The 57,396-nt window shown below is 72.4% G+C and carries 53 protein-coding genes (2 of these 53 cut by a window edge); 33 read left to right on the top strand and 20 right to left on the bottom strand.

Going from position 1 to position 57,396, the window contains the following annotated elements; translation table 11 throughout:
• On the bottom strand, nt 1-1,180 hold the start of the coding sequence (gene ileS / locus IE207_RS01320) for an isoleucine--tRNA ligase (RefSeq protein WP_190182121.1). 1,967 nt of this gene lie to the left of the window's left edge; 1,180 of the gene's 3,147 nt are visible here — the first part of the coding sequence; it begins with the start codon at nt 1,178-1,180; its stop codon lies beyond the left edge, outside the window.
• A gap of 417 nt (nt 1,181-1,597) precedes the next feature.
• Nucleotides 1,598-2,098, bottom strand: coding sequence for a hypothetical protein (locus IE207_RS33925; protein WP_308433542.1), 501 nt, complete (start codon nt 2,096-2,098; stop codon nt 1,598-1,600).
• Between IE207_RS33925 and IE207_RS01315 the strand changes: the two genes are divergently transcribed.
• From IE207_RS01315 to IE207_RS01295, 5 genes are all read left to right on the top strand, one after another.
• Entirely contained in the window at nt 2,079-2,909 is an 831-nt protein-coding gene (locus IE207_RS01315; protein ID WP_308433541.1) for a TraR/DksA family transcriptional regulator, read from the top strand. The two genes, IE207_RS33925 and IE207_RS01315, sit on opposite strands and share 20 nt — an antisense overlap.
• Nucleotides 2,910-3,018: 109 nt before the next feature.
• Nucleotides 3,019-3,579 (top strand): signal peptidase II, encoded by a 561-nt coding sequence (gene lspA / locus IE207_RS01310; RefSeq protein ID WP_190182119.1) that lies wholly within the window; start codon nt 3,019-3,021, stop codon nt 3,577-3,579.
• Nucleotides 3,580-3,620: 41 nt separating this feature from the next.
• Nucleotides 3,621-4,562, top strand: coding sequence for an RluA family pseudouridine synthase (locus IE207_RS01305; protein ID WP_190182118.1), 942 nt, complete (start codon nt 3,621-3,623; stop codon nt 4,560-4,562).
• Nucleotides 4,559-5,023 (top strand): GNAT family N-acetyltransferase, encoded by a 465-nt coding sequence (locus IE207_RS01300; RefSeq protein WP_190182117.1) that lies wholly within the window; start codon nt 4,559-4,561, stop codon nt 5,021-5,023. Before IE207_RS01305 ends, IE207_RS01300 begins: the two co-directional genes overlap by 4 nt.
• A 293-nt stretch (nt 5,024-5,316) precedes the next feature.
• On the top strand, nt 5,317-6,909 hold the full coding sequence (locus tag IE207_RS01295; protein WP_190182116.1) for a Na+/H+ antiporter: 1,593 nt from the start codon (nt 5,317-5,319) through the stop codon (nt 6,907-6,909).
• Here IE207_RS01295 and IE207_RS01290 read toward each other — a convergent pair.
• Nucleotides 6,906-7,958 carry a mechanosensitive ion channel family protein gene (locus IE207_RS01290; protein ID WP_190182723.1) on the bottom strand — a complete coding sequence of 351 codons (1,053 nt, stop codon included), beginning with the start codon at nt 7,956-7,958 and terminating at the stop codon, nt 6,906-6,908. The genes IE207_RS01295 and IE207_RS01290 overlap by 4 nt on opposite strands.
• A 55-nt stretch (nt 7,959-8,013) precedes the next feature.
• On the opposite strand from IE207_RS01290, the gene IE207_RS01285 reads away from it, so the two are divergent.
• Nucleotides 8,014-8,583: a dienelactone hydrolase family protein gene (locus tag IE207_RS01285; RefSeq protein WP_190182115.1), complete on the top strand. Its 570-nt coding sequence runs from the start codon at nt 8,014-8,016 to the stop codon at nt 8,581-8,583.
• A 120-nt stretch (nt 8,584-8,703) separates the two neighbouring features.
• On the opposite strand, the gene IE207_RS01280 is transcribed toward IE207_RS01285, so the two are convergent.
• From IE207_RS01280 to IE207_RS01260, 5 genes are all read right to left on the bottom strand, one after another.
• Complete coding sequence (locus IE207_RS01280) at nt 8,704-9,648, bottom strand: zinc metalloprotease (RefSeq protein WP_190182722.1); 945 nt, start codon at nt 9,646-9,648, stop codon at nt 8,704-8,706.
• Between the two features lie 223 nt (nt 9,649-9,871).
• A complete protein-coding gene (locus IE207_RS01275) occupies nt 9,872-11,530 on the bottom strand; it encodes an alkaline phosphatase D family protein (protein ID WP_190182114.1) in 1,659 nt (552 codons plus the stop codon).
• Between the two features lie 193 nt (nt 11,531-11,723).
• On the bottom strand, nt 11,724-12,518 hold the full coding sequence (locus IE207_RS01270) for a DsbA family protein (RefSeq protein ID WP_190182113.1): 795 nt from the start codon (nt 12,516-12,518) through the stop codon (nt 11,724-11,726).
• Nucleotides 12,519-12,571: 53 nt separating this feature from the next.
• Entirely contained in the window at nt 12,572-13,264 is a 693-nt protein-coding gene (locus IE207_RS01265; RefSeq protein ID WP_190182112.1) for a hypothetical protein, read from the bottom strand.
• A 59-nt stretch (nt 13,265-13,323) separates the two neighbouring features.
• Nucleotides 13,324-14,649 carry a DUF2252 domain-containing protein gene (locus IE207_RS01260; protein ID WP_190182111.1) on the bottom strand — a complete coding sequence of 442 codons (1,326 nt, stop codon included), beginning with the start codon at nt 14,647-14,649 and terminating at the stop codon, nt 13,324-13,326.
• 160 nt (nt 14,650-14,809) lie between these two features.
• Here IE207_RS01260 and dnaE point away from each other — a divergent pair, with 160 nt between their 5' ends.
• On the top strand, nt 14,810-18,352 hold the full coding sequence (gene dnaE / locus IE207_RS01255; RefSeq protein ID WP_190182110.1) for a DNA polymerase III subunit alpha: 3,543 nt from the start codon (nt 14,810-14,812) through the stop codon (nt 18,350-18,352).
• Between the two features lie 72 nt (nt 18,353-18,424).
• On the opposite strand, the gene IE207_RS01250 is transcribed toward dnaE, so the two are convergent.
• Complete coding sequence (locus IE207_RS01250; protein WP_190182109.1) at nt 18,425-18,589, bottom strand: hypothetical protein; 165 nt, start codon at nt 18,587-18,589, stop codon at nt 18,425-18,427.
• A gap of 213 nt (nt 18,590-18,802) precedes the next feature.
• Here IE207_RS01250 and IE207_RS01245 point away from each other — a divergent pair, with 213 nt between their 5' ends.
• From IE207_RS01245 to IE207_RS01230, 4 genes are all read left to right on the top strand, one after another.
• Complete coding sequence (locus IE207_RS01245; protein ID WP_190182108.1) at nt 18,803-20,122, top strand: NYN domain-containing protein; 1,320 nt, start codon at nt 18,803-18,805, stop codon at nt 20,120-20,122.
• Nucleotides 20,123-20,195: 73 nt separating this feature from the next.
• Nucleotides 20,196-21,200, top strand: coding sequence for an ABC transporter ATP-binding protein (locus IE207_RS01240; protein ID WP_229873337.1), 1,005 nt, complete (start codon nt 20,196-20,198; stop codon nt 21,198-21,200).
• Nucleotides 21,197-21,970, top strand: a complete 774-nt coding sequence (locus IE207_RS01235) for an ABC transporter permease (RefSeq protein WP_190182106.1) — start codon at nt 21,197-21,199, stop codon at nt 21,968-21,970. The genes IE207_RS01240 and IE207_RS01235 overlap by 4 nt, the downstream gene beginning before the upstream one ends.
• 34 nt (nt 21,971-22,004) lie before the next feature.
• Nucleotides 22,005-22,634, top strand: a complete 630-nt coding sequence (locus tag IE207_RS01230) for a hypothetical protein (protein WP_190182105.1) — start codon at nt 22,005-22,007, stop codon at nt 22,632-22,634.
• Nucleotides 22,635-22,692: 58 nt separating this feature from the next.
• Here IE207_RS01230 and ybaK read toward each other — a convergent pair whose 3' ends face one another.
• Genes ybaK through IE207_RS01215 form a run of 3 tightly spaced genes read right to left on the bottom strand, consistent with a single transcriptional unit; the run spans nt 22,693 to nt 25,563 of the window.
• Nucleotides 22,693-23,190 carry a Cys-tRNA(Pro) deacylase gene (ybaK, locus tag IE207_RS01225; RefSeq protein ID WP_190182104.1) on the bottom strand — a complete coding sequence of 166 codons (498 nt, stop codon included), beginning with the start codon at nt 23,188-23,190 and terminating at the stop codon, nt 22,693-22,695.
• Nucleotides 23,190-23,930: an LON peptidase substrate-binding domain-containing protein gene (locus IE207_RS01220; RefSeq protein ID WP_190182103.1), complete on the bottom strand. Its 741-nt coding sequence runs from the start codon at nt 23,928-23,930 to the stop codon at nt 23,190-23,192. Before IE207_RS01220 ends, ybaK begins: the two co-directional genes overlap by 1 nt.
• A 34-nt stretch (nt 23,931-23,964) precedes the next feature.
• Nucleotides 23,965-25,563: an oxidoreductase gene (locus IE207_RS01215; protein WP_190182102.1), complete on the bottom strand. Its 1,599-nt coding sequence runs from the start codon at nt 25,561-25,563 to the stop codon at nt 23,965-23,967.
• A gap of 135 nt (nt 25,564-25,698) precedes the next feature.
• On the opposite strand from IE207_RS01215, the gene hisD reads away from it, so the two are divergent.
• From hisD to hisF, 8 genes are read left to right on the top strand one after another with little or no spacing between them, the layout of a single operon-like run.
• The gene (hisD, locus tag IE207_RS01210) at nt 25,699-27,021 is read left to right on the top strand and encodes a histidinol dehydrogenase (protein WP_190182101.1); all 1,323 of its coding nucleotides are present in this window, start codon (nt 25,699-25,701) and stop codon (nt 27,019-27,021) included.
• A complete protein-coding gene (locus IE207_RS01205; RefSeq protein WP_190182100.1) occupies nt 27,018-28,127 on the top strand; it encodes a histidinol-phosphate transaminase in 1,110 nt (369 codons plus the stop codon). Before hisD ends, IE207_RS01205 begins: the two co-directional genes overlap by 4 nt.
• On the top strand, nt 28,124-28,717 hold the full coding sequence (hisB, locus tag IE207_RS01200; RefSeq protein ID WP_136230470.1) for an imidazoleglycerol-phosphate dehydratase HisB: 594 nt from the start codon (nt 28,124-28,126) through the stop codon (nt 28,715-28,717). The genes IE207_RS01205 and hisB overlap by 4 nt, the downstream gene beginning before the upstream one ends.
• A 2-nt stretch (nt 28,718-28,719) precedes the next feature.
• Complete coding sequence (locus tag IE207_RS01195) at nt 28,720-28,887, top strand: CG2302 family histidine operon protein (RefSeq protein ID WP_190182099.1); 168 nt, start codon at nt 28,720-28,722, stop codon at nt 28,885-28,887.
• Nucleotides 28,884-29,534 (top strand): imidazole glycerol phosphate synthase subunit HisH, encoded by a 651-nt coding sequence (gene hisH / locus IE207_RS01190; protein WP_190182098.1) that lies wholly within the window; start codon nt 28,884-28,886, stop codon nt 29,532-29,534. Before IE207_RS01195 ends, hisH begins: the two co-directional genes overlap by 4 nt.
• The gene (gene priA / locus IE207_RS01185; protein WP_190182097.1) at nt 29,534-30,265 is read left to right on the top strand and encodes a bifunctional 1-(5-phosphoribosyl)-5-((5-phosphoribosylamino)methylideneamino)imidazole-4-carboxamide isomerase/phosphoribosylanthranilate isomerase PriA; all 732 of its coding nucleotides are present in this window, start codon (nt 29,534-29,536) and stop codon (nt 30,263-30,265) included. Before hisH ends, priA begins: the two co-directional genes overlap by 1 nt.
• The gene (locus IE207_RS01180) at nt 30,262-30,648 is read left to right on the top strand and encodes a RidA family protein (RefSeq protein WP_190182096.1); all 387 of its coding nucleotides are present in this window, start codon (nt 30,262-30,264) and stop codon (nt 30,646-30,648) included. The genes priA and IE207_RS01180 overlap by 4 nt, the downstream gene beginning before the upstream one ends.
• Nucleotides 30,645-31,400: an imidazole glycerol phosphate synthase subunit HisF gene (gene hisF, locus IE207_RS01175; RefSeq protein WP_190182095.1), complete on the top strand. Its 756-nt coding sequence runs from the start codon at nt 30,645-30,647 to the stop codon at nt 31,398-31,400. Before IE207_RS01180 ends, hisF begins: the two co-directional genes overlap by 4 nt.
• A gap of 60 nt (nt 31,401-31,460) precedes the next feature.
• Here the strand turns inward: hisF and IE207_RS01170 are convergent, their stop codons facing one another.
• Nucleotides 31,461-32,093, bottom strand: coding sequence for a TIGR03085 family metal-binding protein (locus IE207_RS01170; RefSeq protein ID WP_190182094.1), 633 nt, complete (start codon nt 32,091-32,093; stop codon nt 31,461-31,463).
• Nucleotides 32,094-32,185: 92 nt separating this feature from the next.
• Here IE207_RS01170 and hisI point away from each other — a divergent pair, with 92 nt between their 5' ends.
• The 11 genes from hisI to lgt all read left to right on the top strand — a co-directional run bounded on the left by hisI (nt 32,186) and on the right by lgt (nt 41,450).
• Complete coding sequence (hisI, locus tag IE207_RS01165) at nt 32,186-32,542, top strand: phosphoribosyl-AMP cyclohydrolase (protein WP_136215262.1); 357 nt, start codon at nt 32,186-32,188, stop codon at nt 32,540-32,542.
• 19 nt (nt 32,543-32,561) lie between these two features.
• Complete coding sequence (locus IE207_RS01160) at nt 32,562-34,085, top strand: anthranilate synthase component I (protein ID WP_190182093.1); 1,524 nt, start codon at nt 32,562-32,564, stop codon at nt 34,083-34,085.
• A 14-nt stretch (nt 34,086-34,099) separates the two neighbouring features.
• A complete protein-coding gene (locus tag IE207_RS01155; protein ID WP_190182092.1) occupies nt 34,100-34,756 on the top strand; it encodes a TIGR02234 family membrane protein in 657 nt (218 codons plus the stop codon).
• A 97-nt stretch (nt 34,757-34,853) separates the two neighbouring features.
• On the top strand, nt 34,854-35,105 hold the full coding sequence (locus IE207_RS01150; protein WP_190182091.1) for an HGxxPAAW family protein: 252 nt from the start codon (nt 34,854-34,856) through the stop codon (nt 35,103-35,105).
• A gap of 129 nt (nt 35,106-35,234) precedes the next feature.
• On the top strand, nt 35,235-35,693 hold the full coding sequence (locus tag IE207_RS01145) for a DUF2752 domain-containing protein (protein WP_190182090.1): 459 nt from the start codon (nt 35,235-35,237) through the stop codon (nt 35,691-35,693).
• A 191-nt stretch (nt 35,694-35,884) separates the two neighbouring features.
• Entirely contained in the window at nt 35,885-36,694 is an 810-nt protein-coding gene (trpC, locus tag IE207_RS01140; RefSeq protein ID WP_190182089.1) for an indole-3-glycerol phosphate synthase TrpC, read from the top strand.
• An 8-nt stretch (nt 36,695-36,702) separates the two neighbouring features.
• Nucleotides 36,703-36,912: a tryptophan biosynthesis modulator TrpM gene (gene trpM / locus IE207_RS34050; RefSeq protein ID WP_136215268.1), complete on the top strand. Its 210-nt coding sequence runs from the start codon at nt 36,703-36,705 to the stop codon at nt 36,910-36,912.
• Between the two features lie 198 nt (nt 36,913-37,110).
• Nucleotides 37,111-38,385, top strand: a complete 1,275-nt coding sequence (gene trpB / locus IE207_RS01135; protein ID WP_190182088.1) for a tryptophan synthase subunit beta — start codon at nt 37,111-37,113, stop codon at nt 38,383-38,385.
• Entirely contained in the window at nt 38,382-39,200 is an 819-nt protein-coding gene (gene trpA / locus IE207_RS01130; protein ID WP_190182087.1) for a tryptophan synthase subunit alpha, read from the top strand. The genes trpB and trpA overlap by 4 nt, the downstream gene beginning before the upstream one ends.
• A 123-nt stretch (nt 39,201-39,323) precedes the next feature.
• On the top strand, nt 39,324-40,310 hold the full coding sequence (locus tag IE207_RS01125) for a DsbA family protein (RefSeq protein WP_190182086.1): 987 nt from the start codon (nt 39,324-39,326) through the stop codon (nt 40,308-40,310).
• Nucleotides 40,311-40,388: 78 nt separating this feature from the next.
• Entirely contained in the window at nt 40,389-41,450 is a 1,062-nt protein-coding gene (gene lgt, locus IE207_RS01120; RefSeq protein WP_190182085.1) for a prolipoprotein diacylglyceryl transferase, read from the top strand.
• A gap of 94 nt (nt 41,451-41,544) precedes the next feature.
• Here the strand turns inward: lgt and IE207_RS01115 are convergent, their stop codons facing one another.
• The 7 genes from IE207_RS01115 to IE207_RS01085 all read right to left on the bottom strand — a co-directional run bounded on the left by IE207_RS01115 (nt 41,545) and on the right by IE207_RS01085 (nt 50,478).
• Nucleotides 41,545-42,366, bottom strand: coding sequence for an HpcH/HpaI aldolase/citrate lyase family protein (locus IE207_RS01115; protein WP_190182084.1), 822 nt, complete (start codon nt 42,364-42,366; stop codon nt 41,545-41,547).
• Nucleotides 42,363-43,667: a CaiB/BaiF CoA transferase family protein gene (locus IE207_RS01110; RefSeq protein WP_190182083.1), complete on the bottom strand. Its 1,305-nt coding sequence runs from the start codon at nt 43,665-43,667 to the stop codon at nt 42,363-42,365. The genes IE207_RS01115 and IE207_RS01110 overlap by 4 nt, the downstream gene beginning before the upstream one ends.
• Nucleotides 43,664-44,623, bottom strand: coding sequence for a ribokinase (gene rbsK, locus IE207_RS01105; RefSeq protein WP_190182082.1), 960 nt, complete (start codon nt 44,621-44,623; stop codon nt 43,664-43,666). The genes IE207_RS01110 and rbsK overlap by 4 nt, the downstream gene beginning before the upstream one ends.
• The gene (locus IE207_RS01100; protein ID WP_190182081.1) at nt 44,620-46,494 is read right to left on the bottom strand and encodes an ADP-ribosylglycohydrolase family protein; all 1,875 of its coding nucleotides are present in this window, start codon (nt 46,492-46,494) and stop codon (nt 44,620-44,622) included. The genes rbsK and IE207_RS01100 overlap by 4 nt, the downstream gene beginning before the upstream one ends.
• On the bottom strand, nt 46,491-47,645 hold the full coding sequence (locus IE207_RS01095; protein ID WP_190182080.1) for an ADP-ribosylglycohydrolase family protein: 1,155 nt from the start codon (nt 47,643-47,645) through the stop codon (nt 46,491-46,493). The genes IE207_RS01100 and IE207_RS01095 overlap by 4 nt, the downstream gene beginning before the upstream one ends.
• Entirely contained in the window at nt 47,642-48,886 is a 1,245-nt protein-coding gene (locus IE207_RS01090) for an ADP-ribosylglycohydrolase family protein (protein ID WP_190182721.1), read from the bottom strand. The genes IE207_RS01095 and IE207_RS01090 overlap by 4 nt, the downstream gene beginning before the upstream one ends.
• A gap of 605 nt (nt 48,887-49,491) precedes the next feature.
• Nucleotides 49,492-50,478, bottom strand: a complete 987-nt coding sequence (locus IE207_RS01085) for an ADP-ribosylglycohydrolase family protein (protein ID WP_190182079.1) — start codon at nt 50,476-50,478, stop codon at nt 49,492-49,494.
• A 289-nt stretch (nt 50,479-50,767) separates the two neighbouring features.
• Here IE207_RS01085 and IE207_RS01080 point away from each other — a divergent pair, with 289 nt between their 5' ends.
• The 3 genes from IE207_RS01080 to IE207_RS01070 form a co-directional block, all read left to right on the top strand.
• Nucleotides 50,768-51,499: a VIT1/CCC1 transporter family protein gene (locus IE207_RS01080; RefSeq protein WP_190182078.1), complete on the top strand. Its 732-nt coding sequence runs from the start codon at nt 50,768-50,770 to the stop codon at nt 51,497-51,499.
• Nucleotides 51,500-51,904: 405 nt separating this feature from the next.
• A complete protein-coding gene (gene gltB, locus IE207_RS01075; RefSeq protein ID WP_190182720.1) occupies nt 51,905-56,443 on the top strand; it encodes a glutamate synthase large subunit in 4,539 nt (1,512 codons plus the stop codon).
• Nucleotides 56,436-57,396: the 5' portion of a glutamate synthase subunit beta gene (locus tag IE207_RS01070; protein WP_190182077.1), read on the top strand. The gene runs 500 nt beyond the window's last position; 961 of the gene's 1,461 nt are visible here — the first part of the coding sequence; the start codon lies at nt 56,436-56,438; its stop codon lies off the right edge, out of view. The genes gltB and IE207_RS01070 overlap by 8 nt, the downstream gene beginning before the upstream one ends.

The raw sequence follows: 57,396 nt of genomic DNA, 5'->3' as shown, positions 1-57,396 counted from the left end.
TGTGCTCGTAGGCGATGTGCTTGAAGAGCAGTCCGCGCGCGTCGAGGTCGGCGGTCAGCCGCTCGTCGGCCTTCTTGAAGAACACGCCGCCGACCAGCGGGACGTCCTCCTCGAAGGTGCCGTCGGGGCGGACCGGGTTCACGACCGGCAGGCCGTACGCGCGGCAGACCGCGAGGTCGTCGGCGCCGAAGGCGGGGGCCTGGTGGACCAGACCGGTGCCGTCCTCGGTCGTGACGTACTCGGCGTTCACGACGTAGTGGGCCGGCTCGGGGAACTCCACGAGCGAGAACGGGCGCTCGTACGTCCAGCGCTCCATCTCCTTGCCCGTGAAGGTCTCGCCGGTGGCCTCCCAGCCTTCGCCGAGGGCCTTCTCCAGCAGCGGCTGGGCGACGACCAGCTTCTCCTCGCCGTTGCCGGCCACGACGTACGTGACCTCGGGGTGCGCGGCCACGGCGGTGTTGGAGACCAGGGTCCACGGGGTCGTCGTCCAGACCAGCAGCGCGGCCTGGCCCGCGAGGGGGCCGGAGGTCAGCGGGAAGCGCACGTAGACCGAGGGGTCCACGACGGTCTCGTAGCCCTGCGCCAGCTCGTGGTCGGACAGGCCGGTGCCACAGCGCGGGCACCAGGGGGCGACGCGGTGGTCCTGGGTGAGCAGGCCCTTGTTGAAGATCTCCTTGAGCGACCACCACACGGACTCGATGTACTCGGGGTCCATGGTCCGGTACGCGTCGTCCAGGTCGACCCAGTAGCCCATCCGGGTCGTGAGCTCGGCGAACGCGTCGGTGTGACGGGTGACGGAGTCGCGGCACTTGGCGTTGAACTCGGCGATCCCGTAGGCCTCGATGTCCTGCTTGCCGTTGAAGCCGAGCTCCTTCTCGACGGCGAGCTCGACGGGCAGGCCGTGGCAGTCCCAGCCGGCCTTGCGGGCCACGTGGTAGCCGCGCATGGTGCGGAAGCGGGGGAAGACGTCCTTGAAGACGCGGGCCTCGATGTGGTGGGCACCGGGCATGCCGTTCGCGGTGGGCGGGCCCTCGTAGAAGACCCACTCGGGGCGGCCCTCGGACTGGGCCAGGGTCTTGTCGAAGGTCTTGTTCTCGCGCCAGAAGTCGAGGACGGCGTGCTCAAGGGCAGGCAGGTCGACCTGGGCGGGTACCGGGCGGTACTGCGGCGGTGTGGTCATGAGGCTGAACTCTTCCTCCGGCGGGATGCGACTTCCGTCCGGAGGGACGAGAGCCGTCTACTGCTCCCGCGGTACCACCCTCCTTGGCCGCCGGACAGCGCCGGTGGCCCCCTCATTGGGGTGCGAAGCCGGTTCTACTGGCCGTCGGGACGGCTTTCTTCCGGCGGCTCCGGGGTGATCCTTCACATCGCGCTCGCCCCCGGGCTCTCACCGTCCCCGGGTCGCTCCTGGCTGCGTCCGACGCTACTCGTCCCCATCCATGCCTTTCGCTGGGCCCAGTGTACGGGGCCGGGCGGTGCGCGGCCGACCGGTTTTGCCGGGCGGCGCGGCGACGCCGCGGGGTCCCGGCGGGGGCGCCGTGTGACCCGGATGGGCCGACGTGGCCGGTCCGGGCGCTGTCGGGACGGGAGGGGCGGATTACCGGGCTTCCGGATGGGCACAACGGATGCAGGTTGGCCGCGACGGATGCGCGCCCCGTTGCCGTGGGGCCGGAGCCGATTTATCGTTCCGGCACGATTCGCGAGCAATGATCACAGTATGTGAAGGGGCCGCGGCCATGGTGGCGAAGAACACCGCCGGGACTACCGAGAAGGCTGCCGCAAAGGCAGCCGGGGCCCGCGCCGGGACGGACGCCCCGGCCGGGAAGGGAACCGCCACCAGGAAGGCATCCGCGACCGCGCCCGCCACGAAAAGGGCGGCGGCGTCCACCGCGAGGGGCACGAGAAAGGCACCGGCGACAAAGGCACCCACGAAGAAGGCGCCCGGGAAGAAGACAGCTGCCGGCGAGGCGACCGCCGAGAAGGCAAAGCCCAAGAAGGCAACGGCCAAGAAGGCACCCGCCAAGAAGGCATCCGCGACCAAGGCACCCGTGAAGAAGGCAGTTGTGGAAAGAACAGCTGTGCAGAAGGCGCCCGCCACCGAGACCTCCGCCACCAAGAGATCCGCCACCAAGACAGCGGCCACCAAGCCGGCAGCGACCAAGGCACCCGCGAGGAAGGCGTCCGCGACCAAGGCGCCGGCGGCCAAGGGATCCGCCAAGAAGGCGCCCGCCAAGAAGGCGACGGCCACCGCCGAGAAGACGGCCACCGCCGAGAAGACGGCCGCCGCCGAGAAGACGGCCGCCGCCGAGAAGACGGCCGCCAAGAAGACGACGGCGAGCAGGGCCACGGCCAAAACGGCCGGGGCCGAGGGGGCGGCGCAGGCCGCGACAGAGACTGGAGCCCGCAAAGTGGTTGCCAAGAAGAGCACCGGCGCGACGCGCAAGACGGCCGAGGCCGCCACCAGCGGCCTGCCCAAGGCGGCCTCCACCGCCCCGGGCCCCGTGGCCGCCCCCGGCGAGCTGCCCGTACGCCCCGGTGAGGACCCCTGGACGCCCGACGAGGTCGCCGAGGCCAGGTCGGAGCTGTCGAGCGAGGTGCTGCGGCTGCGCGCCGAACTGGAGGCGTCCGAGCAGGCCATCTCGGGCCTCATGCGGGACTCCGGCGACGGCGCGGGCGACGACCAGGCCGATACGGGAACCAAGAACATCACCCGGGAATCCGAGCTGGCCCTCGCCGCGAACGCCACTTTGATGCTGGAGCAGACCGAGCGCGCCCTGGAACGCCTGGAGGCGGGCACGTACGGCTTCTGCGAGAACTGCGGCAAGCCCATCGGCAAGGCCAGGATGCAGGCCTTCCCCCGGGCCACCCTGTGCGTGGACTGCAAGCAGAAGCAGGAGCGGAGGCACTGAACCGGCCCGGGGAGGCGGCGCGGCTCACGGGACCCTGACGTACCCTCGTGTCTCGTCAGGGTCCAGGAACCTGCCGGGAACCTGGTTCGTGCTAGTTCGAGGGACTCACGTGGCAGAGGCGGAGCGCATCATCGGTACGCCCGACGTCGGGGAAGGCGCGGAGCCGGAGCCGACCGAGCCCAAGGGGCACCGGCGGATCGCGGCGCTGCTGGTGGTGGCGGTACTCGCGTACCTGATCGACCTCGGCAGCAAGATGGTCGTCGTCGCCAAGCTGGAGCACCAGCAGCCGATCGAGGTCGTCGGCGACCTGCTGAAATTCGAGGCCATCCGCAACCCGGGTGCCGCGTTCGGCTTCGGCGAGGCCTTCACGATCATCTTCACCTGTATCGCGGCCACCGTGATCGTGGTGATCGTCCGGCTGGCGCGCAAGCTCTACAGCCTGCCGTGGGCGATCGCGCTGGGCCTGCTGCTGGGCGGCGCCCTGGGCAACCTGACCGACCGGATCTTCCGTTCGCCGGGCATCTTCCGCGGGGCCGTCGTCGACTTCATCGCGCCCACCCATTTCGCCGTGTTCAACCTCGCGGACTCGGCGATCGTGTGCGGTGGCGTCCTGATCGTCCTGCTCTCCTTCAAGGGTCTGGACCCGGACGGCACCGTCCACAAGGACTGATCGCGGGACTGCCCGTCTGTCGGGTCCTGCATACTCGACAGGTGAGTACGATTCCCGAGATCCGCACCCTGCCCGTTCCCGATGGCCTCGAGGGCGAGCGCGTCGACGCCGCAATCGCCCGTATGTTCGGATTTTCCCGGACGAAGGCGGCCGAACTCGCGGCCGCGGGGAAGGTGGCGGTCGACGGCAGCGTCGTCGGGAAGTCCGAGCGCGTGCACGGTGGCGCCTGGCTCGAAGTCGAGATGCCCGCGCCGCCGAGGCCGGTCGAGCTCGTCGCCGAGCCGGTCCCGGGCATGGAGATCGTCCATGATGACGACGACATCGTCGTCATCATGAAGCCGGTGGGCGTCGCCGCCCACCCGAGCCCCGGCTGGACCGGCACCACCGTCATCGGCGGCCTCGCCGCCGCCGGGTACCGGATCTCCACCTCCGGCGCGTCCGAGCGCCAGGGCATCGTGCACCGCCTCGACGTCGGCACGTCCGGCCTGATGGCCGTCGCGAAGTCCGAGCGCGCGTACACCTCGCTCAAGAACCAGTTCCGCGAGCGCGTGGTGGACAAGCGCTACCACGCGCTGGTGCAGGGCCACCCGGACCCGATGAGCGGCACCATCGACGCGCCGATCGGCCGTCACCCCAGCGCGGACTACAAGTGGGCGGTGACCCAGGAGGGCAAGCCCTCCGTCACCCACTACGACCTGATCGAGGCGTTCCGGGCGGCCTCGCTGCTCGACATCAAGCTGGAGACGGGCCGCACGCACCAGATCCGCGTGCACATGTCCGCCCACCGCCACCCCTGCGTCGGCGACCTGACCTACGGCGCCGACCCCACCGTCGCCAAGCGGCTCGGGCTGACCCGGCAGTGGCTGCACGCCGTGCGCCTGGGCTTCGAGCACCCGGCGGACGGGCAGTGGGTGGAGTTCGAGAGCCACTACCCGGCGGACCTCCAGCACGCCCTGGACGTGATCCGGGCCGAGAGCGAGTGACGGCTTTCACCGTCCGTGTCGCGGCGTGCGAGGCGGACCTCGCGGCGTGCTTCGCGGTGCGCAGGGAGGTGTTCGTGGTGGAGCAGTCCGTGCCGGAGTCGGTCGAGTACGACGCCTACGACGCGGACGCCGTGCACGTACTGGCCGAAGGGCCGGACGGGGAGCCGCTGGGCACCGGCCGGCTGCTGCACGGGCCGGGCGCCCTCGGCAAGACGGGCTCCTCGGAGGTCGGCTCCCTCGGCCGGCTCGCGGTGAGCGCCGCCGCGCGGGGGACGGGCGTGGGGGCGGCCCTGGTACGGGCCATCGAGACGGAGGCGGTCCGGCGGGGGCTGACGGCGGTGGACCTGGGCGCGCAGACGCACGCGCTGGGCTTCTACGAGCGCCTCGGCTACGCGGCCTACGGCCCGGAGTTCCAGGACGCGGGCATCCCGCACCGCGCCATGCGCCGCCACGTGCCGTAACGCGCCGGGGGAGCATTCTTGCGGCCCGCCGGCCATCTCCAGCCCCGCCGGCGCAACTCACGCCCTCGTGGGGGCCCTCCCGGCGGTAGCTGGGTTCCCTGGGGCTCCGGCCCCAGACCCCGCGCCTCAAACGCCGGCGGGGCTGAAAACGCGGACCCGCACGCGCCTCAAACGCCGGCGGGGCTGAAAGTGCCGACCCGGGCCGTGCCGACGGTGCGGGGGCCGACCGACACGGGCGCGGCGGGGGCTGCCCACCCCGCAGGGAAGCGGCAGCGTAATGGCAGGGTGGGGGAGTGGATCAGCTAGCTCTCCTCTTCGTACTGCTGCTCGGCGCCGTGGTCACCGTGCCGCTCGGGGACCGGCTGGGGCTGCCCGCGCCCGTGCTGATGACCATCGGCGGGGTCGTGATGGCGCTCGTGCCGGTCGTCCCGAACGTCGACATCCCGCCCGAGTACATCCTGCCGCTGGTGTTGCCTCCGCTGCTGTACGCCTCCGCGCAACGCACCTCCTGGCGCCAGTTCGCCGCCAACGTCCGGCCGATCCTGCTGCTGGCGGTGGCCCTGGTCTTCGTGACCACGGCGGCCGTTGCCGCCGTGGCGAACGCCGTGGTCCCCGGGCTGCCGCTGGCCGCCGCCGTCGCCCTCGGAGCGCTGGTGGCCCCACCCGACCCCGTGGCGGCCACCGCCGTCGCCGGGCAGCTGGGACTGCCGCGCCGACTGGTGTCGATCCTGGAGGGCGAGGGCCTGTTCAACGACGTCACCGCCATCGTGCTCTACCACGTGGCCGTAGGCGCCGCCGTCAGCGGCAGCTTCTCCTGGCCGGACGCGCTCGGCGAGTTCGTGCTGTCCGCCGTGGTCGCCCTGGCCGTGGGCCTGGCCCTGGGATGGCTCACGAACCGGCTCATGGGGCGGCTCGGCGACGCCACGCTGCAGATCGGGCTGACGCTGCTGGTGCCGTTCGTCGCGTACGTCGTGGCGGAGGAGCTCCGGGGCTCGGGCGTGCTGGCGGTGCTGACCACCGCCCTGTTCCTCGCCGAGTACGCGACCGACGCCGACGACGTGCTGGGGCGGCTGGCCGGCCACACCTTCTGGGAGATCGTCGACATGCTGGTCACCGGCGTCGCTTTCGGGCTGATCGGGCTGGAGCTGCACCACGTCTTCGGTACCGCGCGCGGCAGCGAGGAGCAGATGGCGGGCTGGGCGGCGGCCGTCGTGGCGGTGGTCGTCGGCGTACGGCTGCTGTGGCTGTTGCCGGCGGGCTGGCTGGCGAAGCGGCTGCACAAGCGGCGCAACTACGCCGAGGAGATCCCGGTCAGCTGGCGGGAGAGCACGGTCATGTGGTGGGCCGGGATGCGCGGTGTGGCCTCGGTGGCGCTGGCGCTGGCCATCCCGCTCAAGACCGATGCCGGTGAGCCCTTCCCGGCCCGGGACCAGATCATCTTCATCGCCTTCGCCGTGATCATGGTGACGCTGCTCTGCCAGGGACTGACCCTGCCCTGGCTCGTGCGGCGCCTTGGCGTCGAGGCCGACGAGGACGCCGAGCGGGACATCGAGCGGCGGCTCGCCATCCGCGCCGCGAAGGCCGCCAAGCGGCGGCTGCAGGAGATCGAGGACGACGAGGACCTCCCCGACGACCTGCTGGAGGTCCTGTACCGCAGGGCGTACGACGTGGGCGCCCGGATCAGCCCCGACATGGTGGACGAGGAACGGCGCGAGGCGTACGCGAAGCGGGTGGAGCGGATCCGCGACGTGCAGCGGATCCAGCGGGAGATGATGTCGGCGGCCCGGCACGAGGTGCTGGCCGCGCGCAGCGAACCCGGCGCCGATCCGGAGATCGTCGACCGGGTCCTGCGCCACCTGGACGTGCGCAGCCTGCGCAACCCCTAGCCCCTTCGCGGCGCCGGGGGGCGCAGCGCGTCGGCCGTCGTCACGCGGGGGAGGGCGTACGGGTGGTTGGCCACCAGCCAGGCGATGAGGCGTTCGCGGACCGCGCACCGCACGGTCCACACGTCGTCGGCGTCCTTCGCCGTGACCATCGCCCGGACCTCGATGGTGTTGGGTGTGGTGTCGGTCACCACCAGGCCGCTCGCGCGCCCGTCCCACTCCGGCGTCTCCTTGAGGATCTGCGCGAGCTGCTCGCGCATCAGGTCGACGGGCGCCGAGTGGTCCAGGTGCAGGAAGACGGTGCCCGTCATCTGCGCGCCGCCGCGGGACCAGTTCTCGTACGGCTTGCTGGTGAAGTAGGAGACCGGCATCGTGATCCGGCGCTCGTCCCAGGTGCGCACCATCAGGAAGGTGAGGGTGATCTCCTCGACCGTTCCCCACTCCTTGTCCACGACCACCGTGTCCCCGATGCGGACGGTGTCGCCGAAGGCGATCTGCAGCCCGGCGAAGAGGTTGCCCAGCGATGACTGGGCGGCGACGCCGGCCACGATGCCGAGCACACCGGCCGAGGCCAGCATCGAGGTGCCGACCGTGCGCATCGCGGGGAAGGTCAGCAGCATCGCCGAGACGGCGACGACCGAGACCACCGCGGTCACCACCCGCTGGATCAGCGTCACCTGGGTGCGCACCCGGCGGACCCTGGCGGCGTCGCGCGAGCCGGAGGCGTAGCGCGCGTAGCCGGAGTCGACTATCGCCGTGGCGATCCGGACGAGGAGCCAGGCGGTGGAGGCGATGAGGGTCAGGGTCAGGGTCCGGCCGACGCCGTCCGCGTGCTGCGGCAGGATGCGCGAGGAGCGGTAGGAGCCTCTGAGCAGTGCCGTGCACAGCACGATCTGGAACGGCACCCGGCACCGGCGCAGCTGGTCCCACAGGGGCGTTTCGTGGTGCCGGGCATCGGCCCGGCGCAGCAGCAGGTCCAGCACCCAGCCCGCGAGCAGGGTGATGACCAGCGAGCCGCCGATGACCGTGACGGGGCGAAGGACGTTCTCCATCTCCATGCGGGCAACCTAACCGGATCGCGCCGGTGGAAACTGGCACGATGGAGGAATGAACATCATGCTCTTCCATTCGACGTACGGGCTGCGGCCCGCGGTGCACGCGGCGGCCGACCGGCTGCGCGCGGCGGGACACACCGTCCAGGTGCCCGACCTCTTCGAGGGGCGTACGTTCGGCACCGTCGAGGAGGGCATGGCCCACCAGGACGAGATCGGCCGCGACGAGCTGCTCAAGCGGGCCGTGCTGGCCGCCGCCCCCTACTCCGACCAGGGCCTGGTCTACGCCGGCTTCTCCTTCGGCGCCTCCATGGCCCAGCACCTGGCGCTGCACGACGAGAAGGCGCGCGGGCTGCTGCTCCTGCACGGCACCTCGGACCTGGAGGACAGCGCCTCGGCCGACGGGCTGCCGGTGCAGCTGCACGTGGCCGACCCGGACCCGTTCGAGCCGCACGACTGGCTGACGGCCTGGTACCTGCGCATGCGGCGGGCCGGGGCGGACGTGGAGGTCCACAGCTACCAGGGCGCCGGGCACCTGTTCACCGATCCGGAACTGGACGACTACGACGCGCAGGCCGCCGAGCAGACGTGGAAGGTCGCGCTGGCGTTCCTCGACAGCCTGTAGCGGGGGCTGCGCACGGGCAGGGGCCCGGTCCGGCGGATGTCCGCCGGGCCGGGCCCCTGTTCACGTGGCCGCCGTCCGCCGCCGCCGCGGCGGGCGCCGATCAGGCGGGGTGTGCGCTGATCAGGCGCGGTAGGCGGTCCACATGCTCTTCATGCGGGCCACCTGGCCGGCCGTGAACTGGTACATGCAGGAGTCGTACGTGTAGTCCATGAAGTTGTGGATCGGGTCGACGCCCGTCTTGTTGGTGCAGCTGTCACGGCCGGTCGGGCACTCGAACGCGGCGCTCTGCTCGGCCGGGGTGTCGGCGACGGAGTCACCGCTGCCCGAGCAGCCGCCCTGGAAGGTGTGGTAGAGGCCCATCCAGTGGCCGACCTCGTGGGTCGCGGTGTCGCCCTCGTTGTAGTTGGTGGCGGAGCCGCCGGGCAGCGAGGTGTTGAGGATGACCACGCCGTCCATCGTCGGCTGCGAGGCGTAGGAGCTGGGGAAGGTGGCCCAGCCGAGCAGCCCGCCGCCGAGGTTGGCGGTGTAGAGGTTCAGCGCGTTCTTGCCGCCCTTGCGCAGGGCGTTCTTCATGTCCTTCTCGGCCTGGGTGCCGTCGGAGACGTTGTACCAGGCGGCGTTGTCCGTGTAGTCCGTGCCGGCGAGGCTGAACTGGTACCCGGTGTCCGCGTTGTTGGTGCCCTTGCCGCTGTAGGCGGCGTTCAGCACCGAGAGCTGGTTGTTGATGTCGGTCGCCGTCAGCTTGCCGGCGGTGCCGGAGGTGATGACGTGCACGTACACCGGGATGGTGGTCGCGGTGGCGGCGCCGGCGCGCATGCCGTCCAGCTGCTGGGGGGTGGCCTGGGACAGCTTCTTCTTGAGGTCGGCGTCCATGGCCTTGACCTGGGCGTCCGAGATCTCGTTCGGGTCGGCCGCGTGGTGGTCCTTGGGGCGGGCGACGCGGGCGTTCGCCGAGGCCTCGGCGGAATGGCCGGTACATGCCTCCGAGGACTTGGCCGCGGCGACGGTCGTGGGAGCCGTCAGCGGTGCGAAGGCCAGGGTTCCGGCCAGGACGGCCGTACCCATGAGGCGGCGGCGGAGCAGGGGGGATATGCGGGCGTTGGCGCGCACGTTGACTCCTCGCGAAGCGTGGTGGGGGGTGAGGTACGTCCTCACGCTGACGCGCAGCTTACGTGTGCATGTCAGCAGAATGGCAAGATCTCGTAGGTTAAAGATTTGTTGCCGAGGATGCGGAAGGGGCGCCTGGTATGAACCAGGCGCCCCTCCTCACCGCAAATTTGACGCTACGTCAGCGAACCGGACGGTCGGCCCGTTCCACCCGCTGCGTGCCGCTCAGGGTGCGGTACGAGCGTGACCACGCCGAAGTGGCGTCCTGGCGCCGCTTGTCGGAAACGATGTAGTAGTCCATCTGTGAGCGCTCTGCCGTCACGTCCAGGACGCCGTACCCGTGCGCGTCCATGTCCAGCCACTTGACGTGCCAGTTCGCGGCCTTGATGGCCGCTTCGGCGACCAGCGAGGCGGTGTCGGCCGGTACGTGCAGCAGGTCGTCGATGTTGTCGGAAGTCACCGAGGTCACCACGAACTCGGTCGCCGCCGAGCCCGAGGCCGGGTAGGTCGCCTTGTTCACCGGGACGTCGTTCGCCCACGCCATGTGGATGTCGCCGGTCAGGAACACCGTGTTCTTGATGCCCTGGTCCTTCAAGTGGCCCAGGAGTTCCCTGCGATCGTCGGTGTAGCCGTCCCACTGGTCCACATTGACCGCTATGCCCCCCTCGGGCAGCCCGAGCAGCTTGGTGAGCGGCTGCAGCAGGTGCGCGGGCAGCGAGCCGAAGGCCACCGGCGAGATCATCACGGACGTGCCGACCAGCTGCCAGGTCGCGTGCGAGGACGAAAGCCCCGACTTGAGCCAGTCCAGCTGCGCGCGCCCGGTGATGGTGCGCTCCGGGTCGTCCGCCGCCCCGCTGCCGATCTTGGATTGCTGCGAGCGGAAGGTGCGCAGGTCCAGTAGGTGCAGGTCGGCGAGGGTACCGAAACGCAGCCGCCGGTAGACGGTGCCGGCGATGGAGGGGCGTACGGGCATCCACTCGAAGTAGGCCTGCTTGGCGGCGGCCGCGCGGGCCGCCCAGTCGCCCTCGGCGCCCGGGGTGTGGTTCTCCGCCCCGCCCGACCAGCAGTCGTTGGCGAACTCGTGGTCGTCCCAGATCGCGATGACGGGGTGCGCGGCGTGCACCGCCTGGAGGTCGGCGTCCGTCTTGTACTTGCCGTGCCGGGTGCGGTAGTCGGCGAGGTTCACGATCTCGTGCTGCGGCTCGTGCTGCCGTACGACGTACTTGGCCTCCGGGAAACCCCCGGTCTGGTACTCGTATATGTAGTCGCCGAGGTGCAGGACCGCGTCCAGGTCGGTCCTGGCGGCCAGGTGGCGGTACGCGGAGAAGTAGCCGGCCTCCCAGTTGGCGCAGGAGACCACGCCGAAGCGCACGCCCGCCGTGCTCGCGTCGGCGGCCGGGGCGGTCAGGGTGCGGCCCGCGGGGGAGACGGTGGCGCCGGCCGTGAACCGGTACCAGTAGACGGTCTTGGGCCGCAGGCCGCGCACGTCCGCCTTGACGGTGTGGTCGGCGGCGGCGGTCGCGGTGACGGACCCGCTCGCCACGACGCGGGAGAAGGACTTGTCCTCCGCGACCTCCCAGCCGACCCGGGTGTCCGGGCCGCGGCCGGAGCCGGGCACGGCGTCGGCGGTCGGGGTGATGCGGGTCCACAGCAGGATCCCGTCGGGCAGCGGGTCGCCGGAGGCGACGCCGTGCAGGAAGGCGGGGACGGAATCCGCCGCGTGGGCGGCGGTGGCGCCCAGGGCCGCGATCGGCGCGAGGGCGGCCGTGGCGGCGGCGGCCTTGACCACCGTACGGCGGCGGGGGTTCACCGAGGCGGAAGAAGAGAGATGACTGGTCACGGCCGATGATATTACTGACGGGTATGCCTTCCGGGATACCCTCGGTAAAGCAACGGGCGGGCGAACTCTGGGAGTTCGCCCGCCCGTTCGCCCGCCGGCCGTCCACCGGGTGCCCGCCGGCCGTCCACCGGGTGCCCACCGGCCGTCCACCGGGTGCCCACCGGCCGCCCACCGGCCGTCCCGGCAGGGGGAATCAGCCTGCCAGGGCCTTGTCGAGCGCCGCCGTGTACGCCTCGGGCGTCGACGGGGTGTCGATCTTCTTGCCGTCCATCTTGAGCGTCGGGGTACCCGTCACCCCGGACTTGTTGAAGGCCTTGGCCATGTCCATCGCCCAGCGGTCGTACGTGCCGTCCTCGACGGCCTTCTTGAACTCGGCGTTGCCCTTGAGCGCCGGAACCGTGTCCGCGACCTTGATCAGGTAGTCGTCCTTGGCGAAGCTGTCGACCGTCTCCTGCGGGTGCAGCTCCTTGGAGTACAGCGCGGCCTTGTAGTCGAGGAAGGCCTCCGGGCTGACGTTCAGCGCCGCGCCCAGCGCGCTCAGCGCGTTCTTCGAGCCCTCGCCCTTGGCGCCGTTGTCGATGAAGGTGGCGCCGTAGTAGTGGAGCTTGTACTTGCCCGCGTCGACGTCCTTGCGCACCTGAGAGCCGACCGCCTGCTCGAAGGCCGCGCACGCCGGGCAGCGCGGGTCCTCGTAGAGCTCCAGGGTCTTCTTCGCGTCCGCCTTGCCGACGACGACCGTCAGGCCGTCCTCACCCGTGGTGTTCTTCGGCTTCACCAGCTCCGCCTTGGCGGCCTTCTCCCAGTGGGAGGGCTGGCTGTTCTGCACGACCAGGTAGCCGACGCCGCCCGCGACCGCGAGGACGGCGACGACGGCACCCGCCACGAACAGCTGGCGGCGCGCCCTGGCCCTCTTGGCCTGCTTCTCGCGTTCGATGCGCAGCCGCTCGCGGGCCGCCGCCTTGTTCACCTGGCTGTTGCGTGCACTCATGTCTGTCTCCGTGGGATTTCCGTATGCGGGGGATGGGGGTCTGCCGTACTGCGTCAGGCGCTCGCGAGCGCCCCACGCCGTACGGGAGGTCCCCGCCGTCCCACGGAATGCGCCGGGAACCGGGTACGGGCCCCCGCGCCCCGGGCCGTCGGCCGCACCGCCCGGCGCGCCGGTCCGCCCGCCGCCACCACGGCGGCCACCGCCAGCAGCAGCGGCCGGAAGGCGAGGACGCCCACCGCCCGCAGCAGCCGGCCCAGCGCCCGCTCCCCGTAGCGCAGCCATCCGGCGGCCAGGAGTCCCGCCGACACGTGGGCGCCCAGCAGCAGCCAGGGCGTCCACGGCCCGGCCGCCGCGAGCAGCGTCGCCGGGTCGGCGGCGGGGCCCGCCACCCCGGTCAGCGGCCCGCCCACCGGGGTGCCGCCACAGAGACCGTCCAGGCCGAGCGCGTGCAGCGGCCCGGCGACGGGACCGCCCGCCGGGCCGTAACAGAAGTGCTGCCCGGCGGTGAAGACGGTGTCGGCCGCCAGCTCCAGCGGCACCAGCAGCCCGGCGATGGGACCGAAGCCCCGCTCCCGGCCGGCCAGCGCGAAGGCCAGCGCGAACACGGCGGCGAAGGCCCCGGCCACCAGCGTGGGAGGCAGCGGCATCCGGGACAGCACGACGTGCGACCCGGTCGAGAGCAGCACGACGAGCGCGCTGAACAGCGCGGCCCGCAGCCCTCGGATCCCTGCCCCGGATATGTCCATCCCGGCGAGTCTGCCACGGCTGCCTGTGAATCCGGGGCCGGGGGCCGGGCGGGCCCCGACTATGGCGTGAGACGACCGTTGCGGAACAGGTCCACGAAGATCTGGTGGTCGGCGCGCGCCCGGGCCCCGTAGGCGTGGGCGAAGTCGACGAGCAGCTCCCCGAAGCCCTCCTCGTCGGCGGCGATCGCCGCGTCGATGGCGCGCTCGGTGGAGAAGGGGACCAGAGAATGGCCGCTCTCCGCCTCGTCCGCCGACGCGTGCATGGTGGCCGTCGCCCGGCCCAGGTCCGCGACGACGGCCGCGATCTCCTCCGGGTCGTCCAGATCCGACCAGTCCAGGTCCACCGCGTACGGGGAGACCTCCGCCACCAGCTGCCCGGCGCCGTCCAGCTCGGTCCAGCCCAGCCACGGGTCGGCGTGCGCCTGGAGGGCCCGCTGGGAGATCACCGTGCGGTGCCCCTCGTGCAGGAAGTACTCCCGCACGGCCCGCTCGGTGATGTGCCGGGACACCGCCGGGGTCTGGGCCTGCTTGAGGTAGATCACGACGTCGTTCTCCAGGGCGTCGCTGTGCCCCTCCAGCAGGATGTTGTACGAGGGCAGCCCGGCCGAGCCGATGCCCACGCCGCGCCGCCCCACCACGTCCTTGACCCGGTAGGAATCCGGCCGCACCAGGGACTCCTCCGGCAGGGTCTCCAGGTATCCGTCGAAGGCGGCCAGCACCTTGTACCGGGTGGCGGCGTCCAGCTCCAGCGTGCCGGGACCGGAGGTGAAGCGGCGCTCGTAGTCCCTGATCTCGGTCATCGATGCCAGCAGCTCGAACCGGGTGCGCGCCCGGGCCGCGCGCAGCGCCCCCAGCAGCGGGCCCTCGGAGGTGTCCAGCGTGAAGGAGGGGACCTCCTCGTGCTTGGCGCCGGCCGCCAGGCGGTGGATCCGCTCCCGGTAGGCGGCCGCGTAGATCCGCACCAGCTCGCTGATCTGGCCGTCGCTGAGCGCCTTGGTGTAGCCGAGCAGGGCGACGGAGGCCGCGAAGCGCTTGAGGTCCCAGGTGAAGGGGCCGACGTACGCCTCGTCGAAGTCGTTGATGTTGAAGATCAGCCGGCCGTTGGAATCCATGTACGTGCCGAAGTTCTCGGCGTGCAGGTCGCCGTGGATCCACACCCGGCCCGTCCGCTCGTCCAGGTACGGGCCGCCGTGCCGGTCGCGCTCCAGATCGGCGTAGAACAGGCAGGCCGTGCCGCGGTAGAAGGCGAAGGCGGAGGCCGCCATCTTCCGGAATTTCACCTGGAAGGCAGCGGGGTCGGCGGCGAGCAGCTCACCGAAAGCGGTGTCGAACACGTCGAGTATCTGCTCGGCGCGCTGCTCGTTCGTCGTCTCGGGGACCGCCATGGCGGGTTCCTCCTGGTGGCGCGTGTGCCAATCGGTTTTCGGACAGGTGCTCCTGGCCGGTGCAACGCCTGACCGTACCGGTGAGTGCCCCCGATGTGTCACCGGCCCGACGTAGGATTCGAAGTCGCCCCCCCACTCCCGTCGCCGGAGGACCCCCACCGTGACCAAGCCGCCGTTCACGCACCTGCACGTCCACACCCAGTACTCGCTGCTGGACGGTGCCGCGCGGCTCAAGGACATGTTCAACGCGTGCAACGAGATGGGCATGACGCACATCGCGATGTCCGACCACGGCAACCTGCACGGCGCCTACGACTTCTTCCACTCCGCGCAGAAGGCCGGCGTCACGCCGATCATCGGCATCGAGGCGTACGTCGCCCCCGAGTCCCGGCGCAACAAGCGGCGCATCCAGTGGGGCCAGCCGCACCAGAAGCGCGACGACGTCTCCGGCTCCGGCGGCTACACCCACAAGACGATCTGGGCGGCGAACGCCACCGGCCTGCACAACCTCTTCCGGCTGTCCTCCGACGCCTACGCGGAGGGCTGGCTCACCAAGTGGCCGCGCATGGACAAGGAGACCATCTCCAAGTGGTCCGAGGGGCTCATCGCCTCCACCGGCTGCCCCTCCGGCGAGCTCCAGACCCGCCTTCGCCTCGGCCAGTTCGACGAGGCCCTCAAGGCCGCCTCCGAGTACCAGGACATCTTCGGCAAGGAGCGGTACTTCCTGGAGCTGATGGACCACGGCATCGAGATCGAGCGCCGGGTCCGCGACGGGCTGCTGGAGATCGGCAAGAAGCTCGGCATCCCGCCGCTGGTCACGAACGACTCGCACTACACGTACGCGCACGAGGCCACCGCGCACGACGCGCTGCTGTGCATCCAGACCGGCAAGAACCTCTCCGACCCGGACCGCTTCCGCTTCGACGGCACCGGCTACTACCTCAAGTCCACGGACGAGATGTACGCCATCGACTCCTCGGACGCCTGGCAGGAGGGCTGCGCCAACACCCGGCTGGTCGCCGAGCAGATCGACACCGAGGGCATGTTCCAGTTCCGGAACCTGATGCCGAAGTTCGACATCCCCGAGGGCTACACCGAGGTCACCTGGTTCCGCGAGGAGACCATGCGCGGCATGCACCGCCGCTACCCGGGAGGCATCCCCGAGGACCGGATGAAGCAGGCCGAGTACGAGATGGACACGATCATCTCGATGGGCTTCCCCGGCTACTTCCTCGTCGTCGCCGACTTCATCATGTGGGCCAAGAACCAGGGCATCGCGGTCGGTCCCGGCCGAGGCTCCGCGGCCGGCTCGATCGTCGCGTACGCCATGGGCATCACCGACCTCGACCCCCTCACCCACGGCCTGATCTTCGAGCGCTTCCTGAACCCCGAGCGCGTCTCCATGCCCGATGTCGACATCGACTTCGACGAGCGCAGGCGCGTCGAAGTGATCCGGTACGTGACCGAGAAGTACGGCGCCGACAAGGTCGCCATGATCGGCACGTACGGCACCATCAAGGCCAAGAACGCGATCAAGGACTCGGCGCGCGTCCTCGGCTACCCGTACGCGATGGGCGACCGCCTCACCAAGGCGATGCCCGCCGACGTCCTCGGCAAGGGCATCCCGCTCTCCGGCATCCTCGACCCCAAGCACCCGCGCTACGGCGAGGCCGGCGAGATCCGCGGGATGTACGAGAACGAGCCGGACGTCAAGAAGGTCATCGACACCGCCATGGGCGTCGAGGGCCTGGTGCGCCAGATGGGCGTCCACGCCGCCGGCGTGATCATGTCCAGCGAGACGATCACCGACCACGTACCCGTCTGGGTGAGGCACACCGACGGCGTCACCATCACCCAGTGGGACTACCCGAGCTGCGAGTCGCTCGGCCTGCTCAAGATGGACTTCCTGGGCCTGCGCAACCTCACGATCATGGACGACGCCGTCAAGATGGTGAAGGCCAACAAGGGGATCGACATCGACCTCCTGGCCCTGCCGCTCGACGACCCCAAGACCTTCGAGCTGCTGGGCCGCGGTGACACCCTCGGCGTCTTCCAGTTCGACGGCGGTCCCATGCGCTCGCTGCTGCGCCTGATGAAGCCCGACAACTTCGAAGACATCTCCGCCGTGTCCGCCCTGTACCGGCCGGGCCCGATGGGCATGAACTCGCACACCAACTACGCCCTGCGCAAGAACAAGCAGCAGGAGATCACACCGATCCACCCCGAGCTGGAAGAGCCGCTCGAAGAGGTGCTCGCGGTCACCTACGGCCTGATCGTCTACCAGGAGCAGGTCCAGAAGGCCGCCCAGATCATCGCCGGGTACTCGCTCGGCGAAGCCGACATCCTGCGCCGCGTCATGGGCAAGAAGAAGCCCGAGGAACTGGCGAAGAACTTCACGATCTTCCAGGCCGGTGCCCGCAAGAACGGCTACAGCGACCAGGCGATCCAGGCGCTGTGGGACGTGCTGGTCCCCTTCGCCGGCTACGCCTTCAACAAGGCGCACTCCGCCGCGTACGGCCTCGTCTCCTACTGGACCGCCTACCTCAAGGCGAACTTCCCGGCCGAGTACATGGCCGGTCTCCTCACCTCGGTCAAGGACGACAAGGACAAGTCCGCGATCTACCTGAACGAGTGCCGCCGCATGGGCATCAAGGTGCTCCCGCCGAACGTCAACGAGTCCGAGCCGAACTTCGCCGCCCAGGGCGACGACGTGATCCTGTTCGGCCTCACCGCCGTCCGCAACGTCGGCCAGAACGTCGTGGACTCGATCATCAAGACCAGGAAGGCCAAGGGGAAGTTCTCCTCCTTCCCCGACTTCCTGGACAAGGTCGAGGCCGTCGTCTGCAACAAGCGGACCGTCGAGTCGCTGATCAAGGCCGGCGCCTTCGACGAGATGGGCCACACCCGCAAGGGGCTGGTCGCCCACCACGAATCGATGATCGACAACGTGGTCGCGGTCAAGCGCAAGGAGGCCGAGGGCCAGTTCGACCTCTTCGGCGCAATGGGTGACGAGGACGCCGCCGACGAACCCGGCTTCGGCCTCGACGTCGAGTTCTCCGACGTGGAGTGGGAGAAGTCGTACCTGCTCGCCCAGGAGCGGGAGATGCTCGGCCTCTACGTCTCCGACCACCCCCTCTTCGGTCTGGAACACGTCCTGTCCGACAAGACCGACGCCGGCATCTCCCAGCTCACGGGCGGCGAACACTCGGACGGCGCCGTCGTCACGATCGGCGGCATCATCTCCGGCCTCCAGCGCAAGATGACCAAGCAGGGCAACGCCTGGGCCATCGCGACCGTCGAAGACCTCGCCGGCTCGATCGAATGCATGTTCTTCCCGGCGACCTACCAGCTCGTCTCCACGCAGCTGGTCGAGGACACCGTCGTCTTCGTCAAGGGCCGCCTCGACAAGCGCGAGGACGTGCCCCGCCTGGTCGCCATGGAGATGATGGTCCCCGACCTGTCCTCCGCCGGAACCAACGCCCCCGTCGTCCTGACCATCCCCACCGTCAAGGTCACCCCTCCGATGGTGACCCGTCTGGGGGAGATCCTGCGCCACCACCGCGGCAACACCGAGGTACGGATCAAGCTCCAGGGTCCGCGCACGACCACCGTCCTGCGCCTCGACAAGCACCGCGTCCAGCCCGACCCCGCCCTCTTCGGCGACCTCAAGGTGCTCCTCGGCCCCTCCTGCCTGGCCGGGTAGCGCCGGGCGGACACACGGGCGAGGGCGCGCCCGGAACTGCCGGACGCGCCCTTCCCGCAGGTGCGGGGGACCTTAGTTGTGGCCGAACTTCTTTTCCTTGCGCTTGCCGGCCATGTGCATCGGGCTCGGAGCCGACGACGGCTCGGGCGACGACTGCACCGAGCTCTTCGCCTGATCCTGGGACTGCGCGCGGTCCGAGGTCTTGGCGGGCTGCTGACGGTTCTTGTTCTTGGCCATGGGAAGCCTCCGTGAGAGGTGTAGGGGCCGGGGCCGCCTTCACACTCACACAGCACCGGAAACCGCGCATTTTGGATCATTGCCATGCGTAGTCGCGGGCCCGTCCCGGGTCCGGCGTGAGATACGCCACGCCGATGATCGAGTTCCGGCCGTCAACACCCTTGCGGTCGGGCAGACTCGGGGAAAACCTATCGGGGACCCCCAGGGAAGAGGGTGGAACGCGTGGACCGCTGCGTCGTCCTTGTGGACGCCGGCTACCTGCTGGGTGCCGCCGCCAGCCTTCTCGCAGGGGAGCCCTCCCGCTCCCGCATCACCGTCGACCACACCGCCCTCATCCAGGGCCTGCGCGAACGCGCCGAAGCCGACACCCAGCAGCCGCTGCTCCGCATCTACTGGTTCGACGGCGCACCCGACCGGGTGCCGCAGCCCGAACACCGCCGCCTGCGCGTGATGCCCCGGGTCACCGTCCGCCTCGGCGCCCTGACCCGCAGCGACGGCCGCTGGGCGCAGAAGGGCGTCGACGCCGCCATGCACGCCGAACTCACCGAACTCGCCCGCAACCGGGCCTGCTCGGACGTCGTCCTGGTCACCGGCGACGGCGACCTGCTGCCCGGCCTCATGTCCGCCAAGGAACACGGCGTCGCCGTCCACCTGTGGGCCGTCCAGGCCGCCGACGGCGACTACAACCAGTCCGAGGACCTCGTTGCCGAAGCCGACGAACGCCGCGTCCTGGACCGGGTCTGGATCACCCGCGCCGTCCGCGCCAAGGACCTCACCGGACTGTGCTCCCCGGCGCCCGCCCCGCGCCCCGAGATCGCCGCCATCCTCTCCGCCCCGCTGCCCGAGGCGGCGCTCGCCGAAGCCGCCCGCAACGGCACCCCCACCGGCACCGCCCCCACCGCCGGGCGGCCCGCGCCCGTACCGGCGCCGACCGCCGAAGGCGCCGCCGAGGTGGCCGCCGAGGGGGCCAGACCCGTACCCACCCCCAAGGACCTCGCCGCCCTGCGCGCCCCCGGCGTCACCGCCGCCCCGCAGAACGCGGCCGGCGCGGCGGCCGCCCCGGCCGGGAGCGCCCTGCGCTGGTCCTCCGACAAGGGGTGGATCGACCGGGCCGGACCGCTCGGTGAACCCGCCGAAACCGCCTCCCTGCCCACCCTCGCCCAGCTCACCAGCGCCGAGCAGCGTTGGGCGGACCGCGAGGAGGACATCACCACCGTCGGCGGTGACCCGTTCGAGGTCGGCCAGGTGTTCGCCCGGCGCTGGATGGAACGGCTGCCCGAAGCCGGCCACCTGCAGAAACTCGCCACCATGTACCCGCGGATCCCGCACCGCATCGACGGGGAGCTGCTGCGCTACGCGGCCCGGTTCGGCCTCCTCGCCCACAAGGACGACCAGATCGACGAGCACGACCGGTACGCCATCCGTGCGGGCTTCTGGCGCGAGATCGACGTGCGCGCCGCCGCCGAGCACGTGACGGGCCCGGCCGCCGCCGTGCCCGGGCCGGCGGCGACCCCGGCGGCCGACCAGGGATGAAAGCCGCGTAGGCTGCTCCCTCGTGAGCACGGGCACAGCAAGCGCGAAACAGGACACGGCACCGGCCGCGGCTGTGACCTCCGAGGCGGATGCCCGCGACGTCGTCTGCGCGGTGCGCGACCTCGTCAAGAGCTACCCGGCGGTGCGCGGCCGGCGCGGGGCCCCCGCCCTGCCCGAGACCCGCGCCAACGACGGCATCTGCCTGGACGTCCGCCGCGGCGAGGTCTTCGGACTGCTCGGCCCCAACGGCGCCGGCAAGTCCACTCTCGTCCGCCAGCTCACCGGCCTGATGCGGCCCGACGCCGGAAGCGTGACGCTGCTCGGCCACGACCTCGTACGCCACCCCGAGCGGGCCTCTCGCCTCCTGGCCTACCTGGGCCAGGAATCCACCGCCCTGGACGAGCTGACCGTCGCGCTGGCCGCCGAGACCACCGGCCGGCTGCGCGGACTGGGCGCCCGGGCGGCGCGCACCGCCCGTGACGCCGTACTGGAGGAACTCGGGCTGACCGAGATCGCCGGACGCCCCCTCAAGAAGCTCTCCGGCGGCCAGCGGCGCCTGGCCTGCTTCGCCGCCGCGCTGGTCGGCGAGCGGCCCGTCCTGGTCCTCGACGAACCCACCACCGGTATGGACCCCGTGGCCCGGCGCGCCGTGTGGAGCGCCGTCGACCGGCGCCGCGCCCGCCACGGGGCCACCGTCCTGCTCGTCACCCACAACGTCATCGAGGCCGAGACCGTACTGGACCGGGTCGCCGTCATCGACCACGGCAAGGTCATCGCCTGCGACACCCCGGCCGGGCTCAAGGCGACGGTGTCGGGTGAGGTCCGGCTGGAGCTGGTGTGGCGGACCGCCGCGCCGCTGGAGGTGCCGGAGCTCGCCGAGCTGGCCCCCGCCGCCGTCGTGTCCGGGCGACGATGGCTGCTGCGGCTGACGCCCGACCGGGCGCGCGCCGCCGTCGCCGCGGTGACCGGCGGGCCGGCCTTCGCCGCGCTCGACGACTTCACCCTGGCCACGCCGAGCCTGGAGGACGTGTACCTGGCCCTGGGAGGCCGCGCCTCGAAGGGGCTGGTGAAGTCGTGACCACCGCCGTCACCGCGGGCGCCCTGGCACCCCGGGCCCGGTTCTTCCCCGCGCTCGCCGCCGTGTACCGGGCGCAGCTGTCCCGGGCGCGGGTGGCGCGGATCCCGCTGCTGTTCGTGGCCACCTTCCAGTCCGTCGGGATCATGATCCTGATGCGGGGCGTGGTGGACGGCGGCTCCGAGGCCCGGGCCGTCGTCGCCGGATCGTCCGTGCTGGTCGTCGCCTTCGTCGCGCTGAACCTGCTCGCCCAGTACTTCGGCCAGCTGCGGGCCGGCGGGGGGCTCGACCACTACGCCACCCTGCCGGTGCCGCCCGCCTCCGTGGTGCTGGGCGCGGCCGCCGCGTACGCCTCCTTCACGGTGCCGGGAACGCTGGTGACGGCGGGATTCGGGTGCGTGCTGTTCGGACTGCCGATGGGCGGGCTGTGGATCCTGGGCGCGGTGGTGCCGCTGGCGGGGGCGGCGCTCGCGGGGCTGGGCGCGGCGCTGGGACTGCTGGCGCCCCGGCAGGAGCTGGCCACGCTGGCCGGGCAGCTCGGCATGTCGGCGGCGCTGCTGCTGGGGGTTCTGCCGCCGGAGCGGATGCCGGACGTGATCGTGTGGACGCGGGACCTGCTGCCCTCGACGTACGGGGTGGAGGCCTTCGCCCGCACCTTCGCGCCCGACCCCGACTGGACGGCGGTCCTGTTCGACCTGGGCGTGTGCGGTGCGGTGGGCGTGCTGTCCCTGGCCGTCGCCACCTGGGCGTACCGGCGGGCAGCGGTCCGCTGACACCGCCGGCGCGGGGACCTGGCACGATGTGCGGGTGACCGAAGCCGTGACCCCGCCGCCGTCCCCCTCCCCGATCCCCTTCGACGAGGGCGCGCCGCCGCCCCGGAAGACCACGCCGGGCGATGTCCGGGACGGGGCTGCCGTCGCCCTGGTGGTGGGGGTGGCCGGAGTGCTGCTCGGGGTGCTGTGGGCGTGGCTGGCGCCGAGGGTCCAGTACGTCTCCAACGGACAGGCCGTGTTCCTGCGGAACTCCGAGAGCGAGGCGCGGATCGGCGCCGACGGGACGTTCCTGCTGCTCGCGGCCGGCTTCGGGCTGCTGAGCGCGGTCGCGGTGTTCCTGTGGCGGCGCCGGGGCGGGGTGCCGCTGGTGATCGGGCTCGGGGTGGGTTCCCTGTTCGCGGCGCTGGTGGGGTGGCGGCTGGGCCTGTGGCTGGGCCCGTCCTCGAACCTCCCGGCGGCGGCCGCGAAGGCGGGCAAGGGCGTCCCGTTCGACGCGCCGCTCCAGTTGCTGGCGCACGGTGCGCTGCTGGTCTGGCCGCTGGTGGCCCTGGGCGCCCACCTCGCCCTGACGGCCGTCTTCACCCGCCCCGACCCCACCTGGCCCCCGCTGCCGGCCGACTACCCGCCGCCCCACACCCACACCCCGAACCCCTCCCACCCCTGACCGGACCCGGCCCCGCCGGCGTTCGAAGCGCGGGTCCGGGCGGAGCCGGGTTTCCGGCCTAACGGGCGATCGGCGCCAGCACGGCCGACGTCAGCGTCGCCAGCGTGGCCGGGGCCAGTTCGACCTCCAGGCCCCGGCGCCCCGCCGAGACGCAGATCGTGGGGTGCTGCGCGGCCGACGCGTCCACAACCGTCCGCAGCGCCCGACGCTGCCCCAGCGGCGAGATGCCCCCCAGCACGTACCCCGTCGTCCGCTCCGCCAGCGCCGGGTCCGCCATCGCCGCCCGCTTGGCGCCCACCGCCGCGGCCAGTGCCTTGAGGTCGAGCGAGCCCGACACCGGGACCACCGCCACCGTCAGCACGCCGTCCACGTCCGCGACCAGCGTCTTGAACACCTGCTCCGGGCGGACGCCCATCTTCTGCGCCGCCTCCTGCCCGTACGAGGGGTGCGCGGGGTCGTGCTCGTAGGCGTGCGTGGTGAACTCGGCGCCGGCCGCCGCCAGGGCCGCGATCGCCGGGGTCGCGGGCCCGGCCGCCCCCGCCTTCTTCTTCCCCATCAGTTCAGGCTCGTCGGCGCGCGCGTCAGGTCAACCGCCGGCAGCGAAGGAAGGTGCCGGATCACGGCCGTCTCCGTACGCAGCAGTTTCAGCTCCTCCGCCAGACGCGTCGCGGTGTCGGGTGCCTGGAGCAGCCGCTGCCGCGCCGGGATGTCCAGCACGACCGCCGCCGCGACCAGGTACGAGACCACCGACGGCTCGTCGGGCAGCTCGGGCGCCGCCGCCAAGGACCGCTCCCGCGCCCCCGCCAGCCGCTTCTGGTAGTTCCGGAACGCCCGCAGCACACCCTCGGCCAGCGCACCCGCGCCATCGCCCGCGTCCTCCGTCAGCTCCTCCAGCTCGGCGACCAGGTACGGCCCCGACGCGTCGACCGACAGCAGCCGCACCCGTGAGGTGCCGGTGGCCAGCACCTCGAAGCTGCCGTCCTCCCGCTCCCGGATCGTCGCGGCGTCCGCGATGCAGCCCACCCGGTGGAAGGCCTGGATCGGGTCCGCGCCGAAACCCGCCGCCGGGCCGCGCTCCGGCAGCGTCGTCTGGTCCGGCAGGCCCGGCGCGGTCGGTGCGACCTCCCAGCCGTCCCGGATCGCGACGACCGCGAAACGCCGCGGCTCGTCCTCACCCGTCTTCTGCAACTCGCGCATCATGGCGCGATAACGCTCCTCGAAGACGTTCAGCGGCAGCACGAGGCCGGGGAACAGTACCGAGTTCAGCGGGAAGAGGGGCAGGCGAACGGTGGTCACGAGGCACAGGGTAGTGGCCGGGGGCCCGCAGCCGTCACCCCCGCCTCAGCAGCCGGGAGGCCCCGGCCGCCACCGTCGTGGCCAGGATCCACCCCAGCACCACGAGCGCCGACGCACACCACTGCCAGACCCCGCCCGGCTTCCACTGGCCCTCGTGCCCCAGATCGATCACCGGCAGCAGCAGATCGAGCGCGTACAGGGCCGCGCTCCACTCCGGGTGCTCGTCCTCCTTGATCGGTGGCGGCGGGTGCCGGGAGAACAGCAGCGTGCCCGCCGCCCAGAGCACCGCCATCCACAGCGCGGCCCGGCCCGGCCGGTACCCGTACACCACCGTCCAGTCCTGGAGGTATCCCCAGGCCTTCGCCGCCGGCGGCAGGGTCGTGCGCCGCCGGCGCTGCTTGGCCAGCAGCACCTCCCGGGCGTCGGCGTCCTCCCCGCTGGCCCGCAGCACCGCCGCCAGCCGCTCGTACGGCTCCGGCGAGTACTCCACGGTGGCCGCCTCCACCCATTCCAGCCGGCGCGGCAGCGGGAAGTGCCCGCGGGGCGCGAGGATCTCGTACGAGAACCCCTCCATCACCAGCCGGCCCGGCCCCGGCCAGCTGGTGGACACGTCGACCAGCTTGACCACCTTCGCCCCCGACAGCACGACCCGGCCCTGCTCGGGCTGCGCGCCGACGAAGCGGAGCTCCGGCGTGCTGATCCGCCGCAGCGACACCTCCTGCTCCGGCGACAGCAGGAACCGCGCCCCGTAGAAGTCGACCGCGTCACCGAAACGGCCGTCGTCCAGCCGCATCCCGCCCTCGCACTCGAACGCCTGCGAGGCCTGGCCCGGCGCCGGCGTCGGCCCGACCCCGTACGGCGGCGTCTGCGTCCCCGAATCGCCCGGCGAGGAGTACAGGGCGATCGACGTCAGGTACAGGGTCCGCTCGACCGTCAGCTGCGGCGCGTTCAGCGCGCGCCGCCCGACCGGGTTGCGCAGCCGGGCCCCGCGCAGGTTCATCGACACGCCGACCTTCGCTCCGCGCAGGCTGATCTCCCCGTAGGTCTCCAGCATGTCGCCCTGGAAGTCCTGGGCGACGGACATCCCGTCGGCGGTGATCGCCCGGCCCTTGTTGTCGGGCCGCACCACCGCACGGCTGATCAGCAGGTCGGTGCCGATCTGGGCGTCCGTCAGCCGGATCCCGCGCGCCACCCGGGAAGCCAGCAGGTGCAGGTCCCCCTCCGTGTGCAGCCGGGCCGCCTCCAGCCGGGGGATCGCGCAGTTCACCAGGCGCAGCGTGCAGGCCCGCGTCTCGGCCAGCTGGAGCTCGCTGTCGAAGCGGCAGGACTGGAACTCGACGTACGGCTCGACCCTGCCCCCGGACAGCTCCAGCCGCCCCAGGATCCGCGCGCCGCGCAGTTTCAGCGCCACCACCCGGCCCGGAACCGGAGGCGGCCCGTGGAGCAGCAGCAGCGCCACCACCTCGGCGCGCACACTGCGCTCCGGCCCCCACGGCGGCCCCGAATGCGGGTCGTCCCGCGCCGCGACACGCGCACTGAGGTCACAGGTGCGGCCCGTGCGGTACGCCTCCCACATGCGGTGCTCGGCGTCGGTGAGGTCCACCGGTTCCGTCCCCGCGCGTACCTCCGCCATGGCGGCCCCCCTCCGCAGTCACATACGTGTAGGGGAACGCTAAGCGGCGGCAGTGACATCCGGGGACAGCCAGGGCGTGTATCAGCCAGTGATACGGGCGAACGGTGGCGGGAGCCGGTCTGAGAGAATTGGAACGTGATCTCTCGTATCGACCTGCGCGGTGACACCCTCCCCGAGGGTGGCGCCCTGCGCGATCTGCTGCCCCGTGCCGAGTTCGACGTGGAAGCCGCCCTGGAGAAGGTGCGGCCCATCTGCGAGGACGTGCATCATCGTGGCACGGCGGCGCTGATCGAGTACGCGCGCAGGTTCGACGGGGTCGAGCTCACCCGGGTCCGGGTCCCGGCGCAGGCCCTCGCGGCCGCCCTGGAACAGCTGGATCCGGCCGTCCGCGCCGCCCTGGAGGAGTCGATCCGGCGCGCCCGGATCGTGCACCGGGGCCAGCGCCGCAGCGAGCACACCACCCAGGTGGTCCCCGGCGGCACCGTGACCGAGAAGTGGGTCCCCGTCGAGCGCGTCGGCCTGTACGCGCCGGGCGGCCGTTCCGTGTACCCGTCCTCCGTGGTGATGAACGTCGTACCCGCCCAGGAGGCCGGGGTCGAGTCGATCGCGCTGGCCTCGCCGCCGCAGGCCGAGTTCGGCGGCCTGCCGCACCCGACGATCCTCGCCGCCTGCGCCCTGCTCGGCGTCGACGAGGTGTACGCGGCCGGCGGCGCCCAGGCCGTCGCGATGTTCGCGTACGGCACCGAGGAGTGCGCGCCCGCCAACATGGTGACCGGCCCCGGCAACATCTGGGTCGCGGCCGCCAAGCGCTACTTCACCGGCAAGATCGGCATCGACACCGAGGCCGGCCCGACCGAGATCGCGGTCCTCGCGGACTCCACGGCCGACCCCGTGCACGTCGCCGCCGACCTGATCAGCCAGGCCGAGCACGACCCGCTGGCCGCGGCCGTCCTGGTCACCGACTCCGAGGAGCTCGCGGCGGCCGTCGAGAAGGAGCTGGAACCGCAGGTCGCGGCGACCAAGCACATCGAGGACCGGATCAAGCCGGCCCTCGCGGGCAAGCAGTCCGCGATCGTGCTGGTCGACAGCCTGGAGGACGGCCTGCGGGTCGTCGACGCCTACGGCGCCGAACACCTGGAGATCCAGACCGCCGACGCGGCTGCCTGGGCCGCCCGCGTGCGCAACGCCGGGGCGATCTTCGTCGGGCCCTGGGCGCCGGTCTCCCTCGGCGACTACTGCGCCGGGTCCAACCACGTCCTGCCCACCGGCGGCTGCGCCTGCCACTCCTCCGGCCTGTCCGTGCAGTCCTTCCTGCGCGGCATCCACATCGTCGACTACACGCGCGACGCCCTCGCCGAGGTGGCCCACCACGTGGTGACCCTCGCCGAGGCCGAGGACCTGCCGGCGCACGGAGCGGCCTTGAAGGCGCGGTTCGAGTGGAAGGTGCCGAACCAGTGACCTTCGGCATCGACGACCTCCCCATCCGGGACGAACTGCGCGGCAAGTCCCCGTACGGCGCCCCGCAGCTCGACGTGCCCGTCCAGCTGAACACCAACGAGAACCCGTACGAGCTGCCCGAACCGCTCGTGCGGCGCATCGCCGAGCGCGTCGCCGACGCCGCCCGCACCCTCAACCGCTACCCCGACCGGGACGCGGTGGAGCTGCGGACGGAGCTGGCCGCGTACCTGACCCGTACCGGAAAGCACCCGGTGGCGCGGGAGAACGTATGGGCCGCCAACGGCTCCAACGAGGTCATCCAGCAGCTGTTGCAGACCTTCGGCGGGCCCGGGCGCACCGCGATCGGCTTCGAGCCCTCGTACTCGATGCACGCGCTGATCGCCCGCGGCACCGGCACCGGCTGGATCTCCGGCCCGCGCCGGGAGGACTTCACCATCGACGTGGAGGCCGCCGAGCGGGCGATCGCCGAGCACGCGCCCGACGTCGTCTTCATCACCTCCCCCAACAACCCCACGGGCACCGCCGTCGAGGCGGAGACGGTCCTCGCCCTCTACGAGGCCGCCCAGGCCGCCAAACCCTCCCTCGTGGTCGTGGACGAGGCGTACGTCGAGTTCTCCCACCGGGACTCCCTCCTCCCGCTCATCGAGGGCCGCCCGAACCTGGTGGTCTCGCGGACCATGTCCAAGGCCTTCGGCGCCGCCGGCCTGCGCCTGGGCTACCTCGCCGCCCACCCCGCCGTGGTCGACGCCGTGCAGCTCGTACGCCTGCCGTACCACCTGTCGGCCGTCACCCAGGCGACCGCGCTGGCCGCCCTGGAACACACCGACACGCTGCTCGGTTACGTCGAACAGCTCAAGGCGGAACGGGACCGCCTGGTCACCGAACTGCGGGCCGTCGGCTACGAGGTCACCGAGTCCGACGCGAACTTCATCCAGTTCGGCAGGTTCGAGGACTCCCACACCGCCTGGCAGAAGATCCTCGACCGGGGTGTCCTGGTCCGGGACAACGGCGTACCCGGGTGGCTGCGGGTCACCGCGGGGACCCCCGCCGAGAACGACGCGTTCCTGGAAGCGGTTCGCGCACTGAAGAAGGAGCAGCACGCATGAGCCGCATCGGACGGGTCGAACGGACCACGAAGGAGACCTCGGTCGTCGTCGAGATAAACCTCGACGGCACCGGCAAGGTGGACGTCTCCACCGGCGTGGGCTTCTACGACCACATGCTCGACCAGCTCGGCCGCCACGGCCTCTTCGACCTCACGGTCAAGACCGACGGCGACCTGCACATCGACAGCCACCACACCATCGAGGACACCGCCCTCGCGCTCGGCGCCGCCTTCAAGCAGGCCCTCGGCGACAAGGTCGGCATCTACCGCTTCGGCAACTGCACCGTCCCGCTGGACGAGTCCCTCGCCCAGGTGACCGTCGACCTCTCGGGCCGCCCCTACCTCGTGCACACGGAGCCCGAGAACATGGCGCCGATGATCGGCTCGTACGACACGACGATGACCCGGCACATCTTCGAGTCCTTCGTCGCACAGGCCCAGATCGCCCTGCACATCCACGTCCCGTACGGCCGCAACGCCCACCACATCGTGGAGTGCCAGTTCAAGGCCCTCGCCCGCGCCCTGCGCTACGCCGCCGAATTCGACCCCCGCGCAGCCGGAATCCTGCCCTCCACGAAGGGCGCCCTCTAGCCGTGAACGGCCTCAACACCATCCTGATCGTCCTCGGCCTGTTCCTGGCCGGGGGCGTCTACTCCTTCCAGAAGCAGAAGATGCCCCTGTCGGTCATCGTCCTGCTCGCCATCGGCTCCGCGATGTGCCTCGCCGCCGGAGTCCTGCGAATCCAGGGGATTTGGGAATGAGCGCAGCACGCCCCACCAAGACCGTCGTGGTCTTCGACTACGGCTTCGGCAACGTCCGGTCCGCCGAGCGGGCGCTCGCGCGGGTCGGCGCGGACGTCGAGATCACCCGCGACTACGACAAGGCCATGGACGCGGACGGGCTGCTCGTCCCGGGCGTCGGCGCCTTCTCCGCCTGCATGCAGGGGCTCAAGGACGTCCGCGGCGACTGGATCATCGGGCGCCGGCTGTCCGGCGGCAGGCCCGTCATGGGCATCTGCGTCGGCATGCAGATCCTCTTCGAGCGCGGCATCGAGCACGGGGTGGAGACCGAGGGCCTGGACGAGTGGCCCGGCACGGTCGGCCCGCTCAAGGCCCCGATCGTGCCCCACATGGGCTGGAACACCGTCGAAGCCCCCGAGGACAGCCGGGCCTTCGCCGGCCTCGACGACGACGCCCGGTTCTACTTCGTGCACTCCTACGCGGCGCACGACTGGAGCCTTGAGGTCACCAACCCGCTGATCCGCGCCCCCAAGGTCACCTGGGCCACCCACGGCGAGCGTTTCGTCGCGGCGGTGGAGAACGGGGCCCTGTGGGCCACCCAGTTCCACCCCGAGAAGTCCGGCGACGCCGGCGCCCAGCTCCTCACCAACTGGATCGAGACCCTGTGATGCCCGCACCCACGCTTGAGCTGCTCCCCGCGGTCGACGTCCGCGACGGCCAGGCCGTACGCCTCGTGCACGGCGTGTCCGGCAGCGAGACCTCGTACGGCTCCCCGCTGGAGGCGGCCCTCGCCTGGCAGCGCGCCGGCGCCGAATGGCTGCACCTGGTCGACCTGGACGCCGCCTTCGGCACCGGCGACAACCGCGCGCTGGTCGCCGAGATCACCGGCGCCATGGACATCAAGGTCGAGCTGTCCGGGGGCATCCGCGACGACGCCTCGCTCGCCGCCGCCCTCGCCACCGGCTGCACCCGCGTCAACCTCGGCACCGCCGCACTGGAGACCCCCGAGTGGGCCGCCAAGGCCATCGCCGAACACGGCGACAAGATCGCCGTCGGGCTCGACGTGCGCGGCACCACCCTCAAGGGCCGCGGCTGGACCAGTGAAGGCGGCGACCTGTACGAGACCCTCGCCCGCCTGGACTCCGAGGGCTGCGCCCGGTACGTCGTCACCGACATCGGCAAGGACGGCACGCTGACCGGCCCCAACCTGGAACTGCTGCGGAACGTCTGCGCCGCCACCGACCGCCCCGTCGTCGCCTCCGGCGGCATCTCCTCGCTGGACGACCTGCGGGCGCTGGCCGAGCTGGTGCCGGCCGGCGTCGAGGGTGCCATCGTCGGCAAGGCCCTGTACGCCAAGGCCTTCACCCTGGAAGAGGCCCTTCGGACGGTGTCCGCATGAGCGCCCCCGACGACGTGCGCCGCATCTCCTCCGGCGGCCCCTACGAGGACGTCATCGGCTACAGCCGGGCCGTCCAGCTGCCCAACGGGCTGGTCCTGGTCTCCGGCTGCACCGCGGCCGACGGCGGCGGCCCCTACGAGCAGGCGATCACGGCCTTCGGCGTCGCCTTCAAGGCACTGGAGCAAGCCGGTCTCGGCCCCGAGCACGTGGTCCGCACCCGGATGTACCTCACGCACGCCCGGGACGTGGACGACGTCGGCCGCGCCCACAAGGAGCTGTTCGACGCGGTGCGCCCCGCCGCGTCCATGATCATCGTTTCCGGCTTCGTCGACCCGTCCATGGTCGTCGAGGTCGAGGTCGAGGCGTACGGAGGTGCCGCATGACCCTCGCCGTACGAGTGATCCCCTGCCTGGACGTGGACAACGGCCGCGTCGTCAAGGGTGTCAACTTCCAGAACCTGCGGGACGCCGGCGACCCGGTGGAGATGGCCAAGCTGTACGACGCCGAAGGCGCGGACGAGCTGACGTTCCTCGACATCACCGCCTCCTCGGGGAACCGCGAGACCACCTACGACGTGGTCCGCAGGACGGCGGAGCAGGTCTTCATCCCGCTGACCGTGGGCGGCGGCGTGCGCACCGCCGACGACGTGGACAAGCTGCTGCGGGCCGGCGCCGACAAGGTGGGCGTGAACACGGCCGCCATCGAGCGGCCCGAGCTGATCCGCGAGATCGCGGAGCGCTTCGGCCGGCAGGTGCTGGTGCTGTCGGTGGACGCGCGCCGCACCGCGTCCGGCGCCTTCGAGGTCACCACGCACGGCGGCCGCAAGAGCGCCGGCATCGACGCCGTCGAGTGGGCGCACCGGGCCGCCGAGCTGGGCGCCGGGGAGATCCTGCTGAACTCGATGGACGCCGACGGCACGAAGGACGGCTACGACACCGAGATGATCGCCGCGGTGCGCAGGCACGTCCGCGTCCCGGTGATCGCCTCGGGCGGCGCCGGCAAGCTGGAGCACTTCCCGCCGGCGATCGAAGCGGGCGCCGACGCGGTCCTCGCCGCCTCGGTGTTCCACTTCGGCGACCTGCGCATCGGCGAGGTCAAGGACACCCTGCGCGAGGCCGGCCACCCGGTCCGCTGACGCCCGGCCGGGGCGGGGAGAGCGGTTCCGCCTCCCCGCCCCGGCCGCTCACTTCGGACGTCAGATGCCGAGCTTGGCCGTCGTCAGGCGGGCGATGGCCTCCTTCGGGCCGTCCAGTTCCACCGCGGCGGCGTCCTGGCGGCCGAAGCAGAACAGCGTCAGCTCGCCCGGTTCGCCGGTGACCGTCACCACCGGGGTCCCCTTGTGGGCGACGGCCGTGCGGCCGTCCGGGCGGCGCAGCACCAGGCCGACCGGCGAGCGGCGGCCCGTCAGGCGGGCCAGCTTCTCCAGGCGGGACCAGAGCGCGTCCGAGAACACCGGGTCCAGCTGCCGCGGCGACCAGTCGGGCTGGGCGCGCCGGACGTCCTCGGCGTGGACGTAGAACTCCACCGCGTTCGCCGCCTCGTCGATCTGCTTGACCGAGTACAGCGACATCTTCGGCGGCCCGGTACGGATCAGCTGGACCAGTTCCCCGTACGGCTTGGCGGCGTACTCGGCCATCGCCTTGTCCAGGCGGCCCTTGAGCACGTTCAGCAGCAGGCCGCCGGCCGCGTCCGGGCGGCGCTCGCGGACGACCACGTGCGCCGCCAGCTCCCGTGCGCTCCAGCCGTCGCACAGCGTCGGCGCCTCCGGTCCCGCCGCCTCCAACAGATCGGCCAGCAGCAGGCGTTCACGCTTCGCATGGGTAGACATGGTGGCCAGCCTACGGCCGGAACCCGCCCCGTGCCTGCTCATCAGGCGGACAGCCGTCGGTGATCGAGAGCCGCGCCCGGCACAATGGCCCCATGAGTACGACGTCCCTCGATCCCGCCATCGCCGCGCGCCTCAAGCGCTCCGCGGACGGTCTGGTACCGGCCATCGCCCAGCAGTACGACACCGGTGAGGTGCTCATGCTCGGCTGGATGGACGACGAGGCCCTGCACCGGACCCTGACCACCGGACGCTGCACCTACTGGTCCCGCAGCCGCCAGGAGTACTGGGTCAAGGGGGATACTTCCGGCCACTTCCAGCACGTGAAGTCCGTCGCCCTCGACTGCGACGCCGACACCGTGCTCGTGAAGGTCGACCAGGTCGGGGCCGCCTGCCACACAGGTGCCCGGACGTGCTTCGACGCCGATGTCCTCCCGCTGGCCGCCGAATAGCTAGGTAGGGTCCCACGCCATGGATCTTGAGACGTTCCGCAAGCTCGCGGCCGACCGCCGCGTGATCCCCGTCAGCCGCAAGCTGCTCGCCGACGGAGACACCCCGGTCGGCCTCTACCGGAAGCTCGCCGCCGAACGCCCCGGCACCTTCCTGCTGGAGTCGGCGGAGAACGGCCGGTCCTGGTCCCGGTACTCCTTCATCGGCGTACGCTCCGACGCCACCTTGACCGTCCGCGACGGCCAGGCCCACTGGATCGGCGCCGCCCCCGTCGGCGTCCCCACCACCGGCGACCCCCTCGACGCGCTCCGCGCCACCGTCGAGGCCCTGCACACTCCCCCCATGCCTGGCGGCATGGGAGGTACCCCCACGCGCGACAACGCGTCCGGGACGCCGCCCTTCACCGGCGGCATGGTCGGCTACCTCGGCTACGACATCGTGCGACGCCTGGAGCGCATCGGCGAACACACCTCGGACGACCTGCGGCTGCCCGAGCTGACCATGCTGCTCACCTCCGACCTGGCGGTCATGGACCACTGGGACGGCACGGTCCAGCTCATCGCCAACGCCATCAACCACAACGACCTCGACACCGGCGTGGACGAGGCGTACGCGGACGCCGTCGCCCGCCTCGACGCGATGGAGGCAGACCTCGCGCGGCCCGCGCCCTACGTGCCGACCCCGCTGCCCGCCTCCGAGCTGCCCGAGTTCTCGGCGCTGTGGGGCGGCGAGAAGTACCAGGCCGCCGTCGAGGACGTGAAGGAGCGGATCCGGGCCGGGGAGGCCTTCCAGGTCGTGCCGTCGCAGCGGTTCGAGACCCCCTGCAAGGCCTCCGCGCTGGACGTCTACCGGGTCCTGCGGGCCACCAACCCTTCCCCGTACATGTACCTCTTCCGTTTCGAGAACGGCTTCGACGTCGTCGGCTCCAGCCCCGAGGCGCTGGTCAAGGTCGAGGACGGCCGGGCCATGGTGCACCCCATCGCCGGGACCCGGCACCGCGGCGCCACCCCGCAGGAGGACAACGAGCTCGCCGACGAGCTGCTGGCCGACCCCAAGGAACGCGCCGAGCACCTGATGCTCGTCGACCTCGGCCGCAACGACCTGGGCCGGGTGTGCGAGCCCGGCTCCGTCGAAGTCGTGGACTTCATGAGCATCGAGCGCTACTCGCACGTCATGCACATCGTCTCGACCGTCACCGGCCGCGTCGCCGAGGGCAAGACCGCCTTCGACGTGCTCACCGCCTGCTTCCCGGCCGGCACCCTCTCCGGCGCGCCCAAGCCCCGCGCCATGCAGATCATCGAGGAGCTGGAGCCCTCCCGCCGGGGCCTGTACGGCGGCTGCGTCGGCTACCTCGACTTCGCCGGGGACTCCGACACGGCCATCGCCATCCGTACGGCTCTGCTGCGCGACGGCACCGCCTACGTGCAGGCCGGAGCGGGCGTCGTCGCGGATTCGGTGCCCGAGCTGGAGGACAACGAGTGCCGCAACAAGGCCGCCGCGGTGCTCCGCGCGGTGGGAGCGGCGAACCGCCTCCACGGCTCTTGAGCCGGTAGGGGATAGTGGGGTACGTGAGTGCCGTACCCCCGCCCCGAACCGATGCCGCGTCCGCGTCCGAGCCCGAGGCTCCCGACAGCCGCGGCGGCCGCCGCAGCGTGGCCGTCGCCCTGCTGCTCGGCGCGCTCGGCGCCACCGTCGTCCTGCTCGCCTCCGGCCGGGTCTGGGCCCGGGGCAGCGCCGTCGTCGCGGGAGGTTCCCTCCCGCTGAGCGCGGACGGGCAGGCCGTCACCGGGCTGCCGGCCGCGCTGGCCATCGTCGCCCTCGCGGCGCTGGTCGCGGTGTTCGCCGTACGCGGCAAGAGCCGGCTGCTGGTGTCCGCGCTGCTGGCGCTGAGCGGTCTGGGCGCGGCGCTGGCCGCGGTCACCGCCGCCGACGACCGCCGGGCGCTGGACGAGAAGGCCGCCACCACGACCGCGGACACCGCCGCGCGAGTGGCGGAGCTGTCCCACACCCCCTGGCCGTACGTCACCGCCGGCGGAGCGGTCCTCATCCTGTCGGCCGGACTGCTGGCCCTGCGCTTCGGCCGGACCTGGCCCGCGATGGGCGGACGCTACGAACGCGACGGCAGCCCCCGGCCGCGCAAGGCCGTCGTGGTGGACCCGGAGCGGCCCGAGGATCTGTGGAAGGCTCTGGACCGGGGCGAGGACCCGACCCACTGACAGCACGCGGCGCCCGGTGCGGGACAATGGTCATCGAGCGTTCGACACAGACCGCGTTCGGTACAGCACTGCGCGACAGAGCAACGAGGAGCAACTCATGGCGGGCACGCATCACGGACACACCCCGGCCGCCTGGACCGGTGTCATCATCGCCTTCATCGGTTTCTGCATCTCCGGCGCCTTCATGGTGCTGGCGAACCCGCTCGGCTTCTGGGCCGGCCTGGTCGTCGTCGCGCTCGGCGGTGTCGTCGGCATGGCGATGAAGGCCGCGGGCATGGGCGCCCCGAAGCCCGCGCACGAGGACCTCGCGCAGGTCATCGCCGCCAACAAGCTGACCGCGAAGGTCTGAGCCGCCCGTCGCGCCACCGGTTCGTCAGGCACGGCCGTGTGGCGGTCAGGCACGGCCGTGTGGCGCGGCTTCGAAAGGCGCGGCCCTGTCGGGCTGCGCCTTTTCGTCACGAGCGGAGACAATCACCGCGTGGACGCCCCTCACACCCCCGGCCCCGCGCACGTTCGGCCCGGCGCGCCGCCCCCGGTCTCCCGGGCCCGCGGGCTCGCCGCCCCCGTGCTCACGCTGGCCGGGACGGTCGCCGCGTTCGCGTACGTGGGCGCCGTCGACCCGAACCAGCCGGGCCACTACCCGGTCTGCCCGCTGCTGCGGCTGACCGGGATCCTGTGCCCGGGCTGCGGCGGGCTGCGCAGCGCGCACGCCTTCGCCCACGGCGATCTGGTGACCGCCCTCGGTGACAACGCCGTCGCCGTCGCCGGCTACTTCCTCTTCGCCGCGTTCCTGGGCCTGTGGCTGGTGCGGGCCGCGCGCGGCGGGCCGCCGCCGAGGATCGCCCTCAGGCCGGTGTACTGGTGGGGCGTGGGAGCGGTCGTGCTGGCCTTCGCCGTCGTCCGCAACCTGCCCTTCGGATCGGCCCTGGCGCCTTGAAAAAGGCGGGGCCGCGGGAGGAAGCCGGTATTCCGGGGGAAGCTCAGGTTCCGACTGTCCAGTCAATGGGACATCCGCACGCTCCGTGCGGAGGCCTCGGCGACCTGCGGATACCATTTGAGTGCTGACCTTGCAGTGGTACGTGTCTGCAAGGCGGCCGACCGTCATCGACCCGGAAGGGGGCCGCTCGCGTGAGTGTGCTCGACGAGATCATCGAAGGGGTCCGCGAAGACCTTGCCGAACGGCAGGCCCGCGTGAGCCTCGACGAGCTCAAGGAGCGTGCCGCCAAGGCGCCCCAGGCCAAGGACGGTGTCGCCGCCCTGCGCGGCGACAGCGTCAAGGTGATCTGCGAGGTGAAGCGCTCCAGCCCCTCCAAGGGCGCGCTCGCCGCGATCGCCGATCCGGCCGGGCTCGCCGCCGACTACGAGGCGGGCGGTGCGGCGGTCATCTCCGTCCTCACCGAGCAGCGTCGTTTCGGCGGCTCGCTGGCCGACCTGGAAGCCGTCCGCGCCCGCGTGGACATCCCGATCCTGCGCAAGGACTTCATCGTCACCGCGTACCAGCTGTGGGAGGCCCGCGCCTACGGCGCCGACCTCGCGCTGCTGATCGTCGCGGCTCTGGAACAGGAAGCCCTCGTCTCCCTCATCGAGCGGGCCCAGTCCATCGGGCTGACCCCGCTGGTAGAGGTCCACGACGAGGACGAGGTCGAGCGCGCCGTCGCCGCCGGCGCCAAGATCATCGGTGTCAACGCGCGCAACCTCAAGGACCTCAAGGTCGACCGCTCCACCTTCGAGCGCGTCGTCGAGGCCATCCCCGACCACATCGTCAAGGTCGCCGAGTCCGGAATCCGCGGACCGCACGACTTGATCGCGTACGCCAACGAGGGCGCCGACGCCGTCCTCGTGGGGGAGTCCCTGGTCACCGGACGCGACCCCAAGGCGGCCGTGGCCGACCTGGTGGCCGCCGGCGCCCACCCCGCCCTGCGGCACGGGCGGAGCTGACCCCACCCGTGCCCGTATCCCGCTCCAGCGTCCGCACCCGGCCGGGCCACGGCCCGGCCGGCGTGCCGACGGCGCACGCGCCGCTGGCGCGCGGCTGCCGCCCCCGCGGCTGCCGCGCCCCCGCCCGTCGCGTGCACGGCCGGCGGGTGCGGTACGTGATCGGCTCCGAGCCCGGACAGGTCAACGGCATGCGATGGCGCCCCTCGCCCGCGCCGTGACGACGGCTGCCCCGCCCCGGTACCCCTGACGTACCGGCCGGGCACCCTCGTACGGCCCGCCGTCCCCGAGCCGCCGGCTCCGGGCGCGGGCCGCTCGCGTCCGTATCCCCACCACCCCTCCCAGCGGGGTGCGCGGGCCACGGACCGGCGGCGCAATACGGTGAAGCCATCCCGTCGCACCCCGTAGGAGTAGTGGACATGTCCACCCACTCGTTCTTCATCCCGGACCCCCAGGGTCTGGTCCCCAACGCCGAGGGCTACTTCGGCGACTTCGGCGGCAAGTTCATCCCGGAAGCGCTGGTCGCCGCCGTGGACGAGGTCGCCGTCGAATACGACAAGGCCAAGGGCGACCCGTCCTTCGCCGCCGAGCTCAACGAGCTCATGGTCAACTACACGGGCCGCCCCAGTGCCCTCACCGAGGTGCCCCGCTTCGCCGGGCACGCGGGCGGCGCACGGATCTTCCTCAAGCGCGAGGACCTCAACCACACCGGCTCGCACAAGATCAACAACGTGCTGGGCCAGGCGCTGCTCACCAAGCGCATGGGCAAGACCCGCGTCATCGCCGAGACCGGCGCCGGACAGCACGGCGTGGCCACCGCCACCGCCTGCGCCCTCTTCGGCCTCGACTGCACCATCTACATGGGCGAGATCGACACCCGGCGCCAGGCCCTGAACGTGGCTCGCATGCGCATGCTGGGCGCCGAGGTCATCGCGGTGAAGTCGGGCTCCCGCACCCTCAAGGACGCCATCAACGAGGCGTTCCGCGACTGGGTCGCCAACGTGGACCAGACCCACTACCTCTTCGGCACCGTCGCCGGCCCCCACCCCTTCCCCGCCATGGTCCGCGACTTCCACCGCGTCATCGGCGTCGAAGCCCGCCGCCAGATCCTGGAGCGCGCCGGACGCCTGCCCGACGCCGTCGCGGCCTGCGTCGGCGGCGGCTCCAACGCCATCGGCCTCTTCCACGCCTTCATCCCCGACGCGGACGTCCGCCTCGTCGGCTTCGAACCCGCCGGGCACGGCGTGGAGAGCGGCGAGCACGCGGCGACGCTGACCGCCGGCGAGCCCGGCATCCTGCACGGCTCGCGCTCCTACGTCCTGCAGGACGAGGAGGGCCAGATCACCGAGCCCTACTCCATCTCGGCGGGCCTGGACTACCCGGGCATCGGCCCCGAGCACTCCTACCTCAAGGACACCGGCCGGGGCGAGTACCGCGCGGTGACCGACGACGCGGCGATGCAGGCCCTGCGCCTGCTGTCCCGCACGGAGGGCATCATCCCGGCGATCGAGTCCGCGCACGCCCTCGCGGGCGCACTGGACCTCGGCAGGGAACTCGGCCCGGACGGGCTGATCGTGGTCAACCTGTCCGGCCGCGGCGACAAGGACATGGACACCGCCGCCCGCTACTTCGGGCTGTACGACACCGACGGTGAAGTCGCCGAGAACGAGTTCGCCGAGGGGGACGACAAGTGAGCGCCAACGGAAACATCGAGCTGCTGTCCGCGACCCTCGCCAAGGCGAAGTCCGAGGACCGGGCCGCCCTCGTCGCCTACCTCCCGGCCGGCTTCCCGACCGTCGACGGCGGCATCGAAGCCGTCAAGGCCATCGTGGCCGGCGGCGCCGACGTGGTCGAGATCGGCCTGCCGCACAGCGACCCGGTCCTGGACGGCCCCGTCATCCAGACCGCCGACGACATCGCGCTGCGCGGCGGAGTGAAGATCGCCGACGTCATGCGCACCGTCCGCGAGGCGCACGAGGCCACCGGCGTCCCGATCCTGGTGATGACCTACTGGAACCCCATCGACCGCTACGGCGTCGAACGGTTCACCGCCGAACTGGCGGCGGCCGGCGGAGCGGGCTGCATCCTGCCCGACCTCCCGGTCCAGGAGTCCGCGCTGTGGCGCGAGCACGCGGCGAAGCACGGGCTGGCGACCGTGTTCGTCGTCGCGCCGAGCAGCCAGGACGCGCGCCTGGCCACCATCACCGCGGCCGGCTCGGGCTTCGTCTACGCCGCCTCCCTGATGGGCGTCACCGGCACCCGCGAGTCGGTCGGCGACCAGGCCCAGGACCTGGTGCGCCGCACCCGGGCCACGACCGACCTGCCCGTGTGCGTGGGCCTCGGCGTCTCCAACGCCGCTCAGGCCGAGCAGGTGGCCGGCTTCGCGGACGGTGTGATCGTCGGCTCGGCCTTCGTGAAGCTGCTGCTGGACGCCCCGGACCTGGAGAGCGGGCTCGAAGGCGTGCGGGCGCTGGCGGGCGAGCTCGCGGAAGGCGTACGCAGGTCCTGACGCCGGACGGGCCGGGACGACGGTTTCCCCCAGCTGCCGCCGGGAGATGCCCCCATTAGCCCGATCGAGTGGAAGTGGGAGCGGGGAGGCACGCGAGTGCCTCCCCGCTTCGTTTGGCCGAACGTGAGCGAGAAGAACGACGGTGCGAACCGCGATGCGACGAAACGATCTGCCCGAGAGCGACTCCTCGCGGAGCGCGAGCGGCAGAAGAAGAAGGACAAGCGCCGCCGGACCCTCATCGTGTCCGCGGCGGTGGTCGGCGTACTCGGCCTGGCCGCGGTCGTCGGCCTGATCGCGGCCAACACCGGCAAGGGCGACAAGTCCGCCAAGGCGGGGCCGGTGGCCGCCCCCTCCGGGGCCACGGGCAAGGACGCGCTCGCCATCCAGACGGGCAAGCCCGAGGCCAAGTCCACCCTCACCGTGTGGGAGGACTTCCGCTGCCCGGCCTGCAAGGCGTTCGAGGACAACTACCGGGCCACGGTCCATGACCTGGAGGCCCGAGGACTGCTCAAGGTCGACTACCACCTGGTCACCCTGATCGACGGGAACATGACCGGTACCGGCTCCCTCAAGGCGGCGAACGCGGCCGCCTGCGCGCAAGACGCCGGCAAGTTCCCCGCGTACCACGACGTCCTCTTCCAGAACCAGCCGCAGGAAGCCGACGACGCCTACGGCAAGAACCCGAGGCTGCTGGAGCTGGCGGGCAAGGTGGAGGGGCTGGACACCCCGGCGTTCCGCTCGTGCGTGGACAGCGGTACGCACAACAGCTGGGTCGCGAAGTCGCACGAGGCGTTCCGCGCAGGGAAGTTCCGCGGGACGCCGAGCGTGCTGCTGAACGGCAAGGACATCTTCGCCGACCAGGCCCACCCGCTGACCCCGCAGAAGCTCAAGGAGGCGGTGGAGGCCGCCGCCAAGGGCAACGGGGGCGCGGCTGCGAACCCGAAGGGCACGGGATCGCCGTCGGCGTCGCCTTCACCGTCGGCCTCGCCCTCGGGGAAGTCCTCGTCGTCGTCCTTGTCCTCGTCGTCCTCCTCGTCGTCCTCCGCGCCGGTTTCCGGGAGCAGGGCCGGCGGCGGGGGCCCCGCCAAGGCGGGAGCCGCGGAGGACTGAGCGACCGTATCGATTTCACAGCAGGTTGCCGGGCGGGTTGCGGTGGGTACCGCCCGGCAAGGTAGCGTCGTTCCTGCCATGACACTTGCCTATATCCCCAGCCCGTCGACCGGTGTGCTCCATCTCGGACCGATCCCGCTTCGCGGCTACGCGTTCTGCATCATCATCGGCGTCTTCGTCGCCGTCTGGCTCGGCAACAAGCGCTGGATCGCACGCGGCGGTAAGCCGGGCACGGTCGCGGACATCGCCGTGTGGGCGGTGCCGTTCGGCCTGATCGGCGGCCGCCTCTACCACGTGATCACCGACTACCAGCTCTACTTCGGCGAGGGCCGCAACTGGGTCGACGCCTTCAAGATCTGGGAGGGCGGCCTCGGCATCTGGGGTGCGATCGCGCTGGGCGCGGTGGGCGCCTGGATCGGCTGCCGGCTGCGCGGGATCCCGCTGCCGGCCTGGGCGGACGCCCTGGCTCCCGGAATCGCGCTGGCGCAGGCCTGCGGTCGCTGGGGCAACTGGTTCAACCAGGAGCTGTACGGGCGGCCCACCGACCTGCCGTGGGCCCTCAAGATCAGCGAGGGCCCGAACCGGGTCGCGGGGACCTACCACCCCACGTTCCTCTACGAGTCCCTGTGGTGCATCGGCGTCGCCCTGCTGGTGATCTGGGCCGACCGCCGCTTCAAGCTCGGGCACGGGCGGGCCTTCGCGTTGTACGTGGCCGCGTACTGTCTGGGGCGCGGCTGGATCGAGTACATGCGCGTCGACGAGGCGCACCACATCCTCGGCCTGCGGCTGAACGTCTGGACGGCGATCGTCGTCTTCGTGCTCGCGGTGGTCTACCTCGTCCTGTCGCAGAAGCTGCGGCCGGGGCGCGAAGAGGTCGTGGAACCGGACCGGGGTCCGGCGGCGGGCGGGGACGCCGTGGCCGGCGAGTCCGCAGCCGGGGGTGACACCGCGACGGCCGACGGCAAGGCCGGGGACGGGACGCCGGACGCGTCCGCGGCGCAGGAGCCGCAGGAGCGGCAGGACGCCGGGTCGGCATCCGAAGCGGCCTCCGGGACGGCAGCCGAGGCGGCCTCCGGCGCTGCTCCGGAGACGGCCTCCGGCGCTGCTTCCGAGACTGCTCCCGGGGCCAAGAAGCTCTGATCCGGGTCTGCCGGAAGGCAAGGGGGGCGCCGCGCGAACCGCGCGGCGCCCCCCTTGCCTTCCCGGCTTCGGGTGCGGACCGGGGGTGGCCGGGTCAGGAGGGGACCCGGGAGTCGCGGCGGGAGAGGGCGACCACGCGTTCCGCGCCCGCCAGTGCCGCCGGGTCGACGAAACGGCCGTCGGGGAGGGCCACCGCGCCGGGGGTGAGCCGGGCCGCGGCCATGATCTGCTCGGCGGCGGCGACCTCTTCCGGGCCGGGCAGGTAGGCCCGTTCGATCACGGGGAGCTGGCGGGGGTGGATCGCCGCCCGGCCCAGGAAACCCAGCGCACGCCCGCGGGCGCAGGAGACGGCCAGCGCCTCCAGGTCCCGGATGTCGGGGAACACCGACTGCGCGGGCGGGGCCAGCCCGGCGGCCCGGGCCGCGACCACCACCCGTGAGCGCGGCCAGTCCAGCCCCGCCTCGGAGCTGATGCCCAGGTCGGCCCGGAGGTCGGCCTCACCCAGGGCCAGCCCGCGCAGGGCGGGGTGGGCGCGGGCGATCTCGTAGGCCCGCTCCACGCCCAGCGCGGACTCCAGCAGGGCGTACAGGGCCACCCCGCCGGTGCGGCCGGCGACCGCCGCGACCTGCTCGGGCGCGCAGACCTTGGGCAGGCGCAGGCCGGCCAGGCCCGGCAGCCCGGTCAGCGCGGTGAGGTCGGCGCCCGCCCAGGGGGAGTCCAGGGCGTTGACCCGGACGTGGACGGGTACCGGCGGCCGTTCGGTGAGGAGTTCGGCGGTCGCGGCGCGGGCGTACTCCTTGCGGGAGAGCGAAACCGCGTCCTCCAGGTCCACGATGACGGCGTCGGCCCCCGAGTGCAGGGCCTTCCAGACCACTTCGGGCCGGTCACCGGGTGCGTACAGCCAGCTAAGGATCATAGGGCCCCTTCCTTGCGGAGAGCGGTGATCTCGGCCCCGGTCAGGCCGAGTTCGGTGAGGACGGCGTCGGTGTCGGCGCCGTGCGGGCGGCCCGCCCAGCGGATCGCGCCGGGCGTGCGGGAAAGCCGGAAGAGGACGTTCTGCATGCGGATCGGTCCCAGCTCCGGGTCCTCGACCTCGGTGAGGGTGCCGAGCGCCGCGTACTGCGGATCGGCCATCACGTCCCGTACGTCGTAGACCGGGGCGACCGCCGCTTCGGCTTCCTCGAAGGCGGCGATCACCTCGTCGGCCTTGTGCCGGGCGATCCACCCGCCGACCGCCTCGTCGAGCAGCGGTGCGTGGGCGGCCCGGCCGGAGGCGGTCGCGAACCAGGGCTCCGCGATCAGCTCGGGCCGGCCGACCAGGCGCAGGACGCGTTCCGCGACGGACTGCGCCGAGGTGGACACCGCCAGCCAGCGGCCGTCCGCGCTGCGGTAGGTGTTGCGGGGCGCGTTGTTGGAGGAGCGGTTGCCGGTGCGGGGCTGGACGTAGCCGAGCTGGTCGTACCAGAGCGGGTGCGGGCCGAGGACGGTGAGGATCGGTTCGATGATGGCCAGGTCCACCACCTGCCCCTGCCCGGTGCGGTCGCGGCCCGCGAGAGCCGCCATCACGGCGTAGGCGGTGGTCAGCGCGGCGATCGAGTCCGCGAGCCCGAACGGTGGCAGCGCCGGGGGCCCCTCCGGCTCGCCGGTGATCGCGGCGAAGCCGCTCATGGCCTCCGCGAGGGTGCCGAAGCCGGGGCGGCGGGCGTACGGGCCGTGCTGGCCGAACGCCGTCACGCGGGCCAGGACCAGGCGCGGGTTGGCCGCGGACAGCTCCGGCCAGCCGAGGCCCCACTTCTCCAGGGTGCCGGGGCGGAAGTTCTCGATGACCACGTCGGCGGTGGCGGCCAGCCGCAGCAGGGTGTCGCGGCCGCCTGGGCCCGACAGGTCGAGGGTCATCGTCCGCTTGTTCCGCCCCAGCAGTTTCCACCAGAGCCCGACGCCGTCCTTGGCGGGGCCGTGGCCGCGGGAGGGGTCGGGGCGCACGGGGTGCTCGACCTTGACGACCTCGGCACCGAAGTCACCGAGCAGGGTGGCGGCGAGGGGCCCGGCGAAGAGGGTGGCCAGGTCGAGCACCCGCAGCCCGGCGAGGGGGCCGACCGCGCCGGGGCCCCGCGGACCAGGGGCTGCCGGGGCGGGGGTTGCCGGGGCGGGGCCCTGCGGGTCGGGGGTTGCCGAGGCGGGCGTCGCTGCGGCGGGGCCCTGCGGGTCGGCGGTCATGCGGGGGCTCCCGGGGTGGGCTCGGGGTGGGGGCCGGGGGGCTGCCCGGTTCCCGCACTCCGCCCGGCCAGGGCAAACGCTTCGGTCTCGGCGCGCGTCGGCATCGAGTCCTGGGCGCCCGACCGCTGTACGGACAGCGCGGCGGCCGCGGACGCCCAGCGCAGGGCCTCGGGCACCGGGCGGCCCTCGCCCAGGGCCACGGTGAGGGCCCCGACGAAGGTGTCCCCGGCGGCGGTGGTGTCCACCGCCCGCACGCGCGGCGCGGGCACGGTCAGCGGCCGGCGGTCCCGGGCCGCGTAGAGGACCCCGGCCGCCCCGAGGGTGACCACGACCTCGGGCACGTCCTGGAGCAGGGCCCGGGCCGCCGCGTGCGGGTCGGTGAGCCCGGTGAGGGCGGCGGCCTCGTGCTCGTTCGGCACCAACAGGTCGGTGAGGTCGAGGAGTTCGGGCGGCAGCGGCTGGACCGGGGCCGGGGTCAGGACGGTCCGTACGCCGTGGGCCCGGGCGGCACGGGCCCCCGCGAGGACGGCCTCCAGGGGCAGTTCGAGCTGGAGGAGCAGGTAGTCGGCGGCGCCGATCCGCGAGTCGTCGCCCGCTTCCAGACCGGTGACCAGCCCGTTGGCACCCGGGATGACGATGATGCTGTTCGCGCCCTCGCCGTCGACGGTGATGTGGGCGGTGCCGCTGGCGCCCTCGACGGTGCGCAGGGCCGCCGTCTCGACCCCGGCCTCGGCGAGCGCGGACCGCAGCCGTACGCCGAACCCGTCGGCCCCCACCGCCCCGATCATCACCACCTCGCCGCCGCAACGGGCCGCGGCCACCGCCTGGTTGGCGCCCTTGCCGCCCGGGACCGCACGGAAGGCGGTGCCGGTGACGGTCTCGCCGAGCCGGGGGGCCTTCGGGACGTAGGCGACGAGGTCCATGTTCGTACTGCCGAGCACGGCGATGGCCGTCATGAGCGGGCTGCCTCCTGTGCGGTGAGGTGGGCGAGGGTGTCGAAGCCGATGCCGTCGAAACCGGCGACGGTCGTGGCGAGGCGGTTCTTGAGGGGCGCGGCCCAGCGCTGCGGTACCTCGCCCGCGACGAGGGCGGCGAGGGAGCCGGCGGTGGCGCCGTTGGAGTCCGTGTCCCAGCCGCCGGAGACGGCGCGGCAGACGGAGTGGGTGAAGTCGCCGTCGGCGTGGGTGAGGGCGGCGGCGATGAGGGCGGTGTTGGGGATGGCGTGGACCCAGTGGTAGTGGCCGCCGTGGCGGGCGTGGAGTACGTCCACGACGCGGTCGAAGTCGGTGTGCCCGGCTGCGGTGTCGATGGCGTGGCGGACGGCTCCGGCGAGCCGTGAGCGGGGTGGGACGACGGCGAGTCCGGCGCGGAGCGCGGTGTGGACGTCGGCCCGGCCGGTGGCGGCCTCGGCGATGGCGGCGGCGATGAACAGGGCCGCGTAGACGCCGTTCGCGGTGTGGGTGAGGACGGCGTCCCGGTAGGCCTGGGCCGCGGCGGCGGCCGGATCCCCGGGGTTGGTCCAGCCGTGGACGTCGGCTCGGATGAGGGCGCCGATCCATTCGCGGAAGGGGTTGTCGTGGGTGGCGGTGGCGGGGGGTTCCAGACCGAGGAGGAGGTTGCGGTACGCGATGCGCTCGGCGGTGAAGGTGCGGCCGGCCGGGAGCTCGTCGAGCCAGAGGCGGCCGACGTCGGCGGTGGTGAAGCGCTTGCCGTGGCGTTGGAGGAGGAGCAGGCCGAGGAGGGGGTAGTTGAGGTCGTCGTCCTCGGGGGTGCCGTCGATGTTCTCGGCGAGGGAGGTGGGGGCGGAACGGCGGTTCCAGGGGTACGCGGCCAGTAGCCCGGCGGGGACGCCGCGGGCGGTGAACCAGTCGTCCAGGGGCCAGTTGCCTGCGGCGCGGGCGAGGCGTCGGATGCCGGCCAGCGGGAGCTTCTCGACGGGCTTGCCGAGCACGCACCCGACGGCCCGCCCCACCCACGCGGCCTCCAGCCGCCGCACGAGCCCGCCTTCGGGGCCGGGGCCGGGGCCGGGGCGGGGGTGCGGCTCGGGCCACGCCCCGGGGTGCGCTGCGGCTTCTCGTGCCGGGGTGGCCTCCGGCTTGGGGGCGAGCTGGGCTCCCGGCCGGGAGCGGAGGCGTTGTCCGGGGTGCGCCTGCTGCCGTCCCGGCTGTGGGTGCGGGGGGTTGCCGATGTGAGCGTCCGGCTCCGCCGGCGGTTCGGTCTCCGGCGACGGGGCGGGCCGCCGGTACGCCTGGGGAGCGGGGCCGGGGTGGCAGCCCGGGCCCTCGGATGCCGGGGCATGGGGCCAGGTGGCGGTGATGGCCTGCCAAGACTCCGGTTCGTCGGGGGCCGCGGGGGAGGGGAGCGCCGCGAGTTCGCCCAGGAGGCGGGCCGCCAGGGCGCGCAGCCCGGGGTCGGCGGGGGCCGAGGAGGCGCCGGCCCGCTCTGGGGCCGGGTGCCCGCCCGCCGCGAGCCAGGCCCGCGACAGCGGCTCCGCGTCCCGCCCGTCCTGCGCCGCCTGCCGCAGCTCGTGCCCGACCAGGTCCTCGGGCTGAACCCACGTCAGCCGTACGGTCCCCGTCGTGGCGGCGCTGTGTGCAGGTGCCGTCGGGCTCGGTGGAGCGGCCGGCGTCTGGTCGGCTGTGTGCGGCTCCGCGTCAGGGGGTCGCTGGTTGCGGCCCGGTGGGGGCGCCGCCGGGTCGGCTTGGGCCCGGTCGGCGGCGCCGGACGGCGTTGCGGCGGGCCCGTGGGCGTCGGCTCGTGGGGGTGCCGCCAGGGCAGGCCCGTTGCCGTTGCTTCCGTCGGGTGGTGTCGGGGCGGGGCCGGTCATGGGGAGGTCGCGATCTCGGTGAAGGCCGCTTCGTGGGCGCGGCGGCGCGACCGGTCGCGGGTGAAGACCTCGCGGGCCACCGCCGTCAGCGCCGCCGCCGGGGCGTGCAGGTCGAGCCGGCTGGCCTCCGCGACCTGCTTCGCCCACGCCTCCGGTACGGCCGCGAGACCGTTCAGCGCTCCCGACAGCGCCCCCGCCATCGTGGCGGTCGAGTCGCAGTCCCGCCCGTAGTTCACCGCCCCGAGCACCGACCCCTCGTACGCCCCGTCCGCGATCAGCAGCATGCCGAGGGCGATCGGCAGTTCCTCGATCGAGTGCAGCCGTGACGGCCGCCGGGCGCCCAGCGACGGCGTGCGGTAGTCCGGTCCCACCGAGTCGTACGGCGCGACCGCCTCCCGTAGCGGGCCCAGCGCCGACTCGAAGTCCCGGCAGCCCCGCGCGACGTCCCGGACGGCCTCGATGGCCGCCCGGGTGCCGTCCTTCGCCACGGACACGGCCGTGTCCACCACCGAGTCCGCCGTCGCCCCCGGCACGCACGCCGCAGCCACCGCCGCCGCGAACACGCCCGCCGCCTCCCTCCCGTACGAGGACTGGTGGGCCCCCGCCACGTCCAGCGCCTCCGCGTACGCCCCTGCCGGGTTGCCCGCGTTGACGATGCCGACCGGCGCCATGTACATCGCCGCCCCGCAGTTGACGATGTTGCCGTTGCCGGCCTCGCGCGGGTCCGCGTGCGCGTAGTGCAGCCGGGTCACGATCCACTTCTCCGCGAGGAAGACCCGCTGGAGGGGCAGGGCTTCGGCTTCGAGTTCCGGGATCCAGCGGGGGTTCGTCATCAGGTCCGGGACCAGGTGCTCGGCGATCGCGTACGCGTCGAGGTGGTCGCGTACGGCCTCGTAGACCCGTACCAGCGCATGGGTCATCAGGGTGTCGTCGGTGACGTGCCCGTCGCCCTTGTGGTAGGGCGCGATGGGCCGGGCGGTGCGCCAGTCCTCGTACCAGGGGCCGACGATGCCGTGCACGCGGCCGCCGTGCCGCTCGACGATCTGGTCCGGGGACCAGCCCTCCACCGGGCCGCCGAGGGCGTCGCCGACGGCCGCGCCGACCAGGCAGCCGGCCGCCCGGTCGTCGAGGGTGAGGGGGTTGGGCGTCATGTCCGGATCCTCTCTTGGAGGGCGAGCGGTGCGGGGGTTTTGGGCGAGGTGAGTTCCGTACGGGCGAGCAGCGCGGCGAGCTCGACCAGGTCGGTGCCGGCGAGGCGGGGGAGGGCGCAGCCGGAGAGGGTGCGGCAGGCCTCGCGCCAGGCGACGGGCAGGCATTCGGCGCCGCCGAGCGCCCCGGTGAGGGCCCCGGCCAGGGCGGGGGCGGAGTCCGCGACGCGCGAGAGGCAGGCGGCGGCCGGTACGGCGCGGGCGACGTCGCCACGGGCGGCCGTGACCAGGGCGAGCGCCACGGGGACGGTTTCGGCGGCGGCGATCCCGTAGCTGTAGACGTGGTCGACGATCTGGTGCTCCAGGAGCGGGACGAGGGCGAAGGCGCCGCCGCCGTCGTCGGTACGGGCGAGCTTGACGGCGTGGCGGGCGTTGCGGCCGATCTCGGTGGCTTCGGGGAGCTGCTCCAGGGCGGCGTCGACGGCGGCGTCGGTGTCCGCGCCGGCCAGGGCGGTGGCGATGGCGGCGGCCATGGCGCGGGCGCCGTGGACCCCGTCGCCGTCCTGGGTGTAGCGGGCGTCGAACTCGGCGAGGTCCGCCGCAGCGCGGGGGTCCCCGGGGTGGACGACGGCCAGGACGCAGGCGCGGACGCAGGCGGCGTCGTCGAAGTAGTGCGGGTTGTCGTGGCCGGTGGCGGGCGGGCGCAGGCCGGCGGCGAGGTTGCCGAGGCCGGCGCGGACGGAGATGCGGGCGCGGAGGGGGAGTACGGCCGACTCGACTTCCGGGGCCCGCTCGGCGGCGGCCGCCACCTCGCTGGCCAGGGCGTTCCAGGCGAGGTCGATGGCGGCCCGCATCCGGCGGGAACGGGAGAGGTCGCTGAGCAGGACGCCGGCGGCGGTGAGCACCGACTCGGCGGCGAAGGCGGCCCATTCGGCGTCGTCGGAGGGGCCGAGGCGCAGGGGTTCGGGGGGCTGGTTGAGGGCGATGGGGACGGGGAGGGTGGTGGTGGCGTTCTGCTCGGCGAAGGTGTCGAGCTCGCGGGTGAGGCGGCGGGTCCACTCGGGCATCCGGCTGGCCCGGTGCCGGGCGGCGGGCCAGCCGGCCGCATCGCCTGCGGCGAGCCCGAGCAACAGCCCCTCGATCCGCCGCACCCCACCGGGGGCCGCCCGGCCCGACGGCCCGGCGGCGGCCTGGTGCTCCGCACCGCTGCGGATGCCTGCGGCGCCGCTTCCGCCGCCCGCCACCGGCGCCGTACGGGTTCCCGCACCGGTGGTGGTCGGGTGCTGCGCGTCGGTGCGTGACTCCCTGCCGGTGGTGGTGGGGGCCTGCGTCCCGGTGCGGGTTCCCGTGTGGGCCGCCGCGTCGGTCGGGGTCCCGGCGTGGCCGGTGTGGGTCACCGCCCCGGGGGTGGTTCGGGTGGCGGGCGGAGGGGCGGCCGTCCGGGTGCCCGTACCGGTCTCGGGTCGGGGCGCCGTCGGGGTGGCGGTACGCGTCTCCGCGCGCGCGGGGTCGGCGGGGCGGTCCGCACCCGAGGCGGGCCTTGCGGGGTGTGGCTCGGCGCCCAGGCCGAAGGCCGGCCCGCTCTGCCGCACCCAGCCGCCGCCGGACGCCCCCGGCCCGGGGTCGGGGGTTCCGGGCCGGTCGCCCGACGAGGCCCGGGCGGGGTCCGGCCACTCCTCGGGTGTGCCCGCCCGGATGCCCCGCTCGTCCAACGGCTCCGGGCCGCGGCCCGGCGGCCGGTCCGGCGGCAGGGGTGGGGCGGGCTCCGGGGCGTGGTCCGCCGGCTGGGGCAGGGGCGGCTGGGGTTCCGGTGCGGCCGGCTTCGGGGTGGGGCCGTACGGGGGTGGGGTCATCGAGGGGGCTCGGATTCGGGGGTGAGGAGGTCCGCGATGTCCAGGACGTGGTAGCCCCGCATCGAGGGGAGGCAGCTGCCCCGGACCGGGCCGATCACCGACGACCACGCCACCGGGATCGCCGCGGCCCCCGACAGCGCCCCGGCCAGCGCCCCCGCCACCGCCGCGGTGGTGTCCGCGTCGCGCCCCATGTTCACCGCCGTGAGGACCGACTCGGCGAAGTCCCCCCGCGCCGCCGCGAACGCCCCGAAGGCCAGACCCACCGCCTCCGGAGCCAGGTCCGTCCACGGGTAGCCGCCGATCACCACGGCCGAGCGCACCGCCCGCTCGCCGCGCGGGGCCGCCGTCACGGCCCTGCGCAGCGACCGAGCCGTCCAGGAGTCGGAGGGGATCACGGACAGGGCCGCCGAGACCACCGACGCCGGGGAGCCGCCCGCCATCGCCGCCGCGACGCCGGCCGCCACCGCCTGGCCGCCGTAGATGCCCTCCCCGTCGTGGCTGACCGAGCCGTCGATCGCCACCAGCCGCGCCGCCTCCGCCGGCCGCCCCGCCGCGAAGACCCCGAACGGCGCGGCCCGCATGGCGAGCCCGTCCGACCAGGCGTGCCGGTGCTGCGCGGAGATGGGCGCCGCCAGGCCCCGGCGTAGGTTCTCCAGCGTGCCGCGTTCCGAGAAGCCCGCGCCCCGGAACGGTCCGACGTCCAGGTCGGCGATCCAGTGGTGCCAGGCCCGTTCCACGTGCGTGACCGCGAGCGCCGACCCGTGACGGGCCAGCAGCAGCCCGGAGAAGATCGCGTACTCGGTGTCGTCGGTGCCCGCCGGATCATCGGAGACGAAGCCCTCGATCCGCCCCCACTTCGCCCGGATCTGCGACGGCTTCATGTTCTCCGCGGGGGCGCCCAGCGCGTCACCCACCGCCAGTCCCAGAAGCGCGCCCCTGGCCCGTTCGAGGAGGATCTGCGGATCGCATGCAATCAGCTCCATCGCGCGCCTCTCCACTTGATGGGACTCATCATGAGCCCTTGGGGGATTTGTGCCACGGGATGACGTTTGTCGCACGCCGCGAAACACCCCTCGAAGGCCGCCGTCACCCGGTCGCCGACCCGCGAAACCCCAGGTAAGTACGGCCTTCCTTGCTGGCGGACGAAGGAAATCGTGCGTAGTTTCGAGGTGTTCAGGGGGAGAGGCCGTCCGCGCGGCGAACGGCCGTCTGCGCGTCGCGTTCGCGTACCCGCTCACACGCGAACGCTCGAAAAAAGGGGAGATCCGGCGCATGTCCATCATCGACACCGAAGCACCGCTGCACACCGCCCACCGCGACAACCACACCCACCGTGACGTCAACGGCGGATGGCTGCGGCCGGCCGTTTTCGGTGCGATGGACGGGCTCGTCTCCAACATCGCCCTGATGACCGGCGTGGCGGGCGGTGCGGTCGCCCCGCAGACCATCGTCATCACCGGACTGGCCGGGCTGGCGGCCGGCGCCTTCTCGATGGCCGCCGGAGAGTACACCTCGGTCGCCTCGCAGCGTGAACTCGTCCTCGCGGAACTCGATGTCGAGCGCCAGCAGTTGCGCAAGCACCCCGTCGACGAGATGGAGGAGCTGGCCGAGCTGTACGTATCGCGGGGCGTCGAGCCCGCCCTCGCCCGCGAGGTCGCGATGCAGCTCTCCCGGGACCCGGAGCAGGCGCTGGAGATACACGCCCGCGAGGAACTGGGCATCGACCCCGACGACCTGCCGTCGCCCCTGGTCGCCGCCGTCTCGTCCTTCGGCTCGTTCGCGCTGGGCGCGCTGCTGCCCGTACTGCCCTACCTGCTCGGAGCGACCGCCCTGTGGCCGGCCGTGCTGCTTGCCCTGGTCGGTCTCTTCGCCTGCGGGGCGGTCGTCGCCCGGGTGACCGCGCGCTCCTGGTGGTACAGCGGTGTCCGCCAGCTGGCCCTGGGTGGCGCGGCCGCCGGTGTGACCTACGTCCTGGGCACCTGGATCGGCGGAGCCGTAGGCTGAGCGGCGCAGGAGTGAGACACTATGCAGAGCGCCGCATAAATTAATGATTACCCCGCGGTTTCGAGCACATCACCGCGGGGCATCACACCAGGGCTCTCCATGGCTGCGGCCGCGGGGAGCTTCCGGGCAATGAAGCCCCCAGTAACGCCCCCCAGTAACCCCCGCGCACGCCTCCCGGCTCCGGGACCTCCCCTTATGCCTGCGTTACGCCTCGCGCAGTGTCCGCATGCTGGAACGAGATATCCGCCACGCGGGATCGCAGTCATCATGTAACCTGCACGAAATTTCGCAGAGGGCCAACGTCGTCCCTCGGCACGCACCTTTGCCACGACGACGACGGGAGAGCCGATGCGTTCCGCATCCACGCACTCCGCGACCGGCCCCAGCACCACTGCCTGGTCGCCGATGGACGGTCGCCCCGCCCCCCAGGGCATGTACGACCCGCGCAACGAGCACGACGCCTGCGGCGTCGGCTTTGTGGCCAACCTCAGCGGCGAGGCCGGCCACACGCTGGTCGAGCAGGCGCTGACCGTACTGCGGAACCTCGAACACCGCGGCGCCACCGGATCCGAGCCGGATTCGGGCGACGGCGCCGGAATCCTCTCCCAGGTCCCCGACGCGTTCCTGCGCGAGGTGGCCGGTTTCCCCCTCCCCGAGCCCGGCGCCTACGCCGTCGGCATCGCCTTCCTCCCCGCCGACGGCCCCGCACAGGCCGTCGCCGTGGAGCAGATCGAGGCGATCGCGGCGCAGGAGAACCTGACGGTCCTCGGCTGGCGCGAGGTCCCGGTCACCCCGGACCTGCTCGGCAACGGCGCCCGCGCCACCATGCCGGCCTTCTCGCAGCTCTTCGTGAGCAACGGGAGCACGGGCATCGAGCTCGACCGCAAGGCCTTCGTGCTGCGCAAGCGCGCCGAGCGCGAGGCCGGGGTCTACTTCCCCTCGCTCTCCGCCCGCACCATCGTCTACAAGGGCATGCTGACCACGGGCCAGCTGGAGCCCTTCTTCCCGGACCTCTCCGACCGCCGCTTCGCGTCGGCGCTGGCCCTGGTCCACTCCCGGTTCTCGACGAACACCTTCCCGTCCTGGCCGCTCGCCCACCCGTACCGCTTCGTCGCGCACAACGGCGAGATCAACACGGTCAAGGGCAACCGGAACTGGATGAAGGCCCGCGAGTCCCAGCTCGCCTCCGACGTCTTCGGCGACGGGGCGCTGGACCGGATCTTCCCGATCTGTACGCCCGACGCCTCCGACTCGGCGTCCTTCGACGAGGTCCTGGAACTGCTCCACCTCGGCGGCCGTTCCCTGCCGCACAGCGTGCTGATGATGATCCCGGAGGCGTGGGAGAACCACACCTCCATGGACCCGGCCCTGCGCGCCTTCTACCAGTACCACTCCACGATGATGGAGCCCTGGGACGGCCCGGCCTGCGTCACCTTCACCGACGGCACCCAGGTAGGCGCCGTCCTCGACCGCAACGGTCTGCGTCCCGGCCGTTACTGGGTCACCGACGAGGGCCTGGTCGTACTGTCCTCCGAGGTCGGCGTCCTCGACATCGACCCGTCGAAGGTCGTCCGCAAGGGCCGCCTCCAGCCCGGCAAGATGTTCCTCGTCGACACCGCCCAGCACCGCATCGTCGAGGACGACGAGATCAAGGCCGAGCTGGCCGCCGCCGCCCCGTACGCGGAATGGCTGGAGACCGGCGAGATCGAGCTGACGGACCTGCCCGAGCGCGAGCACATCGTGCACACCCACGCCTCGGTCACCCGCCGCCAGCAGACCTTCGGCTACACCGAGGAAGAGCTGCGCGTCATCCTCGCGCCGATGGCCCGCACCGGCGGCGAGCCGCTCGGCTCCATGGGTACGGACTCCCCGATCGCGGCCCTGTCCGAGCGGCCCCGGCTGCTCTTCGACTACTTCACGCAGCTCTTCGCGCAGGTCACCAACCCGCCGCTGGACGCCATCCGCGAGGAGCTCGTCACCTCGCTGCTGTCCTCGCTGGGCCCGCAGGGCAACCTGCTGGAGCCGACCGCCGCGTCCTGCCGCAGCGTGACCCTGCCCTTCCCGGTGATCGACAACGACGAGCTGGCCAAGCTCATCCACGTCAACGCCGACGGCGACATGCCCGGCATGAAGGCCGCCACCCTCTCGGGCCTCTACCGGGTCTCCGGCGGCGGCGAGGCGCTGGCCGCCCGCCTGGAGGAGATCCGCGGCGAGGTCGACGCGGCCATCGCCGGCGGCGCCCACCTCATCGTCCTCTCCGACCGCCACTCGGACGCCGAGCACGCGCCGGTCCCGTCCCTGCTGCTCACCTCCGCCGTGCACCACCACCTCATCGCCACCAAGCAGCGCACCCAGGTGGGCCTGCTGGTCGAGGCCGGTGACGTCCGCGAGGTCCACCACGTCGCGCTCCTGATCGGCTACGGCGCGGCCGCCGTCAACCCGTACCTCGCCATGGAGTCCGTCGAGGACCTGCTGCGCGCCGGTACCTTCCTGTCCGGCCTGGAGCCGGAGCAGGCCATCAAGAACCTGATCTACGCGCTCGGCAAGGGCGTCTTGAAGGTCATGTCGAAGATGGGCATCTCCACCGTCGCCTCCTACCGCGGAGCCCAGGTCTTCGAGGCCGTCGGCCTGAACGAGGAGTTCGTCGGTACGTACTTCAGCGGCACCGCCACCAAGATCGGCGGCGCCGGCCTCGACGTCATCGCCAAGGAGGTGGCCGCGCGCCACGCCAAGGCGTACCCGGCGACCGGCATCGCGGCCACGCACCGCGCGCTGGAGATCGGCGGCGAGTACCAGTGGCGCCGCGAGGGCGAGCCGCACCTCTTCGACCCGGACACGGTCTTCCGCCTCCAGCACGCCACCCGCAACCGCCGCTACGACATCTTCAAGCAGTACACGGAGCGGGTGAACGAGCAGTCCGAGCGGCTGATGACGCTGCGCGGCCTCTTCGGCTTCAAGTCCGACCGGCCCTCGATCCCCGTCGAGGAGGTCGAGTCGGTCGCCGACATCGTCAAGCGCTTCTCCACGGGCGCGATGTCGTACGGCTCCATCTCCAAGGAGGCGCACGAGACCCTCGCCGTCGCCATGAACCAGCTGGGCGCCAAGTCCAACACCGGTGAGGGCGGCGAGGACCCGGACCGCCTGTACGACCCCGCGCGCCGCTCCTCCATCAAGCAGGTCGCCTCCGGCCGCTTCGGAGTCACCAGCGAGTACCTCGTCAACGCGGACGACATCCAGATCAAGATGGCGCAGGGCGCCAAGCCCGGCGAGGGCGGCCAGCTGCCCGGTCACAAGGTGTACCCGTGGGTCGCCAAGACCCGGCACTCCACCCCGGGCGTCGGTCTGATCTCCCCGCCGCCGCACCACGACATCTACTCCATCGAGGACCTGGCCCAGCTGATCCACGACCTCAAGAACGCCAACCCGGCCGCCCGCATCCACGTGAAGCTGGTCTCCGAGGTCGGCGTGGGTACGGTCGCAGCCGGTGTCTCCAAGGCCCACGCGGACGTCGTCCTCATCTCCGGCCACGACGGCGGTACGGGCGCCTCCCCGCTGACCTCGCTCAAGCACGCGGGCGGCCCCTGGGAGCTCGGTCTCGCCGAGACCCAGCAGACCCTGCTGCTCAACGGGCTGCGGGACCGCATCGTGGTCCAGACGGACGGCCAGCTCAAGACCGGCCGCGACGTGATCATCGCCGCGCTGCTGGGCGCCGAGGAATTCGGTTTCGCGACCGCCCCCCTCGTCGTCTCCGGCTGCGTCATGATGCGCGTCTGCCACCTGGACACCTGCCCCGTCGGCATCGCCACGCAGAACCCCGTCCTGCGCGACCGCTTCTCCGGCAAGCCGGAGTTCGTCGTCAACTTCTTCGAGTTCATCGCGGAGGAGGTCCGCGAGCTCCTCGCCGAGCTGGGCTTCCGCTCGATCGAGGAGGCCGTCGGCCACGCCGAGCTGCTCGACACCAGCAAGGCCGTCACGCACTGGAAGGCGCAGGGTCTGGACCTGGAGCCGCTCTTCCACGTGCCCGAGCTGCCCGAGGGCGCGGTCCGCCACGCCGTGATCGAGCAGGACCACGGGTTGGAGAAGGCCCTCGACAACGAGCTGATCGAGCTCGCGGCGGAGGCGCTGAACGCGCCGACCGCCGAGGAGGCCCAGCCCGTACGGGCACAGGTCGCCATACGGAACATCAACCGGACCGTCGGCACCATGCTCGGCCACGAGGTCACCAAGAAGTTCGGTGGCGCGGGCCTGCCCGACGACACCATCGACCTGACCTTCACCGGCAGCGCCGGCCAGTCGTTCGGCGCCTTCCTGCCCAAGGGCATCACCCTGCGCCTGGAGGGCGACGCCAACGACTACGTCGGCAAGGGCCTGTCGGGCGGCCGGGTCGTGGTCCGCCCCGACCGCGGCGCCGACCACCTCGCCGAGTACTCGACCATCGCCGGCAACACCATCGGCTACGGAGCCACCGGCGGCGAGATGTTCCTGCGCGGCCGCACCGGCGAACGCTTCTGCGTCCGCAACTCCGGCGCCCTGGTCGTCTCGGAGGGCGTGGGCGACCACGGCTGCGAGTACATGACCGGCGGCACGGCCGTCGTCCTCGGCGGGACGGGCCGCAACTTCGCGGCCGGCATGTCCGGCGGCGTCGCGTACGTCGTCGACCTCGACCCGCGCAACGTCAACGCCGGCAACACCGAGGCCGTCGAGGCCCTCTCGGACGCCGACAAGCAGTGGCTGCACGATGTGGTGCGCCGCCACGAGGAGGAGACCGGCTCGACCGTGGCCGCGAAGCTCCTGGCCGACTGGACCGTGAACGCGGACCGTTTCAGCAAGATCATCCCCACCACGTACAAGGCAGTGCTCGCCGCCAAGGACGCCGCTGAGCGGGCCGGACTCTCCGAGTCCGAGACCACTGAGAAGATGATGGAGGCGGCGACCAATGGCTGACCCGAAGGGCTTCCTCACCACCCCCCGCGAGACCGCCTGCACCCGTCCCGTCGCCGAACGCGTCAAGGACTGGAACGAGGTCTACGTCCCCGGCTCCCTGCTGCCGATCATCAGCAAGCAGGCCGGCCGCTGCATGGACTGCGGCATCCCGTTCTGCCACAACGGCTGCCCGCTCGGGAACCTGATCCCCGAGTGGAACGACTTCGCCTACCGCGAGGACTGGACGGCCGCCTCCGAGCGCCTGCACGCCACGAACAACTTCCCGGAGTTCACGGGGAGGCTCTGCCCCGCGCCCTGCGAGTCGGCGTGCGTGCTCGGCATCAACCAGCCGGCCGTCACCATCAAGAACGTCGAAGTCTCGATCATCGACCAGGCGTGGGACAACGGCGACGTCACCCCGCAGCCCCCGGAGCGCCTCTCCGGCAAGACCGTCGCCGTCATCGGCTCCGGCCCGGCCGGGCTGGCCGCCGCCCAGCAGCTGACACGGGCCGGCCACACCGTGGCGGTGTACGAGCGCGCGGACCGCATCGGCGGCCTGCTGCGGTACGGCATCCCCGAGTTCAAGATGGAGAAGGTGCACATCAACCGCCGCATCGAGCAGATGCGCGCGGAGGGCACCAAGTTCCGCACGGGAGTGGAGGTCGGCCGCGACATCGACGCCGCGAAGCTGCGCAAGCGCTACGACGCGGTCGTCATCGCGGCGGGCGCCACGGTCTCCCGCGACCTGCCGGTGCCGGGGCGCGAGCTGCGGGGCATCCACTTCGCGATGGAGTACCTGCCGCTCGCCAACAAGGTGCAGGAGGGCGACTTCGTGGCGCCCCCCATCACCGCCGAGGGCAAGCACGTCGTCGTCATCGGCGGCGGCGACACGGGCGCGGACTGCGTGGGCACCGCCCACCGTCAGGGCGCCCTGTCGGTCACCCAGCTGGAGATCATGCCGAAGCCGTCCGAGG

The organism is Streptomyces cirratus (assembly GCF_014650775.1).
GTDB classification, from domain to species: Bacteria; Actinomycetota; Actinomycetes; order Streptomycetales; family Streptomycetaceae; genus Streptomyces; species Streptomyces cirratus.
This window is presented reverse-complemented; position numbering and strand designations above follow the sequence as displayed.

Coding starts and splice junctions, on each gene's coding strand:
- gltB (WP_190182720.1), top strand. CDS start 51,905: ATGGACGGTCGCCCCGCCCCCCAGGGCATGTACGACCCGCGCAACGAG.
- hisI (WP_136215262.1), top strand. CDS start 32,186: ATGAGTACGACGTCCCTCGATCCCGCCATCGCCGCGCGCCTCAAGCGC.
- trpB (WP_190182088.1), top strand. CDS start 37,111: ATGTCCACCCACTCGTTCTTCATCCCGGACCCCCAGGGTCTGGTCCCC.
- lgt (WP_190182085.1), top strand. CDS start 40,389: ATGACACTTGCCTATATCCCCAGCCCGTCGACCGGTGTGCTCCATCTC.
- IE207_RS01265 (WP_190182112.1), bottom strand. CDS start 13,264: ATGGACATATCCGGGGCAGGGATCCGAGGGCTGCGGGCCGCGCTGTTC.
- IE207_RS01110 (WP_190182083.1), bottom strand. CDS start 43,667: ATGACCGCCGACCCGCAGGGCCCCGCCGCAGCGACGCCCGCCTCGGCA.
- hisF (WP_190182095.1), top strand. CDS start 30,645: ATGACCCTCGCCGTACGAGTGATCCCCTGCCTGGACGTGGACAACGGC.
- IE207_RS01080 (WP_190182078.1), top strand. CDS start 50,768: ATGTCCATCATCGACACCGAAGCACCGCTGCACACCGCCCACCGCGAC.
- IE207_RS01085 (WP_190182079.1), bottom strand. CDS start 50,478: ATGGAGCTGATTGCATGCGATCCGCAGATCCTCCTCGAACGGGCCAGG.
- rbsK (WP_190182082.1), bottom strand. CDS start 44,623: ATGACGGCCATCGCCGTGCTCGGCAGTACGAACATGGACCTCGTCGCC.
- IE207_RS01290 (WP_190182723.1), bottom strand. CDS start 7,958: ATGGAGAACGTCCTTCGCCCCGTCACGGTCATCGGCGGCTCGCTGGTC.
- IE207_RS01160 (WP_190182093.1), top strand. CDS start 32,562: ATGGATCTTGAGACGTTCCGCAAGCTCGCGGCCGACCGCCGCGTGATC.
- IE207_RS01250 (WP_190182109.1), bottom strand. CDS start 18,589: ATGGCCAAGAACAAGAACCGTCAGCAGCCCGCCAAGACCTCGGACCGC.
- IE207_RS01280 (WP_190182722.1), bottom strand. CDS start 9,648: ATGGGTACGGCCGTCCTGGCCGGAACCCTGGCCTTCGCACCGCTGACG.
- IE207_RS01260 (WP_190182111.1), bottom strand. CDS start 14,649: ATGGCGGTCCCCGAGACGACGAACGAGCAGCGCGCCGAGCAGATACTC.
- IE207_RS01095 (WP_190182080.1), bottom strand. CDS start 47,645: ATGACGCCCAACCCCCTCACCCTCGACGACCGGGCGGCCGGCTGCCTG.
- IE207_RS01170 (WP_190182094.1), bottom strand. CDS start 32,093: ATGTCTACCCATGCGAAGCGTGAACGCCTGCTGCTGGCCGATCTGTTG.
- IE207_RS01100 (WP_190182081.1), bottom strand. CDS start 46,494: ATGACCGGCCCCGCCCCGACACCACCCGACGGAAGCAACGGCAACGGG.
- IE207_RS01270 (WP_190182113.1), bottom strand. CDS start 12,518: ATGAGTGCACGCAACAGCCAGGTGAACAAGGCGGCGGCCCGCGAGCGG.
- IE207_RS01150 (WP_190182091.1), top strand. CDS start 34,854: ATGGCGGGCACGCATCACGGACACACCCCGGCCGCCTGGACCGGTGTC.
- priA (WP_190182097.1), top strand. CDS start 29,534: ATGCCCGCACCCACGCTTGAGCTGCTCCCCGCGGTCGACGTCCGCGAC.
- IE207_RS01180 (WP_190182096.1), top strand. CDS start 30,262: ATGAGCGCCCCCGACGACGTGCGCCGCATCTCCTCCGGCGGCCCCTAC.
- IE207_RS01115 (WP_190182084.1), bottom strand. CDS start 42,366: ATGATCCTTAGCTGGCTGTACGCACCCGGTGACCGGCCCGAAGTGGTC.
- ybaK (WP_190182104.1), bottom strand. CDS start 23,190: ATGGGGAAGAAGAAGGCGGGGGCGGCCGGGCCCGCGACCCCGGCGATC.
- hisH (WP_190182098.1), top strand. CDS start 28,884: ATGAGCGCAGCACGCCCCACCAAGACCGTCGTGGTCTTCGACTACGGC.
- IE207_RS01285 (WP_190182115.1), top strand. CDS start 8,014: ATGAACATCATGCTCTTCCATTCGACGTACGGGCTGCGGCCCGCGGTG.
- hisB (WP_136230470.1), top strand. CDS start 28,124: ATGAGCCGCATCGGACGGGTCGAACGGACCACGAAGGAGACCTCGGTC.
- IE207_RS01215 (WP_190182102.1), bottom strand. CDS start 25,563: ATGGCGGAGGTACGCGCGGGGACGGAACCGGTGGACCTCACCGACGCC.